The sequence below is a fragment of the Reyranella sp. genome, from assembly GCF_004297405.1.
Classification (GTDB): domain Bacteria; phylum Pseudomonadota; class Alphaproteobacteria; order Reyranellales; family Reyranellaceae; genus Reyranella.
Genome location: NZ_SCVC01000006.1, coordinates 170950 through 227264, shown reverse-complemented (window position 1 = coordinate 227264; position 56315 = coordinate 170950). Strand labels below are relative to the sequence as shown.

Below are 56315 nucleotides of genomic sequence, written 5' to 3'. Positions count from 1 at the left end.
CGATGGTGAGTGTCACCGTGGGTCCGGGCACCAGCACCAGGATCACGCAGGCAGCCAGATAAGCGGCATAGAGTTCAGGCGACATCGCGAACCTCAACGGAGCTCATTCAAGAGTGATCTTGTTGTCGCGTACGACCTTACCCCATTTGTCGACTTCCGCCTTCACGAAGGCGGCGTACTTGTCACTTGCCTCTCCGCCCGGCTCGGCGCCCTGCTGGAACCAGATGTTCTTGATGTCGGGCGCTTCGAACACCTTGGCGGTTTCGCTCTGGAGCTTCGCGACCACCTCGCGCGGCGTGCCCGCTGGCGCCCACAGCCCGTACCAGGAGAGCGACTCGAAATCGGGCACACCGCCTTCGGCTGCCGTCGGGATGTCGGGAAAGGCCGGTGAACGCGTGCGCGCGAAAACCGCCAAGGCCCGCACCGTGCCACCGCGAATGTGGCTGGCAGCACTGCCCAACCCTTCGAACACTGCGCTGACCTCCCCATTGATCAGTGCCGCCGTCGCCGGGCCCGAGCCCTTGTAAGGGACGTGGACCATCTGAGCGCCCGTCCTGGTGTTGAATATCTCGCCCGCGAGATGGCGCGTGGTGCCAAGGCCCGAGGAGCCATAGTCGACCTTGCCGGGGTTGGCCTTGCAGTAGGCAATGAACTCGGGAAGCGTCTTCGCCGGCACCTTGGGATTCACGACAAGAACGTTCGGCACGTAGGCCATGCCGGTGACCGGAATCAGGTCCTTGTCGAGATCATAGGACAGCTTCTTGTAGGCGCTGACCGCCACCGTGTGGTGTACGGCGCCGACCAGGAACGTGTAGCCGTCAGGCTGTGCCCGGGCGACGACGGCCGCACCGACAGTGCCACCGGCGCCAGCGCGATTGTCGATGATCACCTGCTGGCCGATCAGCTGCGCCAGCTTCGCCGCAAACGGCCGCGCGAACGTATCGGTGCCACCACCCGGTGCGAACGGCACGACGAGCGTGACGGTTTTGGTTGGCCATGCCTGAGCCTTGACCGTCATCACAGGCAAGGCGGCCGACAAGCCGGCCGCCAGCAGCGTGCGGCGCTTCACACCATTATTGTTGTGCATGTTCGCTATCCTCCCTTCTCAGGAGGATAGCGCCCGGGACGCGCTACTCCAGCGTTAGTAGCCGGTCGCCCGCACAGTGAAAGCGGCCGCTTTCTCGAGCGCCGCCGCGGCGCGCAGCATCGTCACCTCGTCGAAGGCGCGGCCGATCAGCTGCAGGCCGAGCGGCAGGCCGTCCTTGTCGAGGCCGGCCGGCACCGAAATGCCGGGCAGGCCCGCCATCGAAGCAGGGATGGTGAACACGTCGTTGAGATACATGGCCACCGGATCGTCCATCTTGTCGCCGGCCGCAAAAGCCGCCGTCGGCGCCGTCGGCGTCAGCAGCACGTCGCACGTCTCGAAGGCCTGCTTGAAGTCGCGTGCGATCAGGGTGCGGATCCGCTGCGCCTTCTTGTAGTAGGCGTCGTAGTAACCGGCCGAGAGCACGTAAGTGCCGATCAGGATGCGTCGCCGCGTTTCCTTGCCGAAGCCCGCGCCACGCGTGTTCTGGTACATCTCGGGCAGATCCTTGCCCGGCACCCGCAGGCCGAAGCGCACGCCGTCATAGCGGGCGAGGTTCGACGAACACTCGGCCGGCGCCACGATGTAGTAGGCCGGCAAGGCGTACTTGCTGTGCGGCAGCGAGACCTCGACCGGCTCGGCGCCGGCCGCTTTCAGCATCTCCACGCCCTTGGCCCAGAGCGCCACGATCTCCTCGGACGTGCCGTCGACCCGATACTCCTTCGGAATGCCGACCTTCAGGCCCTTGATGTTGGGATCGCGCGCCGCGGCGGCGAAGTCGGGCACCGGCAATGGCGCCGAGGTCGAGTCCTTGGGATCGTGGCCCGCCATCGCCTGCAGCATCAGCGCCGCATCCTCGACGGTGCGTGTGAATGGACCGGGCTGGTCGAGCGAGCTGGCGAAAGCCACGACGCCCCATCGCGAGCAGCGGCCATAGGTCGGCTTCAGGCCGACGATGCCGCAGAACGCCGCCGGCTGGCGGATCGAGCCACCGGTATCGGTGCCCGTGCTGCCCGGCACCATGTAGGCCGCCACAGCCGCCGCCGAGCCACCGGAGGAGCCGCCCGGCACGAGCTTGCGGTTGTCGCCCTTGCGCTTCCACGGATTCTCGACGCCACCGAAATGGCTGGTCATGTTTGAGGAGCCCATGGCGAACTCGTCGAGGTTGGTCTTGCCAACCATGACCGCGCCCGACTTCCAGAGGTTGGACGTCACGGTGCTTTCATAAGTCGGCACGAAGCCCTTGAGGATGTTCGAAGCGGCCGTCGTCTCGACGCCCTCGGTGCAGAAGAGATCCTTGATCGCCAGTGGCACGCCTTCGAGCAGACCCGCCTCGCCCTTGACGCGGCGCGCGTCAGAAGCCTTGGCCATCTCCCGCGCCTTCTCGGGCGTCTCGGTGATGAAGGCATTGAGCGCACGATGCTCGTCGAGCTTCTTCAGGTGAGCATCGGTCACCTCGACGGCACTCGCCTCTTTCTTGGCGAGCGTGGCAGCGAGCTGGGCAATCGTGAGGTCGGTGAGAACAGCCATCGCCTACTCCACCACTTTCGGCACGGTGAAGAAGCCGCCGGCATTCTTGTCCGACGGATCGATATAGACGGCACCACCCGGCGCGTTAGCCAGGACCTTGGCGGCGATTCCGCCATCGGTCACCTTGTCCGCGCGCATCGGCAGGGTCACGTCCGAGACCGACGACAGCGGCTCGACGTTATTGGTGTCGACTTCGTTCAGTTGCTCGATCCAGGCAAGAATGCCCGAGAGTTCGCCGGCGAGCGGCGCCAGCTCCTCGTCGGGAACCTTTAGACGGGCGAGCCGCGCAATGCGCGCCACCGTGTCCTTGTCGAGCGACATGCAAGCACTCCGAAACCACGTTTTAGGCGCGGTTGGTAGCCGTTTTGGCCTGTCCTAGCAACCAATTGGCTGCCCTTGGCCAGGCCTCAGGACGCAGCCTGGGTCGCGCTGCTGGTCTCAGCGTCGCGTCGCGCTGCCACCGCCTCGATCTCGACCCGCACTTCGGGCCGGCGGGCCAGAAGCTGGTTGAAGTCCTTGCGGTAGAGAACGAGCAGATGGCAATAGCCGTTGGCAATGACGTCGGCATTGCGCGGCTGGGAGCTGAGCAGACCCATTTCACCGAAGAAGTCGCCCTCCTTCAACGTCACCGTCACGGTGCGGGTGTGCACGGTGACCTCGCCAGCAGCCACGAAATACATGGCATTAGGCGGGCCACCGACCGCGATGATCTTCTCGCGCGGCAATGCCACCAGAGCGCGCAGGCGCTTGCTCACGGCGACGATGGCTTCGCGGTCGAGCGAGGCGAACAGCGACACGCGGCCGATCATGTTCGCCAGTTCGAGACCCAGGTCGAGAGGCGGCCGTTGGCTGATGGCGCCGCGCCGGCTGGAAAGCTGCTCCCTGAGATCGTCGTAAACTTCTCGGCTGATGATGCCCTCGCGCAGGCGGCGCGCGTATTCCGCTGATTCGAAGCGGATGGCGGCGCGTTCGAGCTGACGCGCCTCGACGGCTTCGAAGTAGCCGGGATACTGCAGCGAGAGTGCCCGCAAGGCGCCGTCCACCGCCTTCTGGCGATTGCCGATCACCTCGGCCAGAGCGGCCTCCGCATCGGCGCCAAGAAGATCGGAGATCGAATTCACGTTGAAGGCTGCCAGTTCACTCAACACGCTGCCCGACACCATCAGCACTTCAAAGCGATCGGCCAGCCGGTCCGTCAGCATGCGCTCCAGGCCGAAACGGCGGTGCAGCCACAGCGCCAGTCGGAAACCGCGGTCGGGCTGCGAGACTTCCTCGACCCATTCCTCGTAGCCCTCGACCCCTTTGTCGCGAACCGTATCGATCAGGCGATCGGCGCGGGCCGCCAGCATCGCGACCATGCGGCGCGACAGGATCTGCTGCTCGAATTGTTCGAGATAGAGTTCCTTCTCGTGCGTCGAGAGCGTCACCAGACCGATCTTGACCCGCTCGTCGAGGGGCAGCGCCAGATCATCCGGCATCGCCTCGACCTCGACTTCGCCGGCGGATGCCGGATCGGCGACGATCAACTCGGACCGTGCATTGTGCTGACGGATGATCTGATGCAGGTGCCGGGTGACATTGACTCGCGACAACGCGAGCACGCGATCACGCATCGCCAGCTCGAGGCGGCTGAGCTTGTCGAGCCCGAGCAAATGCATCACCAAGCCGAGCGTCGTGGCATTCACGAACAGAGTGAAAAGCACGAAGAGCACGGCCGAAAGCGCGATGAAGTCGCGAATATTCTCGGGCAACCGCTCGTCGCCTGCCGCCACCATGGCCAGAACGATCGTCACGGCGCCCCGCAGACCGCCCCAGACGAGAATCGCCTTGTACTGTTTGTTCACCGGCTGAACGAGCTTCACGGCTTCGAGCATCGGCAGCATGCCGAACACGACGAGCGCGCGCGCCGTGAAGGCGCCGACGGCCACAGCCAACACGGCCCAGACATAGAGCCAGGTGATCTTCAGCAGCACGTTGGCCGCCAGCATCGAAGCCAAGACGAAGATGAGGCAGTTCGCCCAGAATTCGAGCTGAGCCCAGACCTGGCGCAGGGATGCCCATTGCCGGGGGTGAAGATGGGTCGGCCCGTAGGCAGCCACGGTGAGCGCCGCCATCACAACCGAGACGACACCGGAAACGTGCAGGTAGCGGTCGGCAACGACGAAGCAGAGATAGGTAAGGCTCACTGTCACCGAAGCGATCGCGGCATCCGATTCCCCCAGCCGTGCCAGGATCACCATGGCCGCACGGGCCATCGCGAAGCCGAATACCAGACCACCCACGAACTCGCGCAGGAAGACGCCGAGGGCGCTCGTCGGATCGCCCTCGGCGACGACGGCGGCCGGATCGGCGACGGACCGCGATGCCAGGATGCCGATGAACAGACCGAAGGCTGCGATGGCGACGGCGTCGTTCAGGAGCGATTCGCCCTCGGCCAGGATCGAAAGCCGCTTCGGCGCGCCGACATCGCGGAAGATGCCGATGACGGCCGCCGGATCGGTGGTCGAGACCACGGCGCCCAACAGCAGGCAAACCACGATATCCATCCCGGTCGCGAAGTGCACAACGCCTGCAACGCACGCGATACAAACCAGCACCGCCACGATGGCCAGGAGAAGCACCGCATGGATCTCATCCATCAGGCGCCTCACGTCGATCGTCAGACCAGCGGTGAATAGCAGCGGTGGTAGAAACAGTGGCAGGAAGACATCCGTACCGACTTCGAGCTTGTCGAGGCCCACGAAGGCAGCCCCCAGCGCGCCCAACTTGATGTCGCTCGCGATGATCCAGGAGCCGAGAAAACCCAGGCCCATGCCGGCGATGGCCAGCAGCACGGTGTGCGGCAACCTGAAGCGCTCGGCCAGCGGCACCAGGATGCTGACCACCATCAACACCATCGCGATCGCCAACAAGGCATAATGCGTGTCGGTCACTGAGCCAATCACCTGCTACAGGTTCCGCCCGTCGACCCGGGCCGGTGCACGCCTTATAACCTCCACGATGGCCCGACTGGCAATCCTGATTCACGGCATGTGGGGGACTTCCGACGTCTGGCGGAACTGGCGGACGTTTCTCGAGGCCCGCGGTTGGCAGACGCTTGCCCCGTCGCTGCGCCACCATGAGGCTCCGCCCGAGCAGCCGCCAGCGGCGCTGGGCGCGACCAGCCTGTGCGATTACGTGGCTGATCTCGAAGCCGTCATCCGGGATCTGCCGGAGAAGCCCGTCATCATCGGCCACTCGATGGGCGGCCTGGTGGCTCTTCTTCTCTGCGCCAAAGGGCTCGCCAAGGCAGGCGTGTTGCTGACCCCTGCTCCACCTTCCGGCGTGTTTCCCATCAGGTTGTCGAACCTCATGGCCTTCGCCCGCATTCAGGCGCGATGGGCCTGGTGGCGCAAGCCACATCGCGCAACACTTGGCGAAGCGCAGGCCTATACCTTCAATACGACAGACCCGACCGAAGGCGCGGCAACGCACGCAACCTTCGTCCATGAGTCCGGGCGCGCCCTGTTCGAGATCGCCCTACCCTGGCTCGACAGCACCAAGGCGGCCCATGTCGACCCGCGGCGCGTCACCGTGCCCCTGCTGTTCGTCGCCGCCCGGCAGGACAAGCTCGTGCCGCCGGATGTCGTCCGTCGCACGGCAAAGCGCTATGCGCATGTGTCGGAATATCTCGAATACGATAAGCAGGGCCATTGGGTCCTGGGTCAACCCGGCTGGGAGCGCGTCGCCGAACAGGCCGAAGCCTGGCTCGCCGCCAAAGCAGGTTAGCGTCATGCCCATCGTCGAATTTCCCGAGCTCAAGGCTCTGCTGGTGCGTGACGGCCGCCTGATGGCGCTCGATGTCGGCAGCAAGACGATCGGCATTGCCACCTCGGATGCGCTGCGCATGCTGGCGACGCCGCTCACCACGCTGAAGCGCGGCAAGCTCGCCGTCGATCTCGCCAGCCTCGGCGAGCTCACGGCCAAGCATCAGATCAAGGCGCTGGCAGTCGGCCTGCCGCTCAACATGGACGGCACCGAGGGTCCGCGCTGCCAATCGATTCGTCAGTTCGTCGCCAACATCGCCAACCACGGCCCCCCAGCGCTGGCAGCCTTGCCGGTCGTCCTGCAGGACGAGCGCCTCAGCACGGCTGCCGTGACACGCGGCATGATCGACGACTACGACATGACCCGCGCCAAACGGGCGGAGCGTATCGATGCTGCCGCAGCAGCGTGGATCCTGGAGAGCGCGCTGGCGCGATTGCGCTAGGGACAGAGCGGCGGCACGGCCGGCCGTGGCGGAACGTCCGCATCGAGCGAACGCAGGAAGGCCACGAGGTCGGCGCTCTGGTCCGTCGACAACGCGAGCGGACGCACAAGCGGCACGCCGTCGCTGTGCAGGCGATCGGGATTCACTTCCGAATAGTGCTTCACCACGTCTTCGAGCGTCGCGAAGCTGCCATTGTGCATGTAAGGCCCGCCGCGACCGACCTGCCGCAGACCAGGCACGCGGAACTCACCGAAATTAGTGTGCAAGCGCCTGACATGCCGCGTACGGCGTGCGTTCTCCCCAGTCGTGTCGTCGTTGAACTTGCCGAGGAGGTTGAAGGGACTCTCCGCAAGTCGCGTCAGCCCACCTAGCCGACCGCTGTCGACTTCACCCGGCCGCACGAAGAAAGGAATGCCGACATCGCCGAACTCGCCGTTGGTGAAGCGCGGTCCAAAATGGCAAGCGTTGCAACTGGCGTCACCGATGAAGAGCCGAAGCCCGCGCTGGGCCGACAGCGGATATCGAGCTGCCGCATCACGATCGCCTGCCAGCAGCGCATCCCGGAAATCGTCGAACGGCGTGCGCGGGCTGACGAACGTCGCCTGAAAGGCCGCCAATGCCTTCGCTGCGTTGACCAGCAGGAGTTCATCGTCTCGCCCTGGAGCTGCGCCAAATGCCTTCTCGTAACCACAGGCAAAGGCCCGATCGTCGCGCAGCAAAGCGCCAACACGCGGCGCGCCACCATTCATCTCGCGGGCATCGAGCAGTGGCCGAATGCTCTGCGCCCAGAGCGAGTCGCCGGCGCCATCCCAACCGAACCAATGGCTGTAGCCGACATTCCAGAGAGACGGCGTGCGTCGATCGAGTTCGACCGTGCCCTGCGCCTTGGCCAGACCGTCGCTCCAGTCGCGACCAGCCTGGTGGCAGGTGGCGCAACTCATCTTGCCGTCACCGGAAAGCCGCGGCTCGTTGAACAGGTGTTCGCCGAGGAGGATGCCGGCGGGGGTGCCGGAGATCCGGTTAGAGGGATCGCGCACCGGCGGCGGCGGCCAGGGACCGTGCCGGCCGATGCTCCTCACCTCTTCTTCCGTCCAGTCGAGCAGCGATTGCGCCGAGGCGCCCGTCGCAGTCGCCGCGGACGCCGCCAGCACCAGGGCCAGCAGCAGCCGGATCACTTGAGGATGATGTCGTGCGACAGCCGCTCACTTTCTTCGCCGGCGCGCACGTCGAAAGAGATCTCCCACCGTCCAGGCATGTGGAACACCAGCCCCTCAGCGCGATAGCGGCCGTCGGGCGAAGCAACGATGGTGGGTTTGTAGTTCATGGTGTGCTTGTGTTCTGGCATCTGCGCTTCGACAGCGACCAGCTCGGCCGGATCGCCGCCCTTGGTGCAGACGTTCAGGATCAGCGCGAAGGGTTCGCCGACTTCGACGCGGACCGGATCAGGCCGGAAGGCGATCATGTAGTGATCGGAGAAAACCACCCAGCCAGTGCCGCGGCCGAGATCGAGCGGGCAGTCCGCCAAGGCCGGTGTGGCCATTACAAGCGTCATGAGCGCAATGAGCAGCCGTCTCATTTCTTTGCACCCGAAAGCTCTCCACCGAACAGGCGATCGCCGTTCTCGTAGGCAATCTTGCGCGCGACATCGGGCGGCAGGTCGGCCAGCCACTGGCGCGACCAGCGCGCATGTTCGATCACATAGTGCCAGCGTTCCGGTGTGAAGGTGTCGGTGCCCAGCACGAAGCGATCGGGAAATTCCAGGAAAGCCTCGCGCCAGCCCGGCGCCACCTTGCCGTTCGAGGCGTGCGAAGTCAGGAACGCGAGATCGCACCACAGCGTCGGATAGGTGCGCAGCATCTCGCGCACTTTCTCAGGCCGCTCAAATCCTGAATGCGCCCAGAGCACGCGCGCCTTCGGGTCCTGCTGGAAGTGGCGCACCACCGCGTCGGCGTCGGAATGCGAATGCAGGTAAAGGCCGTATTGCTTGGCGAGTTCGACGATGCGCCGCATGTTCGGCAGGTCGGCGTCGGCGCCGTAGATGTGGAACTCGCCGATCGCCATGTACTTGCGCTTCGACAGGAGATCCTCGACGAACGGGATCACGGTCGGGTCCTTGGCCCAGGTCGAGATCTCGCCGCGCGAGCGATAGGGGCGCAGTTCGGGCACGATGATGTTGGGTGCCACATCCTGCAGCATCTTGGTGCCTTCGTTGTTCGAGCTCGACACCATGGCGCGCTTTACGCCTGCTTTCTTCAGTATCTCCACGACCTCGCGCGGCGGCACCACGGTCCAGGCGTCGTGGCTGTAGTGCATGTGCGCATCGAAGATCGGCAACTCGTCGGCCCTGGCGGACGTGAACCCGAGGGTGGCAAGCAACGACAGCAGGACCAGAAAGCGACGCATGTGGTTTCTCTCAGCCTCGCGGCTTGGGCGCGACCGATTTGTGAGGACAGGCATAGTTGAAGCTAATCGAGATGCGCTCGCCGGAGAAGCGCGCCGGAGGCACCTCGTGACGCAGCCAGCTCTCGAAGAGCAGCAGATCGCCGTCTTTCGCTGGCACATTGACGAACGGCCGCTGACTCTCGGGAGCATCGGCCCGCCGCGGCGGTGCGGCCATGTGATGGGCCAGGCGTGGGTCCTCGAACTTCAGCGCCCCTGCCCCCTTCGGCACCGAGACGTAGTAGGTGCCGCTGATGAAGGAGGTCGGGTGGAGGTGCATGGAATGCACGGTGCCGGCAGGCATCAGGTTTGCCCAGCAATCCGTCATCGCCAGGGTCCGGCCGGAAAGGTCGTAGTGCAGGTCGCGCGCGAAGGCCTTCACATGGCGGTCGATCCGCTTGCGCAGCCGGTCGAACAGCGAGGTGACGAGGTGCAGCCGGTCGAGCGAACCGTAGGACGTGTAACCGCCGAGATAATGCCGTTCCGACCAGCGGCGCCCGGCCTCGTCGGAGAGGCTGAGGGACTGGCATTCATCGGCCAGGTCCTGATTGAAACGCCGCCAGCCGCCGTCGATCAACGAAGCGCGGTAAACCAGTGTCGGAAATAGGGCACGGATCGCCATAGCGTGATTATCGGTGAACCGGGCGTCTCGTGCTATGCTTTCGCATGCTTACGACCGAGCAGATCGAAGCCTATCGTCGCGACGGCTATCTGGTGATCCCCCGCCTGATCAAGGGCGAACAGCTCGCGCACTTGCGGGCGCTCACCGATCAGATCGTGGCCGAGGCCCGCGGCGTTGCCGCCAACGACGACCTCTACGACCTCGAGCCCAGCCACAGCGCCATGCTGCCACGGGTGCGCCGGCTGAAGCCGGCCATCTTCAAGCGCTACACCTTCTTCCACGCGCTGGCGCGCGATCCCGCCATCACCTCGGTCCTGAGCCAGCTTCTCGGCCCGGCCATCCGCCAGCACGGCGGCAAGCTCAACATGAAGTCGGCGGGCTACGGCTCGCCGGTTGAATGGCACCAGGATTGGGCCTTCTATCCGCACACCAACGACGATGTGTTGGCGACCGGGATCTATCTCGACGATTGCGGGGAGAGCAACGGCCCGCTGATGGTCCTGCCGGGCACACATCACGGCCCCGTTCATGACCACCACGCTGACGGCCGTTTCTGCGGCGCGATGAATCCCGCAGCCTGCGACCTCGATTTCAGCAAGGCGGTGCCGCTGACGGGGCCGGCGGGGTCGATGACCATCCATCACGTCCGGCTGGTCCATGGCTCGGCGCTCAACCATTCCAACAGCCAACGCCGCCTGCTGCTGCACGAGTATGCCGCCGCCGACGCCTGGCCGCTGATGGGTGTGGCCGATTTCGACGAGTTCAACGGCCGCATGGTGCTGGGCGAGCCGACCATCGAGCCGCGCGTACGCCCCGCGCCAATTCGCATGCCCCTGCCCCCGGCCGATCACCAGGGATCGATCTACGAGAATCAGCGCGGCTCGGGGCGCCGCTTTTTCGAGACTTATGAGGAGCGCGCGCGCATTGCCAACTAGGCACCTTGGGCTGTTCTTTCTCACTGCCGCGACGCTGCTGGCGGCCGCGACCCAGAGTGTTTGGGCTGCCGAAGACCTCAAGATCGGCGGAAACCGTGGGACCATGGAATTCGCGATTGGGGACTCGCGTATCTTCCGCACGACCGGCGGCTTCCAGACCTGGCAAGGCAATGTCCAGGTGAATGATGCTGACATACCCAAAAGCGCGGTCGAAGTTACCGTTCAGACCGGCAGTCTGAAGATGATGGACCGTCAGCAGGCCGACATGCTGAAGGACTCGGATTTCTTCGACGTCGATCGCTTCCCGCAAATGACATTCCGGTCGAACAAGATCGAACGGACGGGCGAGGAAACCCTCAAGATCGACGGCTTCCTCACCCTGCGCGGTGTTACCCGACCGATGACCCTCGATGTCACTCTAACGGACCGCAAACCAAATGCCGCGCCCGGCGCGCGCTATGCCCGAGTCCGCGCCAAGGGAACGATCAAGCGATCGGATTTCGGCATGACCAAGTACGTCGACCTGGTGGGCGACAACGTTGAGATTTCGATCACCACCGATGCCTGGCGTTGAAGGCCGTCGCGAGGGGCATCACCCTGGCGCCAAAGCCTTTCACTGGATCACCGCACTCGCCGTCCTCGGCTTGCTGGGCGTCGGCTTGTGGATGACAGGCCTGCCGCTCGGGCTGCTGAAATTCAAAGTCTATGGCTGGCACAAATGGATCGGCCTTGTGGTTCTGGTTCTCACCGTGGCGCGGCTGTGGTGGCGCTGGCGCCATCCGCCGCCGGCGCTCCCCGGCGCCCTGCCGGGTTGGGAGCGCCGTGCCGCCCATGCCGCGCATTGGACCCTCTTCTTCCTGCTGCTCGCCATGCCGATCAGCGGCTGGCTGATGAACTCCGCCGCCGGCGTCGGGCTTTACTGGTTCGGCTATGTGCCGATCCCCGATCTGGTGCCGCCCGATCCCGACCTGTTCGAAACGTTGCGCACGGTTCACCGTGTGCTATCGCGTCTGCTGATGGCGGTCGTCGCCCTGCATATCGGGGCGGTCGTCTATCACGACGTGTTGCGCCGCGACGGCATCTTCCGCCGCATGTGGCTGTCCGGAGAACGATGATGCGCGTCTGGTTGTTGCTCGCCGCCCTGTTGATGGCCCGCCCTGCCCTGGCCGGCCCGCAGGACCCATGGACGGTCGACAGCCGCTCGCCCTCGCTCACCTTCTCCGTGACGCAGATCGGCTCGATCGTGAGCGGCCGGTTCCCGACCTGGACAGGCGAGATCATGCTCGATCCCTCGGCCCTGGCGTCGGCCCGCATCGCCATCAAGATCGACACCCGCACCGTCACGGCCAACAACGCCGACGTCGATTCGCTTCTCAAGGGTCCGAACTTCCTCAGCGTCCAGAAATTTCCCGAGGCACGCTTCGTCGCGACGTCGATCGTCGCGAAGGGCGGCGACCGCTACGAGGCGCAGGGTAAACTCACGATCCGCGACGTCACGCGGGACGCCGTCCTGCCGTTCACCCTGGCGATCGCCGACGATCCGTCGAAGCCAGGCGCGCTGCGCGCCACGGCGAAGGGCCGCATTATCTTGAAGCGCCTCGACTATGGCGTTGGTCAAAATGAATGGGCCGGCACCGGTCAGATCGCCAACGAGGTGACCGTCGACCTCAACATCACGGCAAGCCGGCCGCGATGATCTCGCGGCGGCGCGTGATGGCTTCCGGTGGCGCGCTACTCGTCGCCCATGATGCAGCCGCGCAAGCCACGAACTGGCCCGACTGGGTCGACTCCTATGTGGGCGCCGTCAGTTTCTACCGATCGATTCCGCTGGAAGATATCCTCCCGCCGCCGCGAACCCCGAGCGTCGATTTCGACGACCGCACGCCGTTCGGCCTCCAGTTCTCGGTAACCGCGACGGGAGATGGCAGCATCGTCTGGCTGCGCATCGACGGTGGGCCAATGCAGACGGCCGAACAGGGCGAAACCTTGCGCTTTGGCCTGCTGATCGACGGCGTTGCGTTGCTGGCGTCGGCCGATGCCAGGCCGGCGCCGCGATCGGCAAATCTGACAGTGAGACCGAACCAGCTCTCTACCGAAGCGCTGTTCGCCCATGCCGACGGCAGCTTCTGGCGGCGTCACTTCACCGCCAACTTCACGTCGACCGGTGCCGACGTGATCCTCTGGGTGTTCGATGCCGCCGGCACGCGGGCGCGGACCTGGCGCGGCACGACTCGTCGGCGCGGCTGACTAGGGCCGCGGCCCGACGTAGTTCGACTGCGGGCGAATGATGCGGCCGCCCTTCTCCTGTTCGAAGATGTGGGCGCACCAGCCGGCGACACGGCCGACCGCGAACAATGCCGTGAAGGCGCTGCGCGGCACTTCGAGCGCCTCCAGCAACAGGGCCGTGTAGAACTCGACATTGGTGTCGAGCCGTTGTCCGGGCTTGTGCTTGCGCAACGCGGCGATGGCGCTCTTCTCGACCTCGACGGCGAAAGCGAGCCGACCCGCCGTCTGCGGCAAGGTCGCGACGGTATTCTTCAGCACATCGGCCCGCGGGTCGCGCACCTTGTAGATGCGATGGCCGAAGCCCATCAGTCGCGTGCCCTTGGCAAAGGCGTCATCGAGCCAGGCCGCCGCGTGCTCCGGCTTGCCGATCTCGTCGAACATGTCGAGCACCGGCCCCGGCGCGCCGCCATGCAGCGGACCTTTCAAGGCGCAGAGTGCCGCCAGCACCGAGGAGATGAGACCGGCGTGCGTTGAGGCAACGACGCGCGCCGTGAAGGTCGAGGCATTGAAGCCATGATCGGCAACGGTCGCTAGGTAGGTATCGAGACCCTTCTCGAAGGTGATGTCCGCGCGCTTGCCGCGAACCATGCGCAGGAGATCCTGGGCGGTGGTGAGCGTCGGATCCGGTGCCAAGGCCGACTTGCCTTCGGCGGCGCGCAGCAGCGCGGCGAGAAAGACCGGCAGCGCACCGCAGACCAGATAGTGATGCGGCATCGGCTCGGAGTCGGCCAGCATGCCGAGACCTACCCGAAGCCCCTCGACCGGCGTCAGCCCCTTGGCTGCGGCGATCAGCTTGGGCACCTCGGCGAAGGCTCGCACGCGTGCCGTCGCAAATCCCTGACGCACAGCAGCTTCGTCGCCGCCCCCTTGGGCGAAGTCCGTCCAGAGCAGGGCCGCGACACCTTCGAAGCCGGTCCTGGTTACGAGTTCCTCGATGGAATGGCCGCGCACGATCAGCCGACCGGCCTCGCCATCCACTTCGCTCATCAGCGTGTCGGCCACGACCACCCCGTCGAGCCCGCTGTTCACTCGTGTCTGCAGCATGAAAATCCCCTTGGCTGTTCATGCTGAACATTCGACCGAACATATATGTTGTCAATATTGATTGAATTGATCAATAATTATGAATGGCAACTGAATGGCTGAGTTCCAAGGAAGCGGCGCAGCGTTTGGGCGTCTCGGCGGCGACACTTTATGCCTATGTAAGCCGCGGCCTGCTGCGCTCCGAAGGCAGTAACGGACAGCGTGAGCGACGCTACCGCGCCGACGATGTCTCCCAGCTCAAGCGCCGCCGCGAGGTCGGGCGCAAGGCCGAGTCGATCGCCGCCAACACCCTCGACTTCGGCACACCAGTGCTGGAATCAGCGCTGACCCTCATCGAGAACGGACACCTCTTCTATCGCGGCCAGGATGCCACCCTGCTGGCACGCACGGCGTCGCTCGAGCAGGTCGCGCAAATCCTGTGGGATTGCGACGAGCGCCCCTTCGGCGCGAAGAACCTGCCCCCCATGTCGGCGGCGTTGCGCAGCGCCTGGCGGGCCGCCGCGGCATTGCCACCGGTCGATAGCTGCCTCGTCCTGCTGCCGGCGGCCGCGCGCTGGGACCATCCCAGTTGGGTCGAGGATCGCAGCGCCATGCTCGAAACAGGGGCCCGCATCCTGCGCCTGCTCGCCGCCGCGGTGACATCACAGCCCCTCTCCGACCGGCCGGTGCACGAGCAGCTCGCCGAGGCCTGGAACGTATCGGCCGAACACGCGTCGCTGATCCGCGCTGCGCTCGTCCTGTCGGCCGACCACGAGTTCAACGCCTCGGCCTTCGCCGCCCGCGTCGTCGCGTCGACTGGCGCCAATCTCTATGGCTCGACGATGGCCGGCTTGGTGGCGATCAACGGCCCCCGCCATGGCGGCCTGACGCGTCGCGTGGCGGACCTGTTCAGCGACCTCAAGGACGTAAGCGACATCGATGCCGAACTGGCGCGGCGCGTGCGTGAACGCATCTACATTCCAGGCTTCGGCCATCCGCTCTACCCCGACGGCGACGTTCGCGCGGTGACGCTTCTCGCCATGTTGCGCGAAAGGATGCCCGGCTCTCCGGAGCTGGCTTTCGCCGACACGGTCGCGGCATCGGCCGAGCGCTTGATCGACCGCAAGCCCACGGTCGACTTCGCAACAGTGACGCTCGAACGCGCCCTCGGCCTGCCCAAGGATTCCGCACTGGCCCTGTTTCTTCTCGGCCGCACAGTGGGCTGGATCGCGCATGCCGTGGAACAGGCGACGCACGGTTCTGTCATTCGCCCACGAGCGCGCTATACAGGCCCCAGAATCACACCAGCCCCGAGCGGAAGATGAGCAACGCCCTGATCGTCATCGACATGCAACAGGGATCGTTCACCGCCGCGGCTCCCTGCCACGACGCGGCCGGCCTCGTGCAGCGCATCAACACGCTGGCCGCCAGCGTGCGCGACAAGGGTGGCGTCGTCATCCATGTCCAGCATGACGGACCGCCGGGAGACCCCCACCAGCCCGAACTGCCGGGATGGCGCTTCCTGCCGGACATCGACGTCCGGCCGGACGACACGATCGTCCGCAAGACCTCCTGCGATGCCTTCCTGCAGACGCGGTTGGAAGCGATCTTGCGTGCCAAGGCGATCGACCGGCTGATCATCACGGGCTGTGCAACGGACTACTGCGTCGACACGACGGTGCGCAGCGCCCTGGCGCGCGGCTATCGCACGACCGCGCCCTCGGACGGCCACACCGCCGCCGACCGGCCTCACCTGCCGGCGGTGAAGATCATCGAGCATCACAATGCGATCTGGGCCGACTTCCAGGCGCCCAACGGCCCTGCCGAAGTGTGCCGCTGCGCCGAGATTCGGCTCGACTGAGGGTCCGCGCTGCGACCAAACGTTATCCACCAAAACGCTTCCTTGCGAGCGCCATGCGCGCGTGCTTAACGTCGCGCTTTAGTGACAAAGAAACGCGCGGGCGTGCCGAGGTTGCCCCACCTTCTCGGCATCGAAGGTCTGTCGCCTGAAGCGATTTCGGGCTTGCTCGACCTATCTGAAAATTACATCGACCAGAACAGATCGATCGACAAGCGGCGCGACATGCTGGCCGGCCGCACGATCATCAACCTGTTCTTCGAGAACTCGACGCGCACGCGCACGAGTTTCGAGGTCGCGGCCAAACGGCTGGGCGCCGACGTCATCAACATGGACGTCGCCACCTCCTCCGTGCGCAAGGGCGAGACCCTGCTCGACACGGCGATGACCCTGAACGCCATGCGGCCCGACGCCATCGTCGTGCGCCACAACGAATCGGGTGCGGTCAATCTCCTGTCGCAGAAGGTCAACTGCGCCGTCATCAACGCCGGCGACGGCCAGCACGAGCATCCGACGCAGGCGCTGCTCGATGGCCTGACCATCCGACGACGACGCGGCAGCCTGCAGGGTCTGGAAGTGGCGATCTGCGGCGACATCATGCACAGCCGAGTCGCGCGATCGAATATCCACCTGTTCCAGATCATGGGCGCCCGGGTGCGCGTGGTCGGTCCGCCCACCCTGATACCGACTGACGTCGATCGCATGGGCGTCGAAGTCCACTACAGCATGAAGACCGGCCTCAAGGACGTCGATATCGTGATGATGCTGCGCCTGCAGACCGAGCGGATGCAGGGTTCGTTCGTCCCGTCGATCAGCGAATACTTCCGCTTCTTCGGCCTCGACCACGAAAAATTGAAAGTCGCCAAACCCGACGCGCTGATCATGCATCCCGGCCCGATGAACCGCGGCGTCGAAATCGACTCAGAAGTCGCCGACGACCTCGACCGGAGCGTCATCCACGAGCAGGTCGAGATGGGCGTCGCCGTCCGCATGGCCTGCCTCGAAGCGCTGATCGGCGGCCACCGCAATCAGATCGGGGCCGTGGCATGAGCGGCAACATATACAAGTCCGCCCCGCCGCATACCGGCTCGACCGCCTACATCAACGCGCGCATCGTCGATCCTGGTGCCGACAAAGAATATCAGGGCGCCGTGCTGATCAGCGACGGCAAGATCGCCGATTTCGGCCCCAACCTCTTCGCTTCGGGTGCGCCCTACGGCATCGAGTCGATCGACTGCCGTGGTCTCTATTTGGCGCCTGGCATTGTCGACACACGCGTGCATACCGGCGAGCCGGGCGAGGAGCACAAGGAGACGCTGGAAAGCGCCGGCTCCGCCGCGGCGGTGGGCGGCATCACCTCGCTGGTGCTGCTGCCGGACAACGAACCACCGTTCGACGACGCTTCGTTGATCGAGTTCGTGGCGCGCCGCGCCCGCCAGATCAAGCTGGTGAACATGTACGCCTACGGTGCGCTGACCGTAGGGCTCGAAGGCAAGGAACTGGCCGAGATCGGCCTGCTGGCCGAAGCCGGCGCCGTGGCCTTCACCGATGCCGACCATGCCGTCGGCAATGCCCAGGTCATGCGTCGTGCGCTCTACTACGCCAAGGCCTTCGATGCGTTGATCGTGCACCTGCCACAGGAACCCAGCCTGTCCGGCGGCCACATGACCAGTGGCGAGATGGCGACGCGGCTCGGCCTCGCCGGCAATCCGCCGCTCGCCGAAGTGATGATGGTCGAGCGCGACATCCGGCTCGCCGAGATGACCGGCGGCCGGCTGCACCTCGCCAAGATCTCGACGGCGGAAGCGGTGAGTGTGATCGCTGCCGCCAAGGCACGCGGGCTCAAGATCACCTGCGATACCGCCGCGCCCTACTTCGCGCTGAACGATCTCGCCGTCGGCGACTACCGCACCTTCGGCAAGCTGGTGCCGCCATTGCGCGCCGAGAAGGATCGGCTCGCAATCGTCGAAGGGCTGAAGGACGGCACGATCGACGCCATCGTTTCCGATCACCGGCCGCAGGACCAGGACAGCAAGCGTGTGCCGTTCGCTCAGGCCGAGCCGGGCGGCATCGGCCTCGAAACCTTGCTGCCGATCTCGCTCGAACTGGTGCACAACGGCCACCTGACGTTGCCGCGCCTGTTCCAGCGTCTGTCGAGCACGCCGGCATCGCTGTTTGGCCTGCCCGGCGGCAAGCTCGCCAAGGGCGCACCGGCCGATCTCGTGGTGTTCGATGCCGAGTACGCCTGGAAGGTCGATCGCGACGAGCTGTGGAGCAAGACCAAGAACACGCCGTTCGATGAGCGGCCGGTGCAAGGTCGCGTGATGGCCACCATCGTTGGCGGCCGCACCATCTATCGTGACGACAGTTTTGCGACGACGGCAGCGGCGGCCTGATACCGCCGAACTGCTGTCGCGCTACTTTCATGGACCGCGCAATTGCTGCCTCCAAACGGCCATTTCGTCTGATATGGTCGCGCGTCTTTTCGGAACGGGGAATTGTATGATGCTCCGGCAGTCTCTTCTTCTTGGCGTCGCGACGCTCGCGCTCGCCGGCACCGCCAGCGCACAGTCGCGCGCTCAGTCGCGCGACGACCTGCTCGATGCGTTGACCCGGCACATCCAGATCTGCAGCGAGATCACGGAGACACAGGCTCGGCTTTCCTGTTTCGACCGTCTGCAGACGCAGATCGGCGGCGTGCAGGCGCCGGCCCGGTCGCCGACGCCCTTGCAGGCGAGCCCCGCACCAGCGCCGGCACCGACGCCGATCATGCCCAGCCCTTCCACCGGAAGCACCACGGGCGGCCCGGCAATCAGCGCGGCGCCGCTCACCCCGCAACCACTCACCGTCCCAGGTGGCGGCACCGCGACGCTCGGCAGCTCGGGCCCGATCACCGACCAATCCGGCACCCGGTACGATCCCGATGCCGCTTTCGATCCGCGTACATCGAGCTACCGTCCGCCGGAAAATATCGGCGCGAAGCCGCAGCCTCAGGTACGGCGCACCGGCCAGCGCCCTATTCCCTCTTCCTCGACGCCCCAGCCACTCGTCACGCTGGGCGCCAACAACCTGACCTATGGTCCGACGCGCTATTGGCAGGTCAGCGTCACCCTGACGTCGAACACGCAGCGGCCGGTGGAGACGCAGGCGGTTTGTACCTTCATGAACGCCGGCAGGTCGCTCGAGGATGCCTATTTCGGGCCGATCACGATCCTGCCTGGCGAGCAGATCGCCACGGAACTGGTGGGACCGCCGACCACCACATACGTCGACTCCACCAACTGCCGTGTCATGCGCCCCTAGGCCACGGCGATGATCTCGACGTTGATTCTGCTGCTGGGTCCTTTCCTGCTAGGCTATCTGATGGGCTCGATTCCCTTCGGCCTGCTGCTGACGCGCGCAGCCGGGCTCGGTGACATCCGTAAGGTCGGATCGGGCAATATCGGCGCCACCAACGTATTGCGCACCGGCAACAAGGGACTCGCCGCCGCGACGCTCCTGCTCGATGCCCTGAAGGGCGTTGCGCCCGTGCTGATCGCCGATCAGGTCGGCCAGCTTCCCGCCGTCGGGGCGGCCGCAGGCGCCGTGATCGGTCATATGTTCCCCGTGTGGCTGGGCTTCAAGGGCGGCAAAGGCGTGGCGACGACCCTTGGCGTGATGTGGGGCCTCTCCTGGCCGATCGGCGCGATCGCCTGCGGCACCTGGCTGCTGGTCGCCGCCGCCTTCCGCTGGTCCTCGCTGGCAGCCCTGATCGCCGTCGCGGTCGCGGCCATCGCCGCCTGGTTCTTGACCGACCACCGCGCCGCCCTGCTGCTCACGCTGCTGGTGCCGCTGGTCTGGGTGCGCCACCACGAGAACATCGCGCGCCTGCTCAACGGCACCGAACCCAAGATCGGCCAAGGTAAGAAAAGCTAACCGGCAACGGCATTGATCGCCTCCCGGCCCGTGTTAGGGTCGCTGCATAACAACTGCAGGAGGCAATGACGATGTTCGTTGCACGTATGGCGGTGATCGCCGCGGCGACCTTGTGCCTGACATCGATGGCAGCATCGGTGGCCGACGCGAAGACCTTGCGTTGGGCAAGCCAGGGCGATGCGCTGACGATGGATCCGCATTCGCAGAACGAAGGCCCGACGACGGCCATGAACCAGCATGTCTACGAAGGCCTGATCAGCCGTGATCCCAAGCTCGCCAAGGTGCCGGGGCTGGCGCTCTCGTGGAAACCGATCGCACCCGATACCTGGGAGTTCAAGCTCAGGCCCGACGTCAAGTTCAGCGACGGCACGCCCTTCACCGCCGACGACGTGGTCTTCAGTTACAACCGCGCGCTGGCGCCGACGTCGGACTTCCGTGCCTACATCTCCTCGATCAAGGACGTGAAGGCGATCGATCCGCTGACGGTGCACATCGTCACCAACGGGCCGAACCCGATCCTGCCCGACTACACGACCTCGATCCTGATCATGTCCAAGGCCTGGTCGGAGAAGCACAACGTCACCAAGCCGCAGAGCTTCAAGGACAAGGAAGAGACCTACGCGGTGCGCAACGCCATGGGCACCGGACCCTACACGCTGAAGCAGCGCGATCCCGACGTGCGCACCGTGATGGCGAAGAACCCGACCTACTGGGGCGCCAAGGACTTCCCCGCCTATCCCGACGAACTGGTCTACACGCCGATCAAGGAGCCCGCGACGCGCGTGGCTGCGCTGATCTCGGGCCAGGTCGACTTCGTGCTCGATGCGCCCTTGCAGGACATCGCGCGCATCAAGCAGACGCCGGGCCTCAAGACCGAGGAGACCGCACAGGTGCGGTCGATCTTCCTCGGCCTCGACATGGGTTCGGCCGAACTCAAATACTCCGACGTCAAGGGCAAGAACCCGTTCGCCGACAAGCGCGTGCGCCAGGCCATGTACCAGGCGATCGACGTCAACGCGATCAAGGCCAAGGTGATGCGGAACTTCTCCGCCCCCGCCGGCCTCATCACCTCGCCCGGCGTGCACGGCCACACGCCGCAACTCGACCAGCGCCTGAAATACGACGTGGCGGCGGCCAAGAAGCTGATGGCCGAGGCGGGATATCCCAACGGCTTCAGCGTCACCTTGGATTGCCCCAACGACCGCTACAACAACGACGAGCAGATCTGCCAGGCCGTCACCGGCATGCTGGCGCAGATCGGCATCAAGGTCGATCTGCAGGCGCGTTCCAAGACGCTGCACTTCCCCAAGCTGCAGAAGAAGGATTCGAGCCTCTTCCTGCTGGGCTGGGGCGTGCCGACGCTCGACTCGCACTATGTCTTCACCTTCCTGTACCAGACCAGCGACGCGGCCAAGAAGGTGGGCAGCTGGAACTACACCGGCTATTCCAGCGCCAAGCTGGATGAGCTGGCCGATGGCATGCTGAGGGAGGTCGATCAGGCCAAGCGCGACAAGATGATCGCCGACGCCTGGGCGCTCGCCGTCGCCGACATGCCCTACCTGCCGCTGCATCACCAGCTCATCGTCTGGTCGATGAGTGACAAGGTGACGATGCCAATCTTTGCCAACGACTCGCCCAACTTCAAATACGGCAAGATGAAGTGAGGCCATGCATGCCGCTCTCTGCCTCCCCATTCAAATGGGGAGGTGCTCGCGTAGCGGGCGGAGGGGTCATGAGCTTCGTATCTTGGTCATGACCCCTCCGGCCCTTTGGGCCACCTCCCCAGATGACTGGGGAGGATGAGAGATGCTGGCTTTCATCGTCTCCCGCCTTCTGCAGTCGCTGGGCGTGATGCTGGCGGTGTCGTTCCTGTGCTTCGTGCTGTTCAACTTCGTGGGCGACCCAGTGAACAACATGGTCGGCCAGGAGGCATCGCCGGCCGAGCGCGCCGAGATGCGCCACGAGCTGGGGCTGGAGGATTCCGTCGGGGTCCAGTTCCTGCGCTTCCTCGGCAATGCCGCGACCGGCAACTTCGGCAAGAGCTATCGGCTGGCCCGGCCGGTCTCCGACCTGATCGTCGAGCGCATGCCGGCAACGCTCGAACTCGTCATGGTGGCGGCCATCCTCGCTTTGGCGATGGGTATTCCGCTCGGCGTGCTGACGGCGCTCCGGCGCCACACGCTCGACAGCGGCGCGGTGATGACCTTCTCGCTGGCCGGTGTCGCCATGCCGACCTTCGTGATCGGCATCCTGCTGATCTACGTCTTCTCGGTGGAGTGCAAATCCTGGGCGCCGGCGCTCGGCCTGCCGGCCGACTGGTGTTTCCCCTCCTTCGGCCGAGGCGAGACGGTGAGCCTCGGCTGGTGGAAGACCGGCCTGCTGACCGACACCGGCCTGAAGGCGATCGTGCTGCCCGCCTTCACCCTGTCGCTCTTCCAGATGACGTTGGTGTTGCGGCTCGTGCGCTCGCAGATGCTCGAGGTGCTGCGCACCGACTACATCAAGTTCGCACGGGCACGCGGCCTCACCGACCGCGCCGTGCATTTCCGCCATGCACTGAAGAACACCCTGCTGCCGGTCATTACCGTGATAGGCATCCAGGTCGGTGGCCTGATCGCCTTCTCGATCATCACCGAGACGGTGTTCCAGTGGCCCGGCATGGGCCACCTCTTCATCCAGTCGGTCCAGTTCGCCGACATACCTGTCATGGCCGCGTATCTCGTCATGGTCTCCTTCATCTTCGTCACCATCAATTTCTTCGTCGATCTGCTCTATGCCGCGATCGATCCGCGGCTGCGCCTGGACCGTGCCCGGCTGGGAACAGCCGGCGGATGAGTTCCAAATCCTCGCGCGACCTGCCCGCTGTACTTCCCTGGGCGCTGATCGGCGCTGCCTGCCTCGGTTCCTTCGCCGCGACCTCCAGCGGCACGACACGCGCGCCCTTCCTGCTCGACATGGCGCACGATCTCGACGTTGCCATGCCGCTGGTCGCCAACCTCGTGTCGCTGACGGCCACGGCCTGGGGCATCACCTCGGCCCTGGGCGGCTGGTTGTCGGACGTGATCGGCCGGCGGCCGCTCCTGATCGCAGCCCCCTTTGCGCTGGCGTTGGCGATGGTCGCGCAGGCCTGGGCCGGCTCGTTCTTCTGGGTCGCAGTCTGGGCCGCCGTGGGTGGCGGCTGTGCCGGCGCCTTCACCGGTGTGATCTTCGCCGAGGTCTCGGGCCGCGTGCCCGACAGCCAGCGCGGCCGGGCGTTGGGTTGGGTGATGAGCGGCCAGTCCCTCACCCTGGTGGTCGGCGTGCCGATGGCCGCCGCCGTCGGCTCGATCATCGGCTGGCGCGGCTGGCTCGTCTGCGTCGGCGGCCTTTCATTGGCCGCCTGCCTCAGCCTCTATTTCACCGTCGGGCGCGGCAGCGCGGGCCACACGCGCGGTGACGCGGCGCGGCCATCGCTCAGGGCTGCCCTGTCGCCACGCGTGCTGGGATTGCTCAGCACCGGCGTCGCCGAGCGCATCTGCTACGGCCTGGCGGCCGTCTACTTCGCCACCTTCATGCAGGTGACCTATCACATGTCCTTGCTCGAACTCGCCATCCCGCTGGCGGTGTTCGCGCTGGGCAATGTCGCGGGCACGGTGCTGGGCGGCCAGCTCGCCGACCGGCTGCGCGACCGGCTGCTCACCTTCGCCATCGCCATGGCGCTGTCGGGGATCGCGGCTCTCGCGCTCTTCATGTGGCATCCCGGCCCCATCGTCTCGATCGCCGTCGGCTTCGTCTATGTACTGCTGAATGCGCTCGGCCGGCCGTCCTTCATGGCCTCGCTGGCCGCCGTGCCGGAGGATGTGCGCGGCACCGTGCTCGGGCTCAACGGCACCTCGGCCAGCGTCGGCTGGATCGGCGCCGCCGCGCTCGGCGCCATGATGATCGGCTCGGTCGGTTTCGAGGGCTTCGGCCCGCTGGCTGCGGTATTGTCCCTGCTCGGCGCGGGCGGTGCGCTGCTCAGCCGGCGGAGTGCGGCGACATGAGCAATCCTTATTGAGTGAAACAGGCTTGAGCGAAACGGGGACCCTGGCACGGCTGCGCGACAGCGACATGTGGTGGAGCTTCCGCCGCTCGCCGCTGGTCGTGGCCGCCTCGGTCGTGACGCTCCTCTATTTCCTGGGCGCCGTGTTGGCGCCGTGGATCGCGCCCTACGATCCGTTCGACGTGAAGGCGCTCAATCTGATGGATGCCTTCACGCCGCCGGCCTGGGCCGAGGGCGGCACCGCCAAGCATCTGCTGGGCACCGACAACCAGGGCCGTGACGTGCTGTCGGCCATCCTCTACGGCTCGCGCGTATCGCTGATGATCGGCTTGGCCGCCATCCTGCTCTCGGTCACGACCGGCGTGTTGCTGGGCCTGCTGGCGGGCTTCCGCGGTGGCTGGGTCGAGTCGATCATCATGCGCCTGGCCGACATCCAGCTCACCGTGCCTGCCATCCTGATCGCGCTCACCCTCGATGGCGTCACGCGCGTGGTGCTGCCTAAGAACGTGCACGACAGCGTGGCGATCTGGGTGCTGGTCTTCTCCATCGGCTTTGCCTACTGGCCGCAGTTCGCGCGCGTGACCCGCGCCACGACCCTGGCCGAGAAGAACAAGGACTACGTCAACGCCGCGCGCATCATCGGCGTGCCGGGCGCGCGCATCGCGCTCCAGCATGTGCTGCCCAATGCCTGGGGGCCGGTGCTGGTGATCGCCACGATCGAACTGGCGCTGGCCATCATCGCCGAAGCGTCGCTGTCCTATCTTGGCGTCGGTATGCCGGCCACGCAGCCGTCGCTCGGCACGCTGATCCGCATCGGCAACGCCTTCTTGTTTTCCGGCGAATGGTGGATCGTGATCTTCCCCGTCGTGGCGCTGGTGATCCTGTCCCTATCGGTCAATCTGCTGGGCGACTGGCTGCGCGACGCCCTCAATCCACGGCTGCGCTGATTTCTACTTGAGGTTGTTTTACAAATAGCGCGCACGCGCATAGCGTTAGCACATGTTCGACGGCCCGCTTCAACTCGACCTCGACCCGCGTGAACGCCGCGCCCGGCTGCGGCTGGCCCGCAGCGCCCGCATCGGCCCCGTGACCTTCCACGAGGCACTGGCGCATTTCGGCTCCGCCCATACGGCCTGCGCCAGACTGGCCACGGTCTCCGACGCCACCATCGCCCGCGAAGAAGAAGAGCTGGCGAATATGGGTGGGCGCTTCGTGGTGATCGGCGAAGAAGCCTATCCTGCCGCGCTGGCCGCCCTGCCGGACGCGCCGCCGGTCCTGAGCGCCATCGGCGATTGTGGCCTGCTCCATCGGCCGACCCTGGCGATCGTCGGCGCTCGCGAGGCCTCGGCCGCCGGCTGTCGGTTCGCCGCCGATCTGGCCGCCACCCTGGGCGCCGCGGGCTTCGTGATCGCCTCCGGCCTGGCGCGCGGCATCGATGCCGCTGCCCATGAGGCTGCCCTCGCCACCGGGACGGTCGCCGTCCTGGCCGGCGGCGCAGACCAGATCTACCCGCCGCAGAATGCCGGCCTTCACGCCGCCATCGCCCGGCAGGGCCTCATTCTGAGCGAGGCCTCGCTCGGTACGCCGCCGGTCGCCCGCGCCTTCCCGCGCCGCAACCGCATCGTCAGCGGCCTCTCGGCCGGCGTCATCGTCATCGAGGCGGCCGCCCGGTCGGGCTCCCTGATCACCGCGCAGCGTGCCGCCGAGCAGGGCCGCGAGGTCTTCGTCGTGCCCGGCTCGCCGATGGACCCGCGCCATGCCGGATCCAATAGCCTCATCCGGGATGGGGCCATTCTGGTCCGGGACGCAAACGATATTCTGAGTGTACTCGGGCGGCCACAGGTCGCTCCCCAAGTAGCTGAAAAACCTGTCAAAAAACCGCAAGACACAGCCACTGCACGGGTGGTGTCCGCCCTGGGTCCCACCCCCACTGCGGTTGACGAACTGGTGCGCCGATGCCAAGTGTCCGCCGCCTCCATGGCGGAGGTCCTCATGGCTCTGGAGCTGGAGGGCCGCCTGGAGAGGCACCGGGGTAACCGCGTATCTCTGATGTAAATCAGTGATTTAGCTCCGGTCGTTAATGTTACACTGGAGCATGATCCGGCGATGGACGTACTGGTCGTCGAGTCCCCGGCGAAGGCTAAGACCATAGGGAAGTATCTGGGCCCCGGTTACACCGTGCTGGCCTCCTATGGTCATGTCCGCGACCTGCCGCCCAAGGATGGCTCGGTCCGCCCCGATGAAGATTTCGCGATGGACTGGGAAGTCGACCCCCAGTCGCAGAAGCGCATCGACGCCATCGCCCAAGCCGTCTCCAAGGGCGGCAAGCTCTACCTCGCCACCGATCCGGATCGCGAGGGCGAGGCGATCTCCTGGCACGTGATGGACATCCTCGGACGCAAGAAGGCGCTCGACGGGGTCGACGTAAAGCGCGTCACCTTCAACGCCATCACCAAACAGTCGGTGCTCGACGCCGTCGCCCATCCGCGCGACCTCGACCAGCCGCTGATCGACGCCTACCTCGCCCGCCGTGCGCTGGACTACCTCGTGGGCTTCACCCTCTCGCCGGTCCTGTGGCGCAAGCTGCCGGGCAGCCGCTCTGCCGGCCGCGTGCAGTCGGTGGCGCTCAAGCTGATCTGCGAGCGCGAAGCCGAGATCGAGGTCTTCAAGAGCCGCGAATACTGGACCGTCGATGCCTTCTTCGGCACGGCCAAGAAGCAGACGCTCAAGGCCCGCCTCACCCATCTCGACGGCCGCAAGCTCGACAAGTTCGACCTCGACAACCAAGAGCGCGCCGAACAGGCCAAGCGCGAGATCGAGCGCCGCGCCTTCGCGGTCTCCTCGATCGACCGCCGCCAGGTGCGGCGCAATCCGCCGCCGCCGTTCATCACCTCGACCCTGCAGCAGGAAGCCTCGCGCAAGCTGGGCCTCGGTGCGGCTACCGCCATGCGCATCGCCCAGCGCCTCTATGAGGGCGTCGACATCGGCGGCGAGACGGTCGGTCTCATCACCTACATGCGTACCGACGGCGTGCAGCTCGCCCCCGAGGCGATCGGCCAGACGCGCCGCCTGATCGAAACCAAGTACGGCCAGGCCTATGTGCCGGCCAGCCCGCGCGTCTACACCTCCAAGGCCAAGAACGCCCAGGAGGCGCACGAGGCGATCCGCCCGACCGACCTCTTCCGCACGCCGCAGGATGTCGCGGCGCACTTGGACAAGGACCAGCTCGGCCTCTACGAATTGATCTGGAAGCGCACCGTCGCCAGCCAGATGGAAAGCGCCGTGCTCGACCAGGTCACGGTCGATATCGCCAGCGGCGACAAGACCGTGCAGCTGCGCGCCACCGGCTCGGTCGTGAAGTTCAACGGCTTCCTCACTCTTTATGATGAAGGCCGCGACGACACCGCCAAGGAAGACGAGGAAGGCAGCGCCATCCTCCCCGACGTCACCGAGAACGAGGCGCTCGAGCGCCGCGAGGTCGTGCCGGAGCAGCATTTCACCGAGCCGCCGCCGCGCTACTCCGAAGCGAGCCTGGTGAAGAAGCTCGAGGAGCTGGGCATCGGCCGGCCCTCGACCTATGCCAGCATCATCGAGGTCCTGCAGCGCCGCAATTACGTACGGATCGACCGCAAGCGCTTCATACCGGAAGATCGCGGCCGCATCGTCACGGCGTTCCTGCAGACCTATTTTCCACGCTACGTCGAATACAACTTCACCGCCGGCCTCGAGGAAGAGCTGGACGATATCTCCGGCGGGCGGATCGACTGGCGCCAGGTGCTGCGCGAATTCTGGAAGGCCTTCTCCGAAGCGGTCGGCGAGACCAAGGAGCTGCGCGTCAAGGAAGTGCTCGACAAGCTCGACGAGGAGCTGGGCCCGCATTTCTTCCCGGCCAACGACAACGGCAAGAACCCGCGCGACTGTCCCTCCTGCGCCAACGGCCGGCTGGGGTTGAAGCTCGGCAAGTTCGGCGCCTTCATCGGCTGCTCGAACTATCCCGACTGCCGCTTCACGCGGAAGCTCGGCATCGTCGATGCCGACGCCGATGCCGCCAGTGGCGAGAATCTCGATGGGCCGAAGATCCTCGGGGAGGATCCCGCCACCGGCAAGCAGGTCACCTTGCGCAAGGGCCCCTACGGTCTCTACGTCCAGCTCGGCGAACCCGAAGGCAAGGAGAAGCCCAAGCGCGCGTCCCTGCTGCGCGGCATGACGCCTGACGACGTGACACTGGAAAAGGCGCTGGCACTGCTGGCGCTGCCGCGCGAGCTGGGGCCGCATCCCGAGGATGGCGTGCCGATCCTGGCCGGCGTCGGCCGCTTCGGTCCCTACGTGAAGCACGGCCCCAAGTACAAATCGATCCCGAGCGACGAGAGCGTGCTGGAGATCGGCATGAACCGCGCCGTGGCGCTCCTGGCCGAGGCCAAGAATCCGCGTGGCCGTGCTGCCGCGAAGCCTATCCGCACCATCGGCAATCATCCGTCCGATGAAGCCGCGGTCGAACTCTATGACGGCCGCTATGGTCCTTACGTGAAGCATGGCGGCGTCAACGCCACCGTGCCGCGCGATATCAAGCCGGAGGAGCTGACGCTCGACCAGGCCGTCGCGCTGTTGGCGGAGCGCGCCGCCAAGGGCGGAGCCAAGAAGCCGAAGGCCGCCAAGGCGAAGAAGGCAGCGCCCGTCGCCGCCAACGATGCCGGCGACAAACCCGCCAAGCCCAAGGCCGCAGCCAAGAAGAAGGCAGCGCCCAAGCGCAAGGCGGCCAAGGCCAAGGCGAAGACAGAGGCACCGCCGCGCACCGGCACCGATGGCTAAGGGCCGCGTCCCCACCCGCGACGAACTGCTGGCTTTCATCCGCGACAGCGCCACGCCGGTCGGCAAGCGCGAGATCGCCCGCGCCTACAGCTTGAAGGGCGACCAGCGCATCGAACTGAAGGAGCTGCTGCGCGACCTGCGCGATTCTGGCGAGATCGCCGCCGACCGCGCCAAGACCTTCAAGGACCCCAAGGCGCTGACCGACATCACCGTGCTCGAGATCGTGCGAGTCGACGATGACGGCCATCTGCTGGCCGTGCCGCGTCGCCACGACGAGGAGCAGGACGGCCCGCCGCCGCGCATCGAGATCGTCCCGCAGAGTTCACGCGGCGCGCCGGCGCCGGCCGTCGGCGATCGCGTGCTGGCGAGCCTGAAGCGCCGCGGCAAGAACGCTTACGAGGCGCGCATCATCCGCCGCCTGGGCAGCGGCCCGAAGAAGATCCTCGGCCTCTACGAGGAGCCGGATGGCCGCCACGGCCTTGGCCTGGTGACGCCGACCGACAAGAAGCTGCGCCGCGAATTCGATGTGCGTGCGGCGGACAAGAACGGCGCCCTGCCGGGCGACATCGTCTGGATCGAGGAGACGGGCGGCTCGCTGGCGCGCCGCGCCCGCGTGGTCGAACGGATTGGCCCGATGAGCGATCCGCGCACCGTCAGCCTGATTTCGATTGCCGCCAACGACATTCCGATCGACTTCCCGGAGGCCGCCCTCGAGGAGGCCGAGAAGTCCAAGGCCGCACCGCTCGGCGACCGCCTCGATTTGCGCAGCGTGCCATTGGTCACGATAGATGGCGAGGACGCACGCGACTTCGACGATGCAGTGTTTGCCGAGGCCGATGCGGCCCATCCCGGCGGCTGGCGCATCCTCGTCGCCATCGCCGATGTCGCCTGGTACGTCCGCCACGACCGACCACTCGACCGCGCCGCCTATCGCCGCGGCACCTCGGTCTACTTCCCCGACCGGGTCGTGCCGATGCTGCCGGAGGCACTCAGCAACCATTGGTGCTCGCTGGTGCCGCGCGAGGACCGGCCGGTCCTGGTGGCCGAGATGTGGATCGACGCCGAGGGCCACCTCAAGCGCCACAAGTTCCATCGCGCCATGATGCGCTCGACCGCGCGTCTCACCTACAACCGCGTGCAGACCGCCATGGACGGCGCGCCCGACGACGAGATCGCACCGCTGATGGACAAGGTCGTGCGCCCCCTCTACGGCGCCTTCCACGTTCTGCTGGCGGCGCGCGAGAAACGCGGCGCGCTCGACCTCGATCTGCCGGAGCGGCAGGTGACTCTGGGCAAGGATGGCCGCATCGCCGAGATCGGCATCCGCACCCGCCTCGACAGCCACAAGCTGATCGAAGAGTTCATGGTGCTGGCCAATGTCGCCGCGGCGCAGGCGCTGGAGCAGCGCCACATGCCCTGCCTCTACCGCGTCCATGACCAGCCCGACCTCGCCAAGCTCGAGGCGCTGCGCGAGTTCCTGGGCACGCTGGGTGTCTCATTGCCCGCCGGCCCGCGGATGCGACCGGGCGATCTCAACCGCGTGCTGCAACAGGTGGCGGAAAAGCCCATCAATCGCCTGGTCAACGAGACGGTGCTGCGTAGCCAGAGCCAGGCCGTCTACAGCCCCGACAATCTCGGCCATTTCGGCCTCGCCCTCGCGCGCTACGCGCATTTCACCTCGCCGATCCGCCGTTTTCCGGACCTCATCGTCCATCGCGCCCTGATCGCGGCGTTTGGTCTGGGCGAAGGCGGCCTTGCCGAAGCCGACAAGGGACGCTTCGTCGAATTCGGCGAGCATCTTTCCATGTGCGAGCGCCGCGCCGTCGCGGCCGAACGCGGCGCCATGGATCGCTATGTCGCCGCCTTCATGGCCGCCCATGTCGGCGCCGCTTTTTCCGGCCGCGTCACCAGCGTCACCCGCTTCGGCCTGTTCGCCGCGCTCGACGGTTCGGGCGCCGACGGACTGATCCCCGTGCGCTCGCTCGGCCAGGAATTCTTCCGCCACGATGAAGGTCGGCAACTGTTGATTGGTGAACGCACCGGCGAAACCTTCGGGCTCGGCGACCGGCTCAGTCTCAAGCTGGTCGAAGCCGATACCGCGACCGGCGGATTGCTGTTCGAGATCATCGACGTCATCGAACGTGTCGAACGCCATGCCCTGCCGCGCGGTTCGCGTTCGCAGCGTGACGGAGCCCATCGCGGACCGCGGCGTCCCGTCGCGCGCAGTGGGCCCCCACGGGACAAACGGTCACGCCGACGAAACTAAAAGCGGAGGCCATCTTGCTCGCCATGAACAGCGAGCCGGCCCCGGTCGATTTCTGGACTTCTCTTCTGCGAGGATGGAGCGGCCGGTGCCCACGTTGTGGCGAGGGCGCCCTGTTCGGCTCGTTCCTCAAGATGACGAGCCGCTGCACCGCCTGCGAACTGGCGCTGGAACCCTACCGCGCCGACGACGCCCCCGCCTACTTCACCATCTTCGTTGTCGGCCACATCGTGGTGCCGCTCGTTCTCCTGCTCGAACGCTGGGGCAACGAGCCGCCGCTCTGGGTTCACGCCCTTTTGTGGTTACCACTCTCGGTCGTCCTGGCACTTTACTTGCTGCCTCACATAAAGGGCGCCGTTATTGCACTCCTCTGGTCGCAGCGGATGGGCTCGCCCAAACCTTCGGCCGGGGGGCTCGACTCCTCCGTCTGAATCAACGTGGCCGCCCGCCGACGGCCTGTGCTATTGTCGCGGCCTGCCGGGTATGGAAGTGCCTCACCTCCCTTTTCTTCGTACGACGCTGGCGCGTGCCGCGTCGCTCCTTGCTGCCTGCCTGGTCGTTTCCTGTGCGACCTCGGGCGACAGCCCTCAAGCCGGCCTTCCCAGCCGGGCGCCGGCCGTCGCCGCCGATGCCAGTATGGAAAGGGTGGTCCTGCAGGCCTATCGGGCGATCGGCGACCGCCACCTCTACGAACCGAACTTCCGCAACCTGTCGGCCGAGGCCTATCGCAGCTTCGCCAGCAACGACCCTACCCTGTCCCTCGAAGCCGGTGACGGCGCCTTCACTGTCCGGCGCGATGGCAAGGAAGTCCTCACCCGGACGACGCCCAGCGACACGTCCGACGGACGCGCCTGGGGCGGCATGCTGGCCGAGCTCATGGCCGGGTCGCTCGACGCCTCGCCCGCCTTGCAGGCCGTCGACCGTCAGGTGCTGATCCGCCAAGCCATCACTTCGACCGCCAAGCAGCTCGACCGCAACAGCCGCTATGCCGATCCCGACGAGGCGCGCGACAACCGCTTCCAGCGCGATGGTGGCGGCGGCATCGGCATCACCGTCGAGCGTACCGACGACAAGAAGATCATGATCCGCGCCGTCCAGGAGGGTTCGCCCTCGGCCAAGGCGGGTGTCCAGATCGGCGACCAGATCCTGGCGATCGACGGCGAGTCGATGATCGACCGTCCGTTGTCCGACGTGGTGCACAAGCTGCGCGGCTCGGTCGGCGCCCCGGTCAACATGACCGTGCTGCGTCCCTCGCAGGGCGCGGAGCTGACACTCGCCATGAAGCGCGCCCGCATCATCCCCACCACCGTGGTCTACGAACGTCGCGACGACGTGGCGCTGATCCACCTGATGGGTTTCAACTCGGCCACCACCGAAAACCTGCGTGCGGCCATCGACAAGGCCAAGGCCGAGATCGGCAAGGACCTCGCCGGCCTGATCATCGACATGCGCTCCAACCGTGGTGGCCTGCTCGACCAGGCCCAGACGGTGTCGGAAGTGTTCATCGGCGACGGCACCATCTTCTCGACCGCGGGCCGTCACCCCGACAGCCGCCGCACCTACAAGAGCTCGACCGGCCGCAGCAAGACCACGGAGCTGCCGATCGTCGTCCTGATGAACGGCGGCTCGGCCTCGGCGGCCGAGATCGTCGCCGCCGCCTTGCAGGATCGCGGCCGCGCTGTCGTGGTCGGCACCACGAGCTACGGCAAGGGCACGGTGCAGACGGTCGTGCGGCTCGCCAACGAAGGCGAGCTGATCCTGACCTGGTCGCGCCTGCAGGCGCCGTCCGGCTACACCTGGAACGAACTGGGCGTCCTGCCCAACATCTGCACGGCCAAGGCCGGCGAGGCCGCCAAGCTCGCCACGGCCTCGGTCGAGTCGAGCCAGGGTCAGCTCATGCGCTGGCATGCACTGCGCAATCCGACCAGCCAGGAAGTCTCGGACCTGCGCAAGATCTGCCCGCCGGGCGAGACCTCGCCCGAGACCGATGTCGAGATCGCGAACCGTCTGCTGCACGACCGAGCGCTTTATGCCCATGCCGTGCAGGCTGGCAGCCAGCAGGCCGCCGTCGCCCGCTGACCTTCGCTGGCCGCGGCGGTAGCAAGGCTTGACACCAGCGTCCCGCTGATTACTTTGCGCCCTCCTGCGAATTCGCCCTCCCGGGCATAAGGACAATTGTTATGGCTAAGCCGACCTCGATCCTCATCAAGATGATCTCCAGCGCCGACACTGGCTTCTTCTACGTGACCAAGAAGAACCCGCGCACCAAGACCGAGAAGCTCGAACTCAAGAAGTACGACCCGGTTGCGCGCAAGCATGTCGTCTTCAAGGAATCGAAGATCAAATAAATCAGCCGCCTAGCGTGCCTGACGGAACAGCCGCCCTTTCGGGCGGCTTTTTCGTGGGCTAGGCTCTGCTCCAATCCAACAAGGAGGAAGACAGAATGAGCGCCCAGCTTTCGCGCGACGATTGGAAAGGCCGTGTCAGCGGTCTCAGCTACCGCAACCAGGCCTTCATCGGTGGCAAGTTCACCCCCTCCCTCACCGGCAAGACCTTCGACTGCGTCAACCCGGCGACCGGCCAGGTCCTGACCAAGGTCGCGGCCTGCGAACAAGCCGATGTCGATGCCGCCGTGAAGGCCGCGCGCACGGCCTTCGAGAAGGGCACCTGGGCCAACATGGCGCCGGCACAGCGCAAGCGGATCATGCTGAAGCTCGCCGAGCTGATGATGAAGAACCGCGAGGAGCTGGCACTTCTCGAGACGCTCGACATGGGCAAGCCGATTGCCTTCTCGACCACGGTCGACATCCCGGGCTCGGCCAACTCCGTGCAGTGGTTCGCCGAGGCGATCGACAAGGTCTACGACGAAGTCGCCCCGACCCCGGGCAATGTCGTGGCCCTGATCACGCGCGAAGCGTCGGGCGTGGTGGCCTGCGTGGTGCCGTGGAATTTCCCGCTCCTGATGGCCTGCTGGAAGATTTCGCCGGCGCTAGCCGCCGGCAACTCGGTGATCCTGAAGCCCGCCGAGCAGTCGCCGCTCACCGCCATTCGTCTTGCCGAACTCGCGGCCGAGGCCGGCATCCCCGAAGGCGTGTTCAACGTGCTGCCGGGTTTCGGTGAGACTGCGGGCCAGGCGCTCGGTCGCCACATGGATGTCGACGTGCTGGCGTTCACAGGCTCGACCGAAGTCGGCAAGTACTTCCTGAAGTACTCCGGCGAATCCAACATGAAGCAGGTCTGGCTCGAGTGCGGCGGCAAGTCGCCCAACATCGTGCTGGGCGATGCGCCCAACCTCGACATCGCCGCGCGCCGCACCGCCTTCGGCATCTGGTTCAACCAGGGCGAGGTCTGCACCGCGGGTTCGCGCCTCATCGTCGAGGACAAGATCAAGGACGAGTTCCTCGCCAAGGTCATGGCGATCGGCCAGAAGATGATGCCGGGCGATCCGCTCGACCCCAAGACGCAGATGGGCGCCATGGTCGACGACACGCAGACCAAGCGCGTCATGGGCTACATCGACGCCGGCCAGAAGGAAGGCGCCAAGCTCGCCATGGGTGGCAAGCAGGTCCATATCGACAATGCCGGCTCCTTCATCGAACCGACCGTGTTCGACAACGTCGACAACAAGATGAAGATCGCCCAGGAGGAGATCTTCGGGCCGGTCCTCTCCGTCATCCCGGTCAAGGATGCCGAGCAGGCGCTGTCCGTGGCCAACGACACGATCTACGGCCTCGCCTCGGCGATCTTCACGTCCGACATCAACAAGGCGTTCAAGTTCGCCAAGAACCTTCGCGCCGGCTCGGTGTGGGTCAACACCTACGACGGCGGCGACATCACCACGCCGTTCGGTGGCTACAAGCAGTCGGGCATCGGCCGCGACAAGTCGCTCCACGCCTTCGACAAGTTCACGCAGGTGAAGACCACCTGGATCCAGCTCGGCTAGATCGCTTCGAGAAGCGCGTCGGTCGTCGTGACCGACGCGTATTCTCCCTCCAGCAACGCCAACGTCAGTTGATGCACGTCCTCGGCCGGCCATAGCCGGCCGGTCAGGTCGCGCTTGTCGCACGACCAGCTGGCATCGGCCGGCAACCGCACCGCAAAGCCGAGATTGGCCGCGACCCTGACGGTCGCCTCGACGGAATTTGCCAGCAGCACACCGCAGATCACCAGCGGCGGCCGTCCCATCTGCTCCAGCCGTTCCGTCAGGTCGGTACCAATGAAGGCGCTGTGAACCTTCTTCGCGACCACGACTTCGCCGGGCAGCGGTGCGGTGAGCGGCAGGAACTCGTTGCCCTCCTGCCCCGGCCGGAACGGTGAATTTGGATCGGTCGAATCGTGCTTCACATGGACGATCGCCCCGCCACGCTGCCGCCACGCCTCGAGCAGCCGCAGGATATTGGCCTCCGCTTGGCGATTGTTGCGCGGCCCCCAGAGCGGATGCTCCATCGCCTTCTGCTGGTCGATCAGGATCAGAACATCATCAGGCATGCATCCTGCACCCTTGCGCTCGGCGCGCGATGGTAGTGGACTTCCGGGAAATAACGCAGGAGGAAATGATGCAGATCGGATACTTCACCATGCCGTCTCACCCGCCCGAGAGGCCGCTGAAGGATGGCCACGAGTGGGATCTGCAGGTGATCCGCTGGCTCGACGAATTGGGCTTCGCCGAGTGCTGGATCGGCGAACATCATACCGCGCCATGGGAGCCGCATCCCTCGCCCGATCTGCTGGTGGCGCAAGGGCTGCTGCAGACCAAGAACATTCGCCTCGGACCCGGCGGCTTCCTGCTGCCCTATCATCATCCGGCCGAACTCGCGAACCGTGTCGCCATGCTCGACCACATCTCGGGAGGCCGCCTCAACTTCGGCGTCGCCGCGTCGGGCCTGCCGAGCGACTGGGCGATGTTCAATGTCGACGGCATGTCAGGCGTCAATCGCGAGATGACCCGCGAAGCGCTCGATATCATCCTGAAGCTGTGGACCTCGCCCGAGCCCTTCGACTTCAAGGGCAAGTACTGGCACGTCACCAAGCCTGACACGATGTTCGGTTTCTTGAAGCCACACATCAAGCCGCTGCAGAGCCCGCATCCGCCGATCGGCGTCGCCGGCCTCAGCAAGGGCTCCGACACGCTGAAGCTCGCCGGCGAAAAAGGCTATCTGCCGATGAGCCTCAACCTCAACCCGGCCTATGTCAGCAGCCATTGGGAGTCGGTCGAGATAGGTGCCGCCAAGTCCGGCCGCACGCCCGATCGCGGACAGTGGCGCATGGTGCGCGAGGTCTTCGTCGCCGACACGGACGAAGAAGCGATGCGCCTTTCGGTCGGCTCGCACATGGGCCGCATGATGCGGGAATACTTCCTGCCGCTGCTCTCGCAGTTCGGCTTCTTCGAATACCTGAAGCACGACCAGAGCGTGGCCGATTCCGACGTGACGCCGGAATATTGCGCCAAGCACAACTGGATCGTGGGTTCGCCGCGCACGGTCGCGGAGAAGATCGAGAAGATCTACGACGAGGTCGGCGGTTTCGGACAGTTGCTGGTCTTCGGCTTCGACTATGTCGAGAACCCGAAGGCCTGGCGTCACTCGCTCGAACTTCTGTCGCGCGAAGTGCTGCCCAAGGTGCAGCATCTCAAGCCGAAGGTGGCGAAGCTCGCTGCCGAATGATCGCCGCTGAACGGTCCGGGTGGCTGACGCCATCCGGACCGCAAAGCTGCGGCAGTGTTACTTCAATCGCTGGACGAGCTTGTCCTTCACGACGGGATCGGTCTGCGCCACTTCCAGAATCGTCGTGTATTCCTCGACCGACAGGCCCTTGTCTGTAACGGCCTTTATGAGAGCCGTATCGGCCTCACCGGCAATCCGTTCCCGGTCGGCGGCAGGCGCCTGAGCGATCTTTTGCTTGTAGTTGTCCTTTACGGCGGAGACGCTTTTGACAGCGGCGGCCGCTGCGTCGAGCTTGCTATCGGGAATGCTCGCCGGAGACGCTGGCGCGCTCTTCGTCGGTGGCGATGTCGAGGGTGATGGGGATTGCTGCTGTGCATTTGCCGCGGGCAACAAGAAGAGGCCAGCCGCAGCGAGAGTCGTTACGCAGAGTCCGGTGATCGACTTCATATCGAGAATTCCTTTCGTCGGCGTATGCGCCGCGTCAATGGGTGTGATGATCTGCGCCGAAATCGATCATGCGATCCGTTGCTTCGGGCGCATGGGTCTTCAGCGCTGTCGCCTCCCCATCCGCCCAGTTGGCGAGGTTCACGACCACACCCATCCGGCTATCTGATTGTTCCGTAGCGACAGGCTCGATGATGTTGAGCCCGGTACTATCCAGGAAGTAGGTATGTTCGCCGAACAGCCGTTGAAGCTGCCCCATCGCTGGATGTTCCGCCGGAATGGCATCGGCTTCCAGCTGTCGCTGAGTCTGCTCGATCTGTGCGGAGTTCAACTTCATCGCACGCTCCTTTGTTGGAGTTTCTGTCGCGTATCGTCCCGCGGCGGCCTCCCACTCGGAGTGGTTCGAGAGCTTACGATTTGTCGGCCGATCCGCTCGTGTTTAGCTACGTGCAGGCGGCGCGATCGATCCGCCTGCACCTATTAACGAACGCCACGCGGCGCAATTGGTGTCATCGACGAGGTGCGTATTTTGACGCACGCCGCGATTCACTCCGGGCGATCACGCCGAACGGACGGTCGCCGCGGCCACGTTCTGCTGCAAATGAGCGACCAGCGCATCGTCGAGCTTGAGGCGCGCCGCCAGCATGCCGAGGTAGCCGCGCTCGGCGGCGTTATCGACGTCGATGGCCAGCAGCGAGGCGGTGTAGATCTCTGCCGCCTCCTCCGGGGTCGAGGCCGCGCTGGCCACGGCATCGATGTCGAGCTTGGCGCGCAGCTCATCCATGACGAAGGCCTTGTCGTCGGCGGCGAGCGGCAGCTTGTCCATTTCGGCGAAGATGCGGGCCTGCTCCTGCGCGTCGACATGGCCGTCGGCCTTGGCCGCCGCGATCATGGCGCGCAGCAGATGACGGGCCAGCGTTTGCTGTTCGCTCGGCGTCGAAGGATTGAACGGCGTACCGCTGGGCGCCGGAAGCATCGGCACCGGGGCTTGCTGCTGTTGTTGCTCGGGCGTTGCCGGCGCCGGCTGCTTGCCGGCCTGCCAATCGCGATAGGCCTTGTAGGCGAGCGCGCCGACGGCGGCCACGCCACCGAGCTTCAGCGCTTCACCACCCAGCTTGCGGCCGGTCTTGGTCCCGAGAAGGATTGCGGCCAACCCGCCGGCCAGCGCGCCGCCGCCTGCCCCGCGCAGGAAGTCGCCGCCACCACCGCTACCCTGGCCGCCTACAACCTGATCCAGCAACCGTTTCGCGTCGAACATCTGCCTCGCCTTTCCCTGTTTGGAGTCGCGAGGTGCATTTGGAGTGAAATTGTGGCGAAAGCTTGCGGCAGCTGAATCTGTCAGCTCGGGCGCTTCGACAGCATCGCCGCCGCGGCGAATCCGGCCGCTGCAATCAGCATAATGCCGGCCAGCCCCCACAAGACTGGCGTGTAGCCACCGAAGGCCCCCCAGATCAGCGAAGCGAGCAACGGTCCGGCGGCGCGCATGACGTTGGTCGGCATCGTGAGCGCGCCGGAGACGACGCCATAGCCTTCGGGGCCGATGAACTCCGGCACCGCCATGCCGCGCAGGATGGTGATGAGGCCGTTGGCGACGCCGTAGATGATGGCGAACAGGATCAGTCCGTAGACGTCACTGATGCCGGTCGCCAGCATCGCCATGGAGATCGGGAAGGCGAAATAGATGCCAGCGCCGAGCTGGATGGTGGTGACATGGCGCTGCCCCACCATCAACAGGACCCGGCCCACAACCTGCATGGGTCCGATCAAGGCAATGATCGCCATCACCACAGCGATCGGCACGTTGCGTGCCTCGAGCAGCGGGATCAGGTGGAAGCTCATGGCCGAGAAAGCGAGCCCGTAGCCGGCGAAGGCGACGACCAAGCCCCAGAAGGCCGGCATGCGTACAGCGGTGGCGAGCGGGCTCTTCTTCTTGGCCGCCCCTTCCACCTGTGGCTGGGGCTCGGCGATTGGCACCGCTTCCTCGCGTGGACCCGGAACGAACAGCCAATGGATCAGGAGAGCGACACCGAGATTGATCGCGGCCAACACCTCGAGCGTCGGCCGCCAGCCGATGCGTTCGATCAGGAGCTGCGTGAATGGAATGCCAAAGGTGCTGGCGAGCCCGCCCAGGAAGGTCATCAGCAGGATCGCCTGCTTGTAGCGCGGGCCATAGACGCGGGTGATCACCGCGAAGGCCGGCTCGTAGAGGATCACGGCCTGGCAGACACCCAGCCCGATCCACATGGCGTAGAAGACCGGCAGCGACTCGACGCGGGACCAGACCAACAAGAGTACTGCCGCCAGCAGCGACCCGCCGGTCATCAGCAGGCGGCCATGACCGCGATCGATCCACGCGCCGACCGGAATGGAGCAGAGACCGGCGGTCAGCAGACCAGCCGACAACGCGCCGAACATCGAGCTGCGTGTCCAGCCCAGTTCCTGCTCCATCGGCCCGATGAACAGTGGGAAGGTGTAGTAGACCAAGCCCCAGGAGATGAGTTGGCCGATCGAGAGCATCCACAGGATGGTCGACGGGCGTTTTCGCCACGGTCCTCCCGCTCCACTCTTCGCCATAATGCCGCCAGTTCCGCCGTCTTGCTTCTGGGCGAGAACTCTAAAGGCAACTTCGACATCGTGGAACGTCGTTCTCGGGAGACAAGATGGCCGAAACCAAGCGTATCAATCTCGCTCTGCAAGGTGGCGGCAGCCACGGCGCTTTCACCTGGGGCGTGCTCGACGCGCTGATCGAGGATGGGCGTCTGGTCTTCGAGGCGGTAAGCGGCACCAGCGCCGGCGCCATGAATGCCGCGATCCTGCTGCAGGGCTGGGCCAAAGGCGGGCCCGCCGGTGCGCGCGCTGCCCTCGCCGCCTTCTGGGGCGAACTGGGCCAGATGGCAGTGGCGAGCCCGATCCGGCGCACGCCGCTCGATCGTCTGCAGGGCAACTGGAACCTCGATGAGTCAGCAGGCGCACTGTGGGCTGATATCATCCAGCGCACGCTCTCGCCCTGGCAGCGCAATCCGCTGAAGTACGATCCGCTACGCGACCTGTTGCGTCGTCATTTCAACGCGGAAGCCGTGCATGCCTGTCACGAGGTCAAGGCCTTCATCGCCGCCACCAATGTGCGGACCGGCAAGGTCCGCATCTTCACGCGCGACGAGCTCTCGATCGACGCCCTGCTGGCCTCGGCCTGCCTGCCCAATGTCCACGATGCGGTCGAGATCGATGGTGAGGCCTATTGGGATGGCGGCTTCCGTGGCAACCCGCCGATCTGGCCGTTCATCTACAACAGCGAAAGCACCGACGTGGTGATGGTCGAGGTCGACCCGCCATCGCGCACGGAGATCCCGCGCAGCAATGCCGAGATCGCCGACCGGTTGAACGAGATCACTTTCGGTGGCGCGCTGATGGCGGAGATGCGCGCCATCGCCTTCGTGCAGGAGCTGATCGACAATGGTGCCATCACCGGCGAGTTCAGCACTCGCCTGAAGAAACTGCTGATCCATTCCATCGCCGATCCGACCACACTGGTTCCGTTGGGCGCCGTCAGCAAGTTCAACATCGAACCCGAGTTCCTCCAAATGCTGTTCACGGCCGGGCGCGCGGCGGGAACCCGATGGCTGTTTGAAACGTTCGATAAGGTTGGGCGAGAGAACAGCGTCGACATACGCGCCCGCTTTTTGTGAGATGTGAACCGGAGACCTTATGCGTATCGGCATCGACCTCGGCGGCACCAAGATCGAAGGCATCGTGTTGGGCGACGATGGATCGGAACGCGCACGAATGCGCATACCGACGCCGCGTGATTGCTACGAAGCGACGGTCGAGGCTGTAGCTGGCGTTGTCCGCGATCTCGAAGCGAAGGTCGGCACGCGCTGCCGTGTCGGCGTCGGCCATCCCGGCGCCATCTCGCCGGCCACGGGCCTGATCAAGAATGCCAACTCGACGCGCCTGAACGGCCAGCCGCTCGACGTCGACCTCAAACGGGCGACAAACCGTGACGAGGTGCGGCTCTCCAACGACGCCAACTGCTTCGCCGTCTCCGAAGCGGCCGACGGTGCCGGCGCCGGCGCAGCGATCGTATTTGGTGTCATCCTCGGCACCGGCGTGGGCGGTGGCGTCGTGATCGACGGCCGGCCGTTGGTCGGCGCACAGGCGATCAGCGGCGAATGGGGCCACAACACTCTTCCCTCGCCTCGCGACGACGAACGGCCGGGGCCAGCCTGCTACTGCGGCCGCCGCAACTGCGTCGAGGCGTGGCTGAGCGGGCCTGCCTTCCAGTCCCAATTCGCACGCATCGCCGGCCGCGAGCTGAGCGCCACCGACATTGCCGAAGCGGCCACGCAGGGTGATCGCGTCGCCAGCCAGTGCTTCGATCTCTATTGCGACCGGCTGGCGCGGGCGCTGGCCAACGTCGTCAACCTGGTCGATCCGAACGTCATCGTGCTGGGCGGCGGCCTTTCGAAGATGAAGGCGCTTTACAGTCGCGTGCCGGAACTCTGGAAGGACTACATCTTCTCCGAACGCGACAGCATCGCCACGAGGCTGGTGCCACCCAAGCATGGCGATTCGAGCGGCGTGCGCGGCGCCGCCTGGCTGTGGCCCGCCTGACCCGGCGGCAGCCGGAACGTTGACGCTGCTCGACATTCGCCGTGTTGATCGCTGGACAGTCCGTACAGCGAACTGGGCAAGCGCCCGACAATTTGTCCCTTGCATTGCTCGCGCTCAGTCGATGATGCAAGTCGACAGAGCTCCGTTGCCCGCGACTTCGGCTTCCAGTGTCGAGGGTAGGTTCGTTGCAACAACAACCTCCAGGTTGTATATACTTGGTTGAACATCATGTATTATGTTCCATCAAAAAAAGATGGAAATAGTGAGGCAAGAATGCGCTTATTTTGGCTGTTCACCGCTATCTTTGCCGTCGTCGCCGCACTCATTTTGTTTGCTGCTCTGATGACCGCCAAAGGCGCGCCACAGGAAGCCTCAGGTGCGGCAATCGCTTTGTGTTGCGCTGTCATTCCATACGTCTTCACTCGTGCCATCGAGGGCTGGCAGACCGCGACCTGGCGAAAGGAAATGTTGGATCTCGCAAAGCGACAGCCGCATTCGGTTTGAATAAGTTCCAGCCCGATAGGTAGCCTGCCGGGTGTGACGGTACCCCGTTTTCTCCTCCGGGCTTCATGTTGGCTTTTCGACGTCCGAAGCACCCGGCAGGCCTGGGTTAACGCCACGCGCTACGACAAGAACAGCCCCTCTTACCTGAACGGCGGTTCGTCGAAGCTGCGCAGCTTGCGCGAGTGCAGCGAGCCGATCTCGCTTCGCAACAGCTCCACGGTTTCCAGGCCGATATGGAGATGCTCGCCCACCGCGCGCTGGTAGAATCGCGTCGCGGCCCCCGGCAATTTGATCTCGCCATGCAGCGGCTTGTCCGAAACGCAGAGCAGCGTGCCGTAGGGAACACGAAGCCGATAGCCTTGCGTGGCGAGCGTGGCGCTTTCCATGTCGACCGCAATCGCGCGGCCATGGTTGATGCGCCGCCGCTCCTGCGACCAGCGTAGCTCCCAGTTGCGATCGTCGTAGCTCACGACCGTTCCGGTGCGCAGCCGCCGCTTCAGCGCATCGCCGCGTTCCCCTGTCACCCGCTCCGCCGCCGTCTGCAGCGCAACCTGCACTTCGGCCAGGGCCGGCACCGGCACTTCCGGCGGCACGAGATCGTCGAGGATGCGGTCGCGCCGCATGTAGCCGTGCGCCAGCACATAGTCGCCGATGGTCTGCGACTGCCGCAGGCCGCCGCAATGGCCGATCATCAGCCAGCAATGCGGACGCAGCACCGCGAGGTGATCCGTCGCGTTCTTTGCGTTGGAGGGACCGACGCCGATGTTGATCAAGGTGATGCCGCCCCGGCCATCGGACCGCAGCAGGCTGTAGGCCGGCATCTGGAAACGGTGCCAGGGCGCGGTTGCGATTGCGGCTTCGGCAGCTTCCGGCGCATCGCCTCGCTGCACAATGGCGCCACCGGGCAGCACGAGCGCGCTGTAAGGGCCATCCGGTCGGGCCAGTTCCTCCAACGCCCAGACCAGGAAATGATCGACGTAGCGTTGATAGTTGGTGCACAGGATCCACGGCTGGATCGTGCGCCAGTCAGTGCCGGTATAGTGGATCAGCCGCCGCAGCGAGTAGTCGATGCGCACGGCGTCGAACAACGCCAGCGGCCGCGGCCGCCCGTCCTCGAATTCCCAAAGGCCGTCGACGATCTCGTCGCCGACATTGGCAAGGACGGCTGTCGGAAAATGACGTGCCAGCTCGGTGACCGAGAGCTCGCCGTGGACGAACTCGTCACCCGCCTCCGTGACGAAGGGATACGGGATCTCCTGGTCGCTGTCGCCGACTTCGATCCTGGCGTTGAATTCCTCCGCCAGCGGCCGCAGTTGCTCCAGCAGGTACTGCCGGAAGAACGTGGGCTGCGTGATCGTCGTCGAATAGAGCCCCGGCGCCTGGAACTTCGCCCACGCCCGCCGCGTGAAGTGCACGGCGCCAGACGGCCGCCAGTCGACGCTGAGCTCGGGGTAGCGGAACTTCAGTCGCTCTTCTGCAGTCGGCACGGCGCCGGTTTCGGTGAAGCGCGACAGCGCTTCGCGCAGCGCCGTGCTGGCCGCAGCATGGAGCTCTTCCAGCCGGTCGACCGCCTGCTCTGGCGTCAATCCCTCTTGTCCGCCGCTGTTGGCCGCCATCTGCCGATCTCCCTAGAGACGGCCTTCACTATGCCCAAACGGGCGTTATTTGCACTCGGGCTTGGGCAGCGCCTCGAGACGGGTGATGCGATATTCGATGCCGCCCTCGCTCTGCTCATGCGTGCCGTAAAGCTCGATGCCGTTGTCGAGCGTCACGCTGCTCATCTCGAAAGCGGGTTCGCCCTGCTTCTTTGCATCCTCGTCGAAGAAGCCGGCGCGGTAGTAGATCCGGGTGCGGCCATCGGCCAGCTCCTCCGCCCCGTTGGGAATCTTCACATCGGCCAGACGCTTGGGCACCTTGCCGATCAGGGCGTTGACGGCCAGCGGCGGCTTCACCTTGTCGCCGAAGAAGAACAACCCTTCGAAACCGTTTTCGCCAGCCTTCGCCGCGCGGATGGTGGCGCGCAGGATGGCGGCGGGAAAGAGCGTACCGGCTGGCAGCTTCACGGTCTGTCCCGCAGGCTCGGTGAAGCGTGCCTGGCCGGCACCGTCGTCGCCCAGCATCGCCTCACCTTTCACCACGGTGGTCGAACGGCCACCCGTCGTCGAACGATGCTCGAAGATGAGCTTGCGACCATCCTTGCTCTCGGTCATCTGCGTCTGCTGCTCGCTGGTGACCGAGCCGCGCTGCCCCGGCAGCTCCAGCCGCAGACGCTGGTTGGCGACATAGCCATCACAGGTGAGCTTGAGTTCATAGGCGTAGCTGCCCGGTGCTCCGCCGCTCGGCTTGCCGTTCTCCAGCACAGTCACGGAATAGGCCGCGCGGTGCGGTGTCAGTTCCTGGGCAACAGCCGGAACGGCGACGGCAAAGCCGAACATGGCAGGCACGGCGGGCACAAGCAGGCGGAGATTCAGCATCGCGGCCTCGGCAGGGCTTGGAGTTGGACGAGACGAGCATCCACGGCGAAGTCGCCGTAGTCGAGCAACATCGAACGGGCAATCCCGTTGCCGAGCAGGTCGAGAGCCAGCTCGTATTCCGGGTGGGCGCCCTGGTCGTTGGCGGCGAAGAAGGCGAAGCGCACGCCCCACGATGGCTGGTTGCGCATCAGGGCGACGTCGCCACGCACCGCCGGTGCGCCGGTCTGGCGAGGCGACCGACCGATTACGGCATTCACCAGAAAAGCACCGTCGAGTCGGGCGCCATCGAACACCGAATAGGAGGCAGATTTGTCGCCGTCGCGCGCATGACGCAGGACAAGCGCGAGATGGGTCGTGGGAAAGAGCGTCCCGGCCGGCAGGTCGAAGCTGCGGACCTCCGGCAGCGTGAAGTTCGCACGGCCCTTGCTACCGGGCGCTTCGAGATCGGCGTTGCCGCGCAACTCCTCCTCGATCTCGTTGTCCTGGATGTTGCGCACACTGAAGCGCAGGGCGAGTCCATCCTTGGTCTCGTAGCTGGTGAAGCTCGAATCGGTCACGAACTCGTCGCCTTCGCTGCGGAGGAACTTGAGCTTGATGCGCTGCTTGACCTCCCAGCCCTCGCAGGCGTCGACGGTTTCCAGGACCATCCGGCCGCTCACTTCGACGATGCCGCTGTTGGGCCGCGCCACCGAGAGCCTCATGTCGTAGGTGGCGCGATGCGGCGCCAGCGGCGATTCCGCCGTCTGCGGGGGCTGTTGCTGCTGGGCGTCGGCGACCCTTATCCACAGGGCAAGCAACAGAAGCGCTCCGACGGCGGTGACGATAACCGCTGTTTGGACGCGAGGACGGCGATAACTATAACTGGTCAACGGACACTGGCGTGGGGGCTAGGCCTTGTAGCCGACGGGCCAAGCGTAATATCCATGCGCGCGGAATACCAGAATGATCGCCTGCGTCAGGGCTGCACAGGGAGGATAGCGTCAATGGCAAACGACACGCCCAAGGTTCTCGCGACCCGCCTCTTCCCGCCCGACGTGGAAGCCCGGTTGTCGGCGAACTTCGACGCCATCCTCAACCCGCAGGACCGGCTCTACGACGGGCCGGCCCTGGCCAAGGCGGCGGCCGGTTGTGACGCCATCATGTGCGCGGCCGGCGACGCCCTGAATGCCGAGACGATCGCAGCCCTTCCCGCCTCGATCCGCATGATCGCCACCTTCTCCGTGGGCTACGAGCATGTCGACGTCGCCGCGGCCACCAAGCGCAACATCGTCGTCGCCAACACGCCCGACGTGCTGACCGACGCCACCGCCGACATCGCCATGCTCTGCCTGTTGGGTGCGGCCCGGCGGGCGCACGAAGGCGCCACCATGCTGCGGACCCACCATTGGGTCGGCTGGACGCCGACCCAGCTCATGGGCACGCACGTTACCGGCAAACGACTGGGTATCCTGGGCATGGGCCGTATCGGCCAGGCCATGGCCGACCGCGCCCGCGCCTTCCGCATGCAGATCCACTACAGCAACCGCAGCCGGCTGGCGCCCGACCTCGAAAAAGGAGCGGTCTTCCATGCCGATCCCAACGACATGCTGCCCCACTGCGACTTCCTGTCGATCAATGCGCCGATGACGCCGCAGACCCGCAAGTGGGTGAACGCCGAGCGCATCGCCCGCCTGCCCAAGGGCGCTATCGTCGTCAACACGGCCCGCGGTGGCGTGATCGATGACGAGGCGCTGATCGCTGCGCTCAAGAGCGGCCATCTCGCCTCGGCCGGCCTCGACGTGTTCGATGGCGAGCCCAAGCTGCACCAGGGCTACTACGGGCTGACCAACGCCTTCCTGCTGCCGCACATGGGCTCGGCAACGGTCGAGACGCGCAACGCCATGGGCTTCAAGGCACTCGACAATCTCGAGGCCTTCCTGCTCAGGAAGCAGGCGCCGCCTGACCTCGTGAAGGCTTCTGTTTCTTGAGGGGGCGCGAGACGCTTTTAGTCTTCTTGATAGGCTTGGCCGGGGCCGCCGTAGCCTTGGCAACCACCGGCGCCGGAGCGGCGGCAGCCACAGGCTCCTGCACCATCGCAGGCGCTTCGGCGGCGCTGGGCGCTGGTTGCGGCGCCGCCTTGTAGGCAGCTTCGTCCCAGCTCGCAGCCGGCGCATCTGCGCTGGAGCGCAGCGGCGGGCTGTACTGAACACCGTCCTCGGAGACTTGGCGTTGCGGCTCGTTGTAGTCGATGTCGTACGGGTCTTCGCCTTCTGCGCGCTCGGTGCAGATCCGGCGGCCGCGGAAGATGCGCCACATGGCGCAGTCCTTCTTGGTGATGACCGAGGCCAGATGATCGGTCGACGTCTTGTCGGAGGCGACCATGAACCCGCCGTCGGCGGCATAGCTTACCGCCGAGACCGCGACCGGCACGCCACAGGCGCCGGTCAGCAGAGACAATCCCAGCGCCAACGGCAGGACAATATAAATTGAGAGCCTAAAAGAGCTCATAATCTTCTTAATAAAAAGACTATAACCTCTTGAAGGTACGTATTTTTTCCTAGCCGGTCAATTTCGGCCGACCCTACCAGACCTAGTCCTTCTTGGGGGGCGGCAGACGCAATCCGATGTGCAACTCGCGCAGCTTTTCGGCAGGCAGTTCGGTCGGCGCATCCATCATCAGGTCGACGGCCTGCTGGTTCATCGGGAAGCAGATCACTTCGCGGATGTTCGGCTCGTCAGCCAGCAGCATGACGATGCGGTCCACGCCGGGTGCCGCGCCACCGTGCGGCGGAGCGCCGAACTTGAAGGCGTTGAGCATGCCGCCGAAACGCGCCTCGACGTCTGCATTGCTGTACCCCGCAATGCCGAACGCCTTGTACATGATCTCCGGACGGTGGTTCCGGATGGCGCCCGAGCAAAGCTCGATGCCGTTGCAGACGATGTCGTACTGCCACGCCTTGATGGTGAGCGGGTCCTGCGTCTCCAGCGCCTCGAGTCCGCCCTGCGGCATCGAGAAGGGGTTGTGGCTGAAGTCGATCTTCTTGGCCTTCTCGTCGTATTCGAACATCGGGAAGTCGACAATCCAGCAGAAGCGGAACTCGTTCTCGGCGATGACACCCAGCTCCTGGCCGACCTTGGTGCGCACCTGACCTGCGAATTTCCAGGCGGCTTCCGGCTTGTCGGCGACGAAGAACACCGCATCGCCGTCCTGGGCGCCGGTCAGCGCCTTCAGCTTCGCGAGACGATCCCCCGTCACGAACTTGGCGATCGGTCCCTTCCCTGCTCCGGCTTCGAGGATGATGTAGCCGAGACCCGGCTTGCCCTCGGACTGGGCCCAGGAGTTCAGCTTGTCGAAGAAGCTGCGCGGCTGTGCGGCCGCCCCCGGCGCCCGCAATGCCCGCACGACGCCGCCCGAGTTGACGATGCTTGCGAAGACCTTGAAGTCGGAGCCCGCAAAGACCTCGCCGGCATCGACGATGCGCAGCGGATTGCGCAGGTCGGGCTTGTCGGTGCCGTAAGTCAGCAGCGCCTCGGCATACGGGATGCGCGGGAACGGGAACGGCGTCACCTTGCGCGGGGTCTCGCGACCGAAGCCGGCGAACTCCTCGAACACGCCGCCCAGTACTGGCTCGATGGCGGCAAAGACGTCTTCCTGCGTAACGAAGCTCATCTCGAAATCGAGCTGATAGAACTCGCCCGGCGCCCGGTCGGCGCGCGCATCTTCGTCGCGAAAGCAGGGCGCGATCTGGAAGTAGCGATCGAAGCCCGACACCATCAGCAACTGCTTGAACATCTGCGGCGCCTGCGGCAGCGCGTAGAACTTGCCCGGGTGCAGCCGGCTCGGCACCACGTAGGAGCGTGCGCCTTCCGGACTATCCGCTGTCAAGATCGGCGTCTGGAACTCCATGAAGCCCTGGTCGATCATGCGCCGGCGCAAGGACGCGATGACCTGGCTGCGCAGCATGATGTTCTTGTGCAGCTTGTCCTTGCGCAGGTCGAGGAAGCGGTACTTGAGGCGCAGCTCCTCCGGCGTCGTGTCGTTCTCCTGGTAGACCGGGATCGGCAGCGGATCGGCCATCGCCTGCACGACCATCTCGGCAGCGTCCAGTTCGACCGCGCCCGTCGCCAGCCGCGCGTTCACCGTGGACGGTTCGCGGGCAAGCACCTTGCCGGTCACCGTGATCACGCTCTCGTTGCGCACGCCCTCGGCCGCCTTGAAGACGGGGCTGCTCGCGTCCACCACCACCTGTGTCACGCCATAGTGATCGCGCAGGTCGATGAACAGCAGATTGCCGTGGTCGCGCTTGCGCTGGACCCAGCCCGACAGACGGGCCTGCTGGCCGACATGCTCCGGCCGCAACTGGCCGCACGTATGGGTTCGGTAGACAGAAGACATTACGTATTTTCCGGGTTTTAGAGGCCCGGCAAAAGGCACGGAAAGCGCTGATAAGTCAAGGGAAGGCGCCCTTTTCGAGGGGACCTTTGCCCCCCGCCGCTCCGCCCGCTATAGAACCCCGTAATGAAGCTCATTACCACGACAGATGAATTGGCCGCCTTCTGCAAGCCGCTGGCCGATACCGAGTTCATCACCGTCGACACCGAGTTCATGCGTGAGCGGACCTACTGGCCCAAGCTCTGCCTGGCCCAGGTCGCCGGCCCCGAAGACGCGGCCGCAATCGACGCGCTGGCCGACGGCATCGACCTCGCCCCGCTCGACGAATTGATGGCGAATCCCAAGGTCCTGAAGGTCTTTCACGCTGCCCGCCAGGATCTTGAAATCTTCCACCTGCGCCTGAACAAGGTGCCGGGTCCGCTGTTCGATACCCAGGTCGCCGCCATGGTCTGCGGCCATGGCGAGGCCGCCTCCTACGAATCGCTCGCCACCAAGCTCGCCAAGGCCAAGATCGACAAGTCGAGCCGCTTCACGGACTGGAGCCGCCGTCCGCTCAGCGAACGGCAGATCACCTATGCCCTGTCAGACGTCACCCATCTGCGCGTGGTCTATGAAAAGCTGAAACGCCAGCTCGACAAGACCGGTCGGTTCTCCTGGATCGCCGAAGAGATGGCGGTGCTGAACGATCCGGCGACCTACCGTGCCGATCCCGAGATGGCCTGGCGGCGGCTGAAGCCCCGCGGCTCCTCGCCCCGCCTGCTGGCGATCCTCAAGGAAGTGGCGGCCTGGCGCGAGCGTACGGCGCAGCGCATCGACATTCCCCGCCAGCGCCTGCTGCGCGACGAGCAGCTCCTCGAGATCGCGAGCCACGCCCCCAAGACGATCGAGGAGCTGGCCATGACGCGCGGCCTCGGTCGCGGCTTCGCCGAAGGCTGGCAAGGACGAGAGCTGATCGAGGCGATCGATCGGGCCCGTGCCCTGCCCGACTCCGAACTGCCCGCCCGTGAACGGCCGACCGAACAGTTGCGCGCACCGAGCGCCGTCGTCGATCTCCTGCGCACCTTGCTGCGACTCAAGGCCGAGCAGGCCGGCGTTGCGGGTCGCCTTGTCGCAAACGCCGACGAACTCGACCGCATCGCGGCCGGCAAGCGCGACGTCCCGGCCTTGAAGGGATGGCGACGCGAAGTGTTCGGAGCCGAAGCCGTCGACCTGATCGAGGGCCGGCTCGCGCTGGCTCTGGCCGGCGATCAGGCCAAGCTCATCCCGATTCCGGCTGAGGCTGAGGTTTAGGCCGCGACGATCATCGGTTTGAGATCGAAGGCCTCGGCCGCGGTCTCGAGTCGGCGGGCCGTGACGTCGCCCAGAGTGCGCCGCAGGTTTCCCGGCACCAGCAGGCGCAACTCACGCTCGGTACGGCGGAGTTGGAGCTGGGGCAGCAAGCCGGGCGCACCGCCACTCAGATTGTAGGCGAGCCGCAGGCAGGCACCGAGGCGCTTGGCATAGGCGCGGCCCCTGCTGTCCGACAGACGAAGCGCGGTATCGATCATCGCCGACTTGGGATCGCTCTTGTAGCGATAGGTCATCGTCATCGCGAGTACCGCCCGCTCGCGGTGATTCATGCCCGGCGCCGGCAGGTGCAACACCCGGAAATAAGCCTGGTCGGCGCGATAGTCGGGATGATCGTCCCACGAGATATCGCTGAGATGGCAGGCCGCCGTGCGCAGCACGCGATCAGTCTCGCTCTCGCCGGCGAAAGCCGGTGTCAGCCAGTCGAAGATTTCCTGGGGCGAGAGATCGAAACGCCGCCAGCCCGCGCCCTGCTCTTCGGCGAAGGCGATCAAAGGATGGCGCTCGCGCTCGATCGCGCTCAGTCGCGAATAATAGAAACCCTCGCGCAGGCCGAAGGCGGAGAAGACGACACTGCGCGGCTTCAGGACGCCCAGCAGCCGGTCGAGCGCCAGGCAGGCCAGCGGCAAGGTGTCGACACGACGGCGCGACACGCCCGGCATCTTCTCCAGCGACTTGGCGCTTTGCACCGCGATCAGCCGCGCCACCGCGCGCGTCTCCTCGGCGGATATCTCGTATTGATGGATGATGTGCAGCGGATAGCCCGCCTGCTCCATGTGCAGACGGGCAAAGGATCGCCAGGCGCCACCAACGGCATAGAAGGTCTTGCCCTGCTCCTCGCGCAACCAGCGTACGCTCTCGACCGCTTCGACGATGCTCTTCTTCGGATCGCCGCGGCCCGACGACATCAGCCGCAACGGACCGACCGGCAGTGTGCTCGACGCGCCGAGACGGCCGCCGCTCAGTGCCGACAGTTCGAGGCTGCCGCCGCCCAGATCGCCCATGACACCGTCGGCATCGGGCATGCCGCAGATCACGCCATAGGCCGAGAAGCGCGCCTCGTCCTGGCCGCTGACCGTATGGGCCACGATACCGGGCCGGCTGGTGATTTCGCGCATGAAGTCTGCGCCATCGACTGCATCGCGCACGGCGGCCGTCGCCACGAGATCGAGCGTCGTCACCTTCATGTTGTGTGCGAGAGTCATGAAGCGGTCGATGTTGACCAGCGCCATCTCGACGCCTTCGGGATTCAACCGCCCCGTCGCGTCGAGGCCACGGGCAAGACCGCACAGCACTTTTTCGTTGAAGACAGGCAGAGGCGCACGGCTCGCCCGCTCATAGACAACGAGACGGATCGAGTTCGAGCCGACGTCGATGATCCCGACGCGGCCCCGGTCGAGGGGGGCTCGCATCTCAGGGGCGCCTGCGGTGCGTTCGCCGTCCATGCGCGCTCCGTCTAGCCGAAACCACGCGGGATTGCAGCGCCGGATTTCAGCCCTCGCGGGGGCGCGACCCGACGCCGCTGCCGCCTCAAAAAACCCTAAAAACCTATCAGGAACTCAGGACAAGGCGCGGTACGGCGCCGCTTAGTTTCAGGGCGCTGCCGCGACCCGACAGCGACGGGTTTGTCATAAAATAGTGATGTGCAATGAAGGGTTCCTTGGCAGCGCGCGGCCGACGGTAGTCGCCGTCCGGCGTCATCAGCCAGCTCTGCCCATCATCCTTCAGGTTGGCGACCATGATCTGGTCGAGCACCTGCTCCCTCACGGTCTGGTTCTCGACCGGGCACAGGAGCTCGACGCGACGGTCGAGATTGCGCGGCATCCAGTCGGCCGACGAGATGAAGACCTTGGCGTCGAGCGACGGCAACGCCTTGCCGTTGCCGAAGCAGACGACGCGCGCATGTTCGAGGAAGCGCCCGATCATGCTCTTGACCCGGATATGCTCGCTCAAGCCCGGCACGCCGGGCCGCAGGCAGCAGATGCCGCGGATCACGAGATCGATCTGCACGCCGGCACGCGATGCTGCGTAGAGATGATCGATCAGCTTGGCGTCGACCAGCGAGTTCAGCTTGGCCCAGATCGCCGCCGGACGGCCTGCCTTGGCGTTGACGATCTCGGCATCGATCAGGCTGATGAGCGTCGGACGCAGGGTCACCGGCGCGAAGGCGATCTTCTCCATCTGCTCCGGCCGCGCGTAGCCCGTCATGTAGTTGAACAGGCGCGCCGCATCGCGGCCCATCGCCGGATCGCAGGTGAAGAACGAGAGGTCGGTATAGATGCGTGCCGTGATCGGGTGGTAGTTGCCCGTGCCGAAATGGACATAGGTCCGCGTCGACTGCGCCTCGCGCCGCACCACCATCGAGACCTTGGCGTGGGTCTTGAGATCGATGAAGCCGTAGACGACCTGGACGCCCGCGCGTTCGAGATCGCGCGCCCAGCGGATATTCGCTTCCTCGTCGAAGCGCGCCTTGAGTTCGACCAGCGCCGTCACCGTCTTGCCGGCCTCGGCGGCCGCGATCAGCTCCTTGACGATCGGGGAATCGTGGCTGGTGCGGTAGAGCGTCTGCTTGATCGCCACCACCGCCGGATCGCGCGCCGCCTGGCGCAGGAACTGCACCACGACGTCGAAGCTCTCGTAGGGGTGATGGACGACGATGTCCTTGGCCCGGATGGCCGCGAAGCAGTCACCGCCGAAGTCGCGGATGCGCTCGGGGAAACGGGCATTGTAGGGCGCGAACTTCAGGTCGGGCCGGTCGTCGATGATGATCGCCTTCACGTCGCCGATATTGAGCATGCGGTCGAGATGGAAGACGTGCACGGTCTGGGTTTGCGCAGGAACCTCGAGCTGGTCGAACAGGAAGTCGCGCAGCTCCGCAGGCATAGCGCTGTTGACTGAAATCGAAATCAGGTCGCCGCGGCGGCGGCGCTTCAGCGCGCTCTCGTAGAGCAGCACGAGATCTTCGGCCTCTTCGTTGATCTCGACGTCGCTGTCGCGGATCACTCTGAAGAAAGCGCGTTCGATCACCTCGTAGCCGGGGAACAGCCGCGGCAGGTAGATGTCGATCAGGTCTTCGAGCGGCAGGAGCCTGATCTCCGATCCGGGGAGGCGCACGAAGCGATCGACCTGCGGCGGCAGCGGCAGCAGGGCCATCAGCGGTCGGCGGTCGTCCTTGCGGTGCAGCTTCAGGATGCCCGAGAAGCCGCCATTGGGAATGAACGGAAACGGATGCGCCGGATCGATCGCGAGCGGCGTCAGGATCGGGAACACCTGGTCGATGAAATACTGATCGAGCCAGTTGCGCTCGCCGTCAGTCAGCTCACCGGCATCGAGGACGGCAATCCCCACGCCGCGCAAATCGTCCTGCAGCGTGGCCCAGACATCCTGCTGGTGCGCCATCAGGATCGAGGCGCGGTCGAGAATGGCGGAGAGCTGTTCCGACGGCGTCATGCCGTCGTCGCTCAACTGGGTCGAGCGGGTCTGCAGCATGTCGACCAGGCCCGCAACACGGACCATGTAGAATTCGTCGAGATTGGCCGCCGAGATCGACAGGAAGCGCACGCGCTCCAGGAGCGGATGGCGCGGATTGCTGGCCTCTTCGAGAACTCGGGTATTGAAGGCCAGCCACGACAGTTCGCGATTGATGAAGCGGCGGGGGCTGTCGGGTGGTATTTCGAGAGCCGTTGTCTGGTCGGCCGTTGTGTTGAGCACGTCCATATGGACCCCGAGCGGGGCACTCTCCCTTAGGTTCATCGAAACGGTATCGTCTCCACATGACCATGTCATGGCAATTCCGTAATGCGTTGTTCTGAAAAGATTTTCCTGGGCGGATCGCATGAAGACAGTTCTCCTCCTGCGCCATGCGAAATCGTCCTGGGACAGTGCCGCCCAGAACGACCACGACCGTCCTTTGAACCGGCGCGGTGAGCGGGCCGCCGATATTCTGGCCGACCATCTGGCGGCCAAAGGCCCTCGCCCCGACCTGATCCTCTGCTCGACGGCCATGCGGACACGCCAGACCCTGGCGCCGTTGGTGAAGGCATTGGGCCTCCCCGCCCCACCGATATCCCTGGAGAAGGAACTCTACCTCGCCTCGGAGGATGCGCTGCTCGAACGATTGCAGGCGCTGGCGGAGGTTGTGCAGACCGTCCTGCTGATCGGCCACAATGATGGAATCGGCCAGCTTGCCGGCACCCTGGCGGGCACTGGACGTGAGCCGGCGTTGGGGCAGCTGCGCGAAAAATATCCGACCGGCGCACTGGCGACGTTACGCTTCGCCAATGGCCTCTGGAGCGCCCTGGCTCCGGGCGCCTGCGAACTTCTGGCCTTTGTCAGGCCCCGCGATCTGGACAGGAGTTGAGCCCACTCCGATCATTCGTGCAATCGATTGCACAGGGCCGTTCCCTCTTACTACCCCACGAACCGTGCGCCCGGTGCCAGCCGAAGGATCCAGTCTCGTAGGCCCGAGACACGAGCAAATTCCGAATGCTCGCCGTAAGTCGCCTTGCCGGTGCCGTTGGCATTGATGCCCACGATCACCCAGCCGAACCGTTCGCTTCGCATCCAGGCTGAACCGCCGCTGTCGCCGGATCCCAGCAACCCGTCGAGACGACCCGCACCCTCGCTCTCGCGCCGGAGCGTCACCTGCAGCCAGTTGCCACCATCGCTGCCCCGCGGCGGCGGCACGATGGCGTCCATCAACGCGTCGATCACGTTGGTAGCGGCCGCTGCCCGGCCGGACGAGTTGTTGTAGATGTCGTTCTCACCTACCGAGCCGATACCGCGCATGCCGTAGCCCACCATGACGATCTGCTTGCCCAGTTCGTCGCGGCCGGCATAGAGCGCCGGCGGTGGGCCGGCGTCCGTCAGCGGCCCGTCGAGGCGTACGATGGCGGCATCGAAGCCGCTGCGCTCGTCGTTGCTGCGGTTGTAGAAGGGATGGGTATCCAGGCGCACGCCGCGCCGCACCGTGCCGCCGGCGCTGCGATAGAGATAATTGTCGGCGCCTTCGCCGGGTTCGAAATTATGCCCCGAAGTCAGCACCACACCTTCGCTCGCTCCACTCGGGCCCGGCATATTGCCGATCCAAGTGCCCGATGCCTCGTCCCATGTCTCTCCGTCATCGTCCGACAGCGCCATGACGCTGGCGAACTGCAGTTGGCGGGCTAGCGCCTCGTGGGCGACGAAGCCTTCGCTTTCGCGGCCGGGCCCGCCGCCTTCGGCGTGCCAAGTGCTGTCGAGAATGACCACCGCACCGGCCGGGCGGAGCGCGGCAGGAAAAAACGTGGCAGGAACAAGCACGCCGGCCAGCAGCCGACGTCGGAAGAGCGAACGCATCGAAACAACCACTGTTACTACAGTTGCATTATCCAGGAGGTTCTAGCTCCACGTGCGACCATGCTTCAGGACGCGATGATCAGTGGCGAATCGATTGGAGATACGCCGCCTCTGTGGGCCTAGGCGTTGCGCGACACCAAGCGACGCATCCAGCCGCCCACCGCTGCTACCAGGTCATCCGGAATCCGGCGGAGAGGGAGTGGGTGTCGTCGCGGCCGGTGATCTCGCCGTCGTAGCGGGCATAGATCGAGGTCGAGGCGCCAATCTGCGCGTTGAGACCGAGGCCGACCACCGCCGCGTCGCGCAGAGGCTGGGCGCCGTAGACGGTGAAGGGTACGGCCGGGGCACCGGCAAAGGCCGCCGTCATCGGCCGCGCCGTGTCGGCATATTCATGCGCCCAGCCCAGCCGGATCGTGACCCCCAGCGGACGCTCCATGCCCACCGGGATGTTGGCGCCGAGATCCGCACCAATGATCGTGCGCACCGAGGTCGTGTTCTGCTGCGTCACGCTGAGGTTCAGCGACTGAGC

The 56315-nt window shown here is 65.4% G+C and carries 55 protein-coding genes (2 of these 55 only partly in view); 31 read left to right on the top strand and 24 right to left on the bottom strand.

Going from position 1 to position 56315, the window contains the following annotated elements:
- The 5 genes from EPO50_RS03250 to EPO50_RS03230 form a co-directional block, all read right to left on the bottom strand.
- Window positions 1-85 carry the 5' end (the start) of a LysE family translocator gene (locus EPO50_RS03250; RefSeq protein WP_296341215.1) on the bottom strand. The gene continues 530 nt to the left of window position 1, outside the view, so 85 of the gene's 615 nt are visible here — the first part of the coding sequence; its start codon is at window positions 83-85; its stop codon lies beyond the left edge, outside the window.
- 18 nt (window positions 86-103) lie between these two features.
- A complete protein-coding gene (locus EPO50_RS03245; protein WP_296341214.1) occupies window positions 104-1087 on the bottom strand; it encodes a tripartite tricarboxylate transporter substrate binding protein in 984 nt (327 codons plus the stop codon).
- Between the two features lie 54 nt (window positions 1088-1141).
- Entirely contained in the window at window positions 1142-2614 is a 1473-nt protein-coding gene (gene gatA, locus EPO50_RS03240) for an Asp-tRNA(Asn)/Glu-tRNA(Gln) amidotransferase subunit GatA (RefSeq protein ID WP_296341213.1), read from the bottom strand.
- Window positions 2615-2617: 3 nt separating this feature from the next.
- Window positions 2618-2935 carry an Asp-tRNA(Asn)/Glu-tRNA(Gln) amidotransferase subunit GatC gene (gene gatC, locus EPO50_RS03235; protein WP_020696249.1) on the bottom strand — a complete coding sequence of 106 codons (318 nt, stop codon included), beginning with the start codon at window positions 2933-2935 and terminating at the stop codon, window positions 2618-2620.
- Window positions 2936-3021: 86 nt separating this feature from the next.
- Window positions 3022-5547, bottom strand: a complete 2526-nt coding sequence (locus EPO50_RS03230; protein WP_296341212.1) for a cation:proton antiporter — start codon at window positions 5545-5547, stop codon at window positions 3022-3024.
- A 67-nt stretch (window positions 5548-5614) separates the two neighbouring features.
- On the opposite strand from EPO50_RS03230, the gene EPO50_RS03225 reads away from it, so the two are divergent.
- Both EPO50_RS03225 and ruvX read left to right on the top strand, forming a co-directional pair.
- Window positions 5615-6382: an alpha/beta hydrolase gene (locus EPO50_RS03225; protein WP_296341211.1), complete on the top strand. Its 768-nt coding sequence runs from the start codon at window positions 5615-5617 to the stop codon at window positions 6380-6382.
- 4 nt (window positions 6383-6386) lie between these two features.
- Window positions 6387-6863, top strand: coding sequence for a Holliday junction resolvase RuvX (gene ruvX, locus EPO50_RS03220; RefSeq protein WP_296341210.1), 477 nt, complete (start codon window positions 6387-6389; stop codon window positions 6861-6863).
- On the opposite strand, the gene EPO50_RS03215 is transcribed toward ruvX, so the two are convergent.
- The 4 genes from EPO50_RS03215 to EPO50_RS03200 are packed head-to-tail and all read right to left on the bottom strand — an operon-like array spanning window position 6860 to window position 9924.
- The gene (locus EPO50_RS03215) at window positions 6860-8038 is read right to left on the bottom strand and encodes a cytochrome c peroxidase (protein ID WP_296341209.1); all 1179 of its coding nucleotides are present in this window, start codon (window positions 8036-8038) and stop codon (window positions 6860-6862) included. The two genes, ruvX and EPO50_RS03215, sit on opposite strands and share 4 nt — an antisense overlap.
- The gene (locus EPO50_RS03210) at window positions 8035-8439 is read right to left on the bottom strand and encodes a FixH family protein (RefSeq protein ID WP_296341208.1); all 405 of its coding nucleotides are present in this window, start codon (window positions 8437-8439) and stop codon (window positions 8035-8037) included. The genes EPO50_RS03215 and EPO50_RS03210 overlap by 4 nt, the downstream gene beginning before the upstream one ends.
- Window positions 8436-9266 (bottom strand): amidohydrolase family protein, encoded by an 831-nt coding sequence (locus EPO50_RS03205; protein WP_296341207.1) that lies wholly within the window; start codon window positions 9264-9266, stop codon window positions 8436-8438. The genes EPO50_RS03210 and EPO50_RS03205 overlap by 4 nt, the downstream gene beginning before the upstream one ends.
- A gap of 10 nt (window positions 9267-9276) precedes the next feature.
- Window positions 9277-9924, bottom strand: a complete 648-nt coding sequence (locus tag EPO50_RS03200) for a TIGR02466 family protein (RefSeq protein WP_296341206.1) — start codon at window positions 9922-9924, stop codon at window positions 9277-9279.
- A 44-nt stretch (window positions 9925-9968) separates the two neighbouring features.
- On the opposite strand from EPO50_RS03200, the gene EPO50_RS03195 reads away from it, so the two are divergent.
- From EPO50_RS03195 to EPO50_RS03175, 5 genes are all read left to right on the top strand, one after another.
- Entirely contained in the window at window positions 9969-10859 is an 891-nt protein-coding gene (locus EPO50_RS03195) for a phytanoyl-CoA dioxygenase family protein (RefSeq protein WP_296341205.1), read from the top strand.
- 103 nt (window positions 10860-10962) lie between these two features.
- Entirely contained in the window at window positions 10963-11433 is a 471-nt protein-coding gene (locus EPO50_RS03190) for a YceI family protein (protein ID WP_296341204.1), read from the top strand.
- Entirely contained in the window at window positions 11420-11974 is a 555-nt protein-coding gene (locus tag EPO50_RS03185; RefSeq protein WP_296341203.1) for a cytochrome b, read from the top strand. The genes EPO50_RS03190 and EPO50_RS03185 overlap by 14 nt, the downstream gene beginning before the upstream one ends.
- Window positions 11974-12555, top strand: a complete 582-nt coding sequence (locus tag EPO50_RS03180) for a YceI family protein (protein WP_296341202.1) — start codon at window positions 11974-11976, stop codon at window positions 12553-12555. The genes EPO50_RS03185 and EPO50_RS03180 overlap by 1 nt, the downstream gene beginning before the upstream one ends.
- A 17-nt stretch (window positions 12556-12572) precedes the next feature.
- Entirely contained in the window at window positions 12573-13106 is a 534-nt protein-coding gene (locus EPO50_RS03175; RefSeq protein WP_296341201.1) for a hypothetical protein, read from the top strand.
- Here the strand turns inward: EPO50_RS03175 and EPO50_RS03170 are convergent, their stop codons facing one another.
- Entirely contained in the window at window positions 13107-14189 is a 1083-nt protein-coding gene (locus EPO50_RS03170) for a citrate synthase/methylcitrate synthase (protein WP_296341200.1), read from the bottom strand.
- Window positions 14190-14272: 83 nt separating this feature from the next.
- Between EPO50_RS03170 and EPO50_RS03165 the strand changes: the two genes are divergently transcribed.
- The 17 genes from EPO50_RS03165 (at window position 14273) to EPO50_RS03085 (ending at window position 34977) form a co-directional block, all read left to right on the top strand.
- Window positions 14273-15493: a citrate synthase family protein gene (locus EPO50_RS03165; protein WP_296341199.1), complete on the top strand. Its 1221-nt coding sequence runs from the start codon at window positions 14273-14275 to the stop codon at window positions 15491-15493.
- Window positions 15490-16029: a cysteine hydrolase family protein gene (locus EPO50_RS03160; protein ID WP_296341198.1), complete on the top strand. Its 540-nt coding sequence runs from the start codon at window positions 15490-15492 to the stop codon at window positions 16027-16029. Before EPO50_RS03165 ends, EPO50_RS03160 begins: the two co-directional genes overlap by 4 nt.
- A gap of 81 nt (window positions 16030-16110) precedes the next feature.
- Window positions 16111-17076 (top strand): aspartate carbamoyltransferase catalytic subunit, encoded by a 966-nt coding sequence (locus tag EPO50_RS03155; RefSeq protein WP_296341197.1) that lies wholly within the window; start codon window positions 16111-16113, stop codon window positions 17074-17076.
- Window positions 17073-18422 (top strand): dihydroorotase, encoded by a 1350-nt coding sequence (gene pyrC / locus EPO50_RS03150; RefSeq protein WP_296341196.1) that lies wholly within the window; start codon window positions 17073-17075, stop codon window positions 18420-18422. The genes EPO50_RS03155 and pyrC overlap by 4 nt, the downstream gene beginning before the upstream one ends.
- Window positions 18423-18528: 106 nt before the next feature.
- The gene (locus tag EPO50_RS03145) at window positions 18529-19329 is read left to right on the top strand and encodes a hypothetical protein (RefSeq protein WP_296341195.1); all 801 of its coding nucleotides are present in this window, start codon (window positions 18529-18531) and stop codon (window positions 19327-19329) included.
- A 9-nt stretch (window positions 19330-19338) separates the two neighbouring features.
- Window positions 19339-19941 carry a glycerol-3-phosphate 1-O-acyltransferase PlsY gene (plsY, locus tag EPO50_RS03140; RefSeq protein ID WP_296341194.1) on the top strand — a complete coding sequence of 201 codons (603 nt, stop codon included), beginning with the start codon at window positions 19339-19341 and terminating at the stop codon, window positions 19939-19941.
- 71 nt (window positions 19942-20012) lie between these two features.
- Window positions 20013-21605 (top strand): ABC transporter substrate-binding protein, encoded by a 1593-nt coding sequence (locus EPO50_RS03135; protein WP_296341193.1) that lies wholly within the window; start codon window positions 20013-20015, stop codon window positions 21603-21605.
- A 142-nt stretch (window positions 21606-21747) separates the two neighbouring features.
- A complete protein-coding gene (locus EPO50_RS03130) occupies window positions 21748-22776 on the top strand; it encodes an ABC transporter permease (protein WP_296341192.1) in 1029 nt (342 codons plus the stop codon).
- The gene (locus EPO50_RS03125) at window positions 22773-23963 is read left to right on the top strand and encodes an MFS transporter (protein WP_296341191.1); all 1191 of its coding nucleotides are present in this window, start codon (window positions 22773-22775) and stop codon (window positions 23961-23963) included. Before EPO50_RS03130 ends, EPO50_RS03125 begins: the two co-directional genes overlap by 4 nt.
- A gap of 25 nt (window positions 23964-23988) precedes the next feature.
- The gene (locus tag EPO50_RS03120; protein ID WP_296341190.1) at window positions 23989-24909 is read left to right on the top strand and encodes an ABC transporter permease; all 921 of its coding nucleotides are present in this window, start codon (window positions 23989-23991) and stop codon (window positions 24907-24909) included.
- A gap of 52 nt (window positions 24910-24961) precedes the next feature.
- Window positions 24962-26017 (top strand): DNA-processing protein DprA, encoded by a 1056-nt coding sequence (gene dprA / locus EPO50_RS03115; RefSeq protein WP_296341189.1) that lies wholly within the window; start codon window positions 24962-24964, stop codon window positions 26015-26017.
- 51 nt (window positions 26018-26068) lie between these two features.
- A complete protein-coding gene (topA, locus tag EPO50_RS03110; RefSeq protein WP_296341188.1) occupies window positions 26069-28771 on the top strand; it encodes a type I DNA topoisomerase in 2703 nt (900 codons plus the stop codon).
- Complete coding sequence (gene rnr / locus EPO50_RS03105) at window positions 28764-31037, top strand: ribonuclease R (RefSeq protein ID WP_296341187.1); 2274 nt, start codon at window positions 28764-28766, stop codon at window positions 31035-31037. Before topA ends, rnr begins: the two co-directional genes overlap by 8 nt.
- A 23-nt stretch (window positions 31038-31060) precedes the next feature.
- On the top strand, window positions 31061-31465 hold the full coding sequence (locus EPO50_RS03100) for a DUF983 domain-containing protein (RefSeq protein ID WP_296341186.1): 405 nt from the start codon (window positions 31061-31063) through the stop codon (window positions 31463-31465).
- 58 nt (window positions 31466-31523) lie between these two features.
- Window positions 31524-33113, top strand: coding sequence for a S41 family peptidase (locus EPO50_RS03095; protein ID WP_296341185.1), 1590 nt, complete (start codon window positions 31524-31526; stop codon window positions 33111-33113).
- Between the two features lie 101 nt (window positions 33114-33214).
- Window positions 33215-33382, top strand: a complete 168-nt coding sequence (rpmG, locus tag EPO50_RS03090) for a 50S ribosomal protein L33 (RefSeq protein WP_020696277.1) — start codon at window positions 33215-33217, stop codon at window positions 33380-33382.
- Window positions 33383-33477: 95 nt separating this feature from the next.
- Window positions 33478-34977: an aldehyde dehydrogenase gene (locus EPO50_RS03085; protein WP_296341184.1), complete on the top strand. Its 1500-nt coding sequence runs from the start codon at window positions 33478-33480 to the stop codon at window positions 34975-34977.
- On the opposite strand, the gene EPO50_RS03080 is transcribed toward EPO50_RS03085, so the two are convergent.
- Entirely contained in the window at window positions 34974-35522 is a 549-nt protein-coding gene (locus tag EPO50_RS03080) for a cysteine hydrolase family protein (RefSeq protein ID WP_296341183.1), read from the bottom strand. The genes EPO50_RS03085 and EPO50_RS03080 overlap by 4 nt on opposite strands.
- Window positions 35523-35590: 68 nt before the next feature.
- Here EPO50_RS03080 and EPO50_RS03075 point away from each other — a divergent pair, with 68 nt between their 5' ends.
- Complete coding sequence (locus tag EPO50_RS03075; RefSeq protein WP_296341182.1) at window positions 35591-36697, top strand: LLM class flavin-dependent oxidoreductase; 1107 nt, start codon at window positions 35591-35593, stop codon at window positions 36695-36697.
- 57 nt (window positions 36698-36754) lie between these two features.
- On the opposite strand, the gene EPO50_RS03070 is transcribed toward EPO50_RS03075, so the two are convergent.
- From EPO50_RS03070 to EPO50_RS03055, 4 genes are all read right to left on the bottom strand, one after another.
- Window positions 36755-37144, bottom strand: coding sequence for a DUF4168 domain-containing protein (locus EPO50_RS03070; RefSeq protein ID WP_296341181.1), 390 nt, complete (start codon window positions 37142-37144; stop codon window positions 36755-36757).
- 34 nt (window positions 37145-37178) lie between these two features.
- Window positions 37179-37478, bottom strand: coding sequence for a hypothetical protein (locus EPO50_RS03065; protein ID WP_296341180.1), 300 nt, complete (start codon window positions 37476-37478; stop codon window positions 37179-37181).
- Window positions 37479-37700: 222 nt separating this feature from the next.
- Window positions 37701-38399: a tellurite resistance TerB family protein gene (locus EPO50_RS03060; protein WP_296341179.1), complete on the bottom strand. Its 699-nt coding sequence runs from the start codon at window positions 38397-38399 to the stop codon at window positions 37701-37703.
- An 80-nt stretch (window positions 38400-38479) separates the two neighbouring features.
- Window positions 38480-39658, bottom strand: a complete 1179-nt coding sequence (locus EPO50_RS03055; RefSeq protein ID WP_296341178.1) for an MFS transporter — start codon at window positions 39656-39658, stop codon at window positions 38480-38482.
- A gap of 143 nt (window positions 39659-39801) precedes the next feature.
- Between EPO50_RS03055 and EPO50_RS03050 the strand changes: the two genes are divergently transcribed.
- The 3 genes from EPO50_RS03050 (at window position 39802) to EPO50_RS03040 (ending at window position 42256) form a co-directional block, all read left to right on the top strand.
- Window positions 39802-40827 (top strand): patatin-like phospholipase family protein, encoded by a 1026-nt coding sequence (locus EPO50_RS03050; protein WP_296341177.1) that lies wholly within the window; start codon window positions 39802-39804, stop codon window positions 40825-40827.
- 19 nt (window positions 40828-40846) lie between these two features.
- Window positions 40847-41752, top strand: a complete 906-nt coding sequence (locus tag EPO50_RS03045; RefSeq protein WP_296341176.1) for an ROK family protein — start codon at window positions 40847-40849, stop codon at window positions 41750-41752.
- A 219-nt stretch (window positions 41753-41971) separates the two neighbouring features.
- Complete coding sequence (locus tag EPO50_RS03040; protein ID WP_296341175.1) at window positions 41972-42256, top strand: hypothetical protein; 285 nt, start codon at window positions 41972-41974, stop codon at window positions 42254-42256.
- A gap of 140 nt (window positions 42257-42396) precedes the next feature.
- Here EPO50_RS03040 and EPO50_RS03035 read toward each other — a convergent pair whose 3' ends face one another.
- Genes EPO50_RS03035 through EPO50_RS03025 form a run of 3 tightly spaced genes read right to left on the bottom strand, consistent with a single transcriptional unit; the run spans window position 42397 to window position 45527 of the window.
- Window positions 42397-43872, bottom strand: a complete 1476-nt coding sequence (locus EPO50_RS03035; RefSeq protein ID WP_296341174.1) for an AMP nucleosidase — start codon at window positions 43870-43872, stop codon at window positions 42397-42399.
- A 45-nt stretch (window positions 43873-43917) separates the two neighbouring features.
- The gene (locus tag EPO50_RS03030) at window positions 43918-44730 is read right to left on the bottom strand and encodes a DUF1849 family protein (protein WP_296341173.1); all 813 of its coding nucleotides are present in this window, start codon (window positions 44728-44730) and stop codon (window positions 43918-43920) included.
- Window positions 44724-45527 (bottom strand): DUF1849 family protein, encoded by an 804-nt coding sequence (locus tag EPO50_RS03025; RefSeq protein WP_296341172.1) that lies wholly within the window; start codon window positions 45525-45527, stop codon window positions 44724-44726. Before EPO50_RS03025 ends, EPO50_RS03030 begins: the two co-directional genes overlap by 7 nt.
- A gap of 186 nt (window positions 45528-45713) precedes the next feature.
- Between EPO50_RS03025 and EPO50_RS03020 the strand changes: the two genes are divergently transcribed.
- Complete coding sequence (locus EPO50_RS03020; protein WP_296341171.1) at window positions 45714-46697, top strand: D-glycerate dehydrogenase; 984 nt, start codon at window positions 45714-45716, stop codon at window positions 46695-46697.
- Here the strand turns inward: EPO50_RS03020 and EPO50_RS03015 are convergent.
- Window positions 46651-47217: a hypothetical protein gene (locus tag EPO50_RS03015; protein ID WP_296341170.1), complete on the bottom strand. Its 567-nt coding sequence runs from the start codon at window positions 47215-47217 to the stop codon at window positions 46651-46653. The two genes, EPO50_RS03020 and EPO50_RS03015, sit on opposite strands and share 47 nt — an antisense overlap.
- Window positions 47218-47299: 82 nt before the next feature.
- Window positions 47300-49105, bottom strand: a complete 1806-nt coding sequence (gene aspS / locus EPO50_RS03010; RefSeq protein WP_296341169.1) for an aspartate--tRNA ligase — start codon at window positions 49103-49105, stop codon at window positions 47300-47302.
- A 123-nt stretch (window positions 49106-49228) separates the two neighbouring features.
- Between aspS and rnd the strand changes: the two genes are divergently transcribed.
- Entirely contained in the window at window positions 49229-50392 is a 1164-nt protein-coding gene (gene rnd, locus EPO50_RS03005; RefSeq protein ID WP_296341168.1) for a ribonuclease D, read from the top strand.
- Here the strand turns inward: rnd and EPO50_RS03000 are convergent.
- Entirely contained in the window at window positions 50389-51894 is a 1506-nt protein-coding gene (locus tag EPO50_RS03000) for a Ppx/GppA family phosphatase (RefSeq protein ID WP_296341167.1), read from the bottom strand. The two genes, rnd and EPO50_RS03000, sit on opposite strands and share 4 nt — an antisense overlap.
- A gap of 106 nt (window positions 51895-52000) precedes the next feature.
- Window positions 52001-54166, bottom strand: coding sequence for an RNA degradosome polyphosphate kinase (locus EPO50_RS02995; protein ID WP_296341166.1), 2166 nt, complete (start codon window positions 54164-54166; stop codon window positions 52001-52003).
- Between the two features lie 118 nt (window positions 54167-54284).
- Here EPO50_RS02995 and EPO50_RS02990 point away from each other — a divergent pair, with 118 nt between their 5' ends.
- The gene (locus EPO50_RS02990; RefSeq protein WP_296341165.1) at window positions 54285-54809 is read left to right on the top strand and encodes a histidine phosphatase family protein; all 525 of its coding nucleotides are present in this window, start codon (window positions 54285-54287) and stop codon (window positions 54807-54809) included.
- 50 nt (window positions 54810-54859) lie between these two features.
- Here EPO50_RS02990 and EPO50_RS02985 read toward each other — a convergent pair whose 3' ends face one another.
- Both EPO50_RS02985 and EPO50_RS02980 read right to left on the bottom strand, forming a co-directional pair.
- Complete coding sequence (locus tag EPO50_RS02985) at window positions 54860-55786, bottom strand: hypothetical protein (RefSeq protein WP_296341164.1); 927 nt, start codon at window positions 55784-55786, stop codon at window positions 54860-54862.
- A 166-nt stretch (window positions 55787-55952) separates the two neighbouring features.
- Window positions 55953-56315, bottom strand: the 3' portion of a protein-coding gene (locus tag EPO50_RS02980; protein WP_296341163.1) for an autotransporter-associated beta strand repeat-containing protein. It continues 9948 nt past the right edge of the window; the window shows 363 of its 10311 coding nt (coding positions 9949-10311); its start codon lies beyond the right edge, outside the window — the gene reads right to left on this strand; the stop codon is at window positions 55953-55955.

Bases quoted from the DNA above. Each gene is read 5' to 3' on its own strand.
- EPO50_RS03245 (WP_296341214.1), bottom strand. From the start codon at position 1,087: ATGCACAACAATAATGGTGTGAAGCGCCGCACGCTGCTGGCGGCCGGC.
- gatA (WP_296341213.1), bottom strand. From the start codon at position 2,614: ATGGCTGTTCTCACCGACCTCACGATTGCCCAGCTCGCTGCCACGCTC.
- gatC (WP_020696249.1), bottom strand. From the start codon at position 2,935: ATGTCGCTCGACAAGGACACGGTGGCGCGCATTGCGCGGCTCGCCCGT.
- EPO50_RS03225 (WP_296341211.1), top strand. From the start codon at position 5,615: ATGGCCCGACTGGCAATCCTGATTCACGGCATGTGGGGGACTTCCGAC.
- ruvX (WP_296341210.1), top strand. From the start codon at position 6,387: ATGCCCATCGTCGAATTTCCCGAGCTCAAGGCTCTGCTGGTGCGTGAC.
- EPO50_RS03210 (WP_296341208.1), bottom strand. From the start codon at position 8,439: ATGAGACGGCTGCTCATTGCGCTCATGACGCTTGTAATGGCCACACCG.
- EPO50_RS03205 (WP_296341207.1), bottom strand. From the start codon at position 9,266: ATGCGTCGCTTTCTGGTCCTGCTGTCGTTGCTTGCCACCCTCGGGTTC.
- EPO50_RS03200 (WP_296341206.1), bottom strand. From the start codon at position 9,924: ATGGCGATCCGTGCCCTATTTCCGACACTGGTTTACCGCGCTTCGTTG.
- EPO50_RS03195 (WP_296341205.1), top strand. From the start codon at position 9,969: ATGCTTACGACCGAGCAGATCGAAGCCTATCGTCGCGACGGCTATCTG.
- EPO50_RS03190 (WP_296341204.1), top strand. From the start codon at position 10,963: ATGGAATTCGCGATTGGGGACTCGCGTATCTTCCGCACGACCGGCGGC.
- EPO50_RS03185 (WP_296341203.1), top strand. From the start codon at position 11,420: ATGCCTGGCGTTGAAGGCCGTCGCGAGGGGCATCACCCTGGCGCCAAA.
- EPO50_RS03180 (WP_296341202.1), top strand. From the start codon at position 11,974: ATGCGCGTCTGGTTGTTGCTCGCCGCCCTGTTGATGGCCCGCCCTGCC.
- EPO50_RS03175 (WP_296341201.1), top strand. From the start codon at position 12,573: ATGGCTTCCGGTGGCGCGCTACTCGTCGCCCATGATGCAGCCGCGCAA.
- EPO50_RS03170 (WP_296341200.1), bottom strand. From the start codon at position 14,189: ATGCTGCAGACACGAGTGAACAGCGGGCTCGACGGGGTGGTCGTGGCC.
- EPO50_RS03165 (WP_296341199.1), top strand. From the start codon at position 14,273: ATGGCAACTGAATGGCTGAGTTCCAAGGAAGCGGCGCAGCGTTTGGGC.
- EPO50_RS03160 (WP_296341198.1), top strand. From the start codon at position 15,490: ATGAGCAACGCCCTGATCGTCATCGACATGCAACAGGGATCGTTCACC.
- pyrC (WP_296341196.1), top strand. From the start codon at position 17,073: ATGAGCGGCAACATATACAAGTCCGCCCCGCCGCATACCGGCTCGACC.
- EPO50_RS03145 (WP_296341195.1), top strand. From the start codon at position 18,529: ATGATGCTCCGGCAGTCTCTTCTTCTTGGCGTCGCGACGCTCGCGCTC.
- plsY (WP_296341194.1), top strand. From the start codon at position 19,339: ATGATCTCGACGTTGATTCTGCTGCTGGGTCCTTTCCTGCTAGGCTAT.
- EPO50_RS03135 (WP_296341193.1), top strand. From the start codon at position 20,013: ATGTTCGTTGCACGTATGGCGGTGATCGCCGCGGCGACCTTGTGCCTG.
- EPO50_RS03130 (WP_296341192.1), top strand. From the start codon at position 21,748: ATGCTGGCTTTCATCGTCTCCCGCCTTCTGCAGTCGCTGGGCGTGATG.
- EPO50_RS03125 (WP_296341191.1), top strand. From the start codon at position 22,773: ATGAGTTCCAAATCCTCGCGCGACCTGCCCGCTGTACTTCCCTGGGCG.
- dprA (WP_296341189.1), top strand. From the start codon at position 24,962: ATGTTCGACGGCCCGCTTCAACTCGACCTCGACCCGCGTGAACGCCGC.
- topA (WP_296341188.1), top strand. From the start codon at position 26,069: ATGGACGTACTGGTCGTCGAGTCCCCGGCGAAGGCTAAGACCATAGGG.
- rnr (WP_296341187.1), top strand. From the start codon at position 28,764: ATGGCTAAGGGCCGCGTCCCCACCCGCGACGAACTGCTGGCTTTCATC.
- EPO50_RS03100 (WP_296341186.1), top strand. From the start codon at position 31,061: ATGAACAGCGAGCCGGCCCCGGTCGATTTCTGGACTTCTCTTCTGCGA.
- rpmG (WP_020696277.1), top strand. From the start codon at position 33,215: ATGGCTAAGCCGACCTCGATCCTCATCAAGATGATCTCCAGCGCCGAC.
- EPO50_RS03085 (WP_296341184.1), top strand. From the start codon at position 33,478: ATGAGCGCCCAGCTTTCGCGCGACGATTGGAAAGGCCGTGTCAGCGGT.
- EPO50_RS03080 (WP_296341183.1), bottom strand. From the start codon at position 35,522: ATGCCTGATGATGTTCTGATCCTGATCGACCAGCAGAAGGCGATGGAG.
- EPO50_RS03075 (WP_296341182.1), top strand. From the start codon at position 35,591: ATGCAGATCGGATACTTCACCATGCCGTCTCACCCGCCCGAGAGGCCG.
- EPO50_RS03070 (WP_296341181.1), bottom strand. From the start codon at position 37,144: ATGAAGTCGATCACCGGACTCTGCGTAACGACTCTCGCTGCGGCTGGC.
- EPO50_RS03065 (WP_296341180.1), bottom strand. From the start codon at position 37,478: ATGAAGTTGAACTCCGCACAGATCGAGCAGACTCAGCGACAGCTGGAA.
- EPO50_RS03060 (WP_296341179.1), bottom strand. From the start codon at position 38,399: ATGTTCGACGCGAAACGGTTGCTGGATCAGGTTGTAGGCGGCCAGGGT.
- EPO50_RS03055 (WP_296341178.1), bottom strand. From the start codon at position 39,658: ATGCTCTCGATCGGCCAACTCATCTCCTGGGGCTTGGTCTACTACACC.
- EPO50_RS03050 (WP_296341177.1), top strand. From the start codon at position 39,802: ATGGCCGAAACCAAGCGTATCAATCTCGCTCTGCAAGGTGGCGGCAGC.
- EPO50_RS03045 (WP_296341176.1), top strand. From the start codon at position 40,847: ATGCGTATCGGCATCGACCTCGGCGGCACCAAGATCGAAGGCATCGTG.
- EPO50_RS03035 (WP_296341174.1), bottom strand. From the start codon at position 43,872: ATGGCGGCCAACAGCGGCGGACAAGAGGGATTGACGCCAGAGCAGGCG.
- EPO50_RS03030 (WP_296341173.1), bottom strand. From the start codon at position 44,730: ATGCTGAATCTCCGCCTGCTTGTGCCCGCCGTGCCTGCCATGTTCGGC.
- EPO50_RS03020 (WP_296341171.1), top strand. From the start codon at position 45,714: ATGGCAAACGACACGCCCAAGGTTCTCGCGACCCGCCTCTTCCCGCCC.
- EPO50_RS03015 (WP_296341170.1), bottom strand. From the start codon at position 47,217: ATGAGCTCTTTTAGGCTCTCAATTTATATTGTCCTGCCGTTGGCGCTG.
- aspS (WP_296341169.1), bottom strand. From the start codon at position 49,105: ATGTCTTCTGTCTACCGAACCCATACGTGCGGCCAGTTGCGGCCGGAG.
- rnd (WP_296341168.1), top strand. From the start codon at position 49,229: ATGAAGCTCATTACCACGACAGATGAATTGGCCGCCTTCTGCAAGCCG.
- EPO50_RS03000 (WP_296341167.1), bottom strand. From the start codon at position 51,894: ATGGACGGCGAACGCACCGCAGGCGCCCCTGAGATGCGAGCCCCCCTC.
- EPO50_RS02995 (WP_296341166.1), bottom strand. From the start codon at position 54,166: ATGGACGTGCTCAACACAACGGCCGACCAGACAACGGCTCTCGAAATA.
- EPO50_RS02990 (WP_296341165.1), top strand. From the start codon at position 54,285: ATGAAGACAGTTCTCCTCCTGCGCCATGCGAAATCGTCCTGGGACAGT.
- EPO50_RS02985 (WP_296341164.1), bottom strand. From the start codon at position 55,786: ATGCGTTCGCTCTTCCGACGTCGGCTGCTGGCCGGCGTGCTTGTTCCT.